This window comes from Lactobacillus panisapium (assembly GCF_019469265.1).
Classification (GTDB): domain Bacteria; phylum Bacillota; class Bacilli; order Lactobacillales; family Lactobacillaceae; genus Lactobacillus; species Lactobacillus panisapium.
On record NZ_CP048268.1, the window covers coordinates 642,457 to 700,127 of the forward strand.

Below are 57,671 nucleotides of genomic sequence, written 5' to 3' on the forward strand. Positions count from 1 at the left end.
ATCATGTTTCGATTAAGCATGTAGATCATAACGATAGCAATGCTACATAAATCAAATAGAGCAATTTGAAATAAAGTCGCGTTTTTTAATAAACTTGATCCTAATGCACTGCCCTTAGCTATCCCAATGGAAACAATCGCTCTTGCAAGGGCAATATTTAAGCTAAAATTACCAATAAGCATCGCTTTGTTGCCAGCAATATGATTGAAATTAACGGTTCAATCGCGGTAAGTATACGATTAAATATCGCAATCCTACAACAACGGTTAAACAGATCGTTAGCTTTCTTGATTTGCTTAACTCGGTAATATCATTTTCGTAAAAACCGGTTAATAAAACATCTAGATTACTTGCTTTTAGATAGGTTATCAAAAGGGCTAATTTATCCTTATTCCAATCATCGCTGATTTTGTTAAGTAAATTGTTAGGCGCTTTCTTAATCCGTATTAAAGGCAAACACACTCGGGCTCCTAGATTCCTCTATCTTGAAGAATTTTTAATCGTTGCTGGCCACCAACTACGCGTCCAGCTTGTTAGTTATAAATAATGGGGTCAACTTGGCCGAATTCTTCTATCGAGCGTTTTAACTTTTTGTAATAGTAATCGTCCGGCTTTATGTATTTGTATGGGTTATAATCTGTAGGGGTGAGATACGCAATTTTCTTTTTTACACATTTCATTGGAAATTTTCTTTCCGAATTAGGTTTAATTTATTGAAAAAGTGACAAAATCAAGTACAATATTAAGTACAAGGGGGTGCTTTCCATGACTTTAGTATTAACACAAAGTGATTTTAGAGCTCACATAAAAAAATATTTAGATCAGATAAATGATGATGATGAGGTGGTCTATGTTGCTCGATCAAATAGCCGTTCAGTAGCTGTACTTTCCCAAGAAAAACTATATTGGATGGAAAAAACTTTGCAAGCCAAGGAAGATTCTCTTGACTATGCAATTGCTCGAGATCAGCTAATTCAACGGAATGTTTTGCCAGATGACCCAATTGTTGAATCGAACAATGACTATTGGGGTCAGTTTAAATAATGGCAAGACTACAATTTAGACCACGTGCTACCTTCAATGCCGATTTGAAACGATTAGGACGGCTCGATCCAACTATCATTGATGATGTTCGTTCAGCAATTGACGAATTATTAGAGAATGGGACCCTATCTGATGAATATGGCGACCATTCACTAAAGCGAAGATTATCCGGATATAGAGAGTTCCATGTTCGTGACACTCCTCACGGAAAACAACCAAATGATATCAACGACGTATTGGTAATCTGGTATGTTGAGCGTAATGAGTTAGTTGCAGTAGGGGTCCGAGTTGGATCACATAGTCGGTTGTTTCCTAATCAAAATGGTTCAAAAAAGTATCATAAATAAAAAATGATGTGAACCCCAAAATTAGGACAGTTTAATAAATTTTAACTAAGGACTAATTTCCGATATTCAAGCGGACTTAGTCCTTTTAGTTTTACTTTGATTCCTTGCTTGTTGTAGTAACTGATATATTTATGAATTGCTTCTTCCAGCTCTTTTAGTTTCTTAAATTAGCCTTCAAAGCCATAGAATATTTCCTGTTTGAGTATGCCAAAGAACCCTTCCATCAATCCATCATCTAAGGAGTTGCCCTTACGCGACATGGACTGATCAATCCCATGGTCTTTTAGCCATGCCTGGAATTGGGGATACTGGTACTGCCAGCCTTGATCCGTATGAAAAATTAGGCCATTAATGCTGAATGCTTGCGTCAAGCCTGTTTTTTGAACTCAAGTGAATATTCAGTATACGGCTGGTCTAAAATAGCTAGGTCGTGATGTTTAATGAGGGCAAGCAAATATATAATGTTAGCAGGATTAATGCTATAACGTCAACCCAATCCTTTAGGCCCAAGTTGGTAATTCCGCCCAAAATTGAAGATTTCAATTTTATCTTGCTTAGATAATTTAGCCATAATAAAAACCTCGAAGTTGTCTTAAGTTCGGGGTTCATATCAGAGACTATGCATTTTTGTTTGGCTGCTTATACTTCTCGTAAAAATCAAGCGCAAATTAAAAACACCAAATTTATAAAATGTGGTGCTAATTATTAGTTTTAATACTGTGCAATTTAAGGACCTTAGATATTTTCATCATTTCATCTTCAGAATCATTAGCAAGCGTAACTTGTATTATTAGTGCTTCGCCTTCGTCAGCTGTTAAATGTGTTTCATAACCGTTCTTTTTGAGAAATAATAGTGTTGCCAAAAAAGCCGTTCGTTTATTGCCGTCAATAAAAATATGTTTTTTAGTAATTTTTTGCATAATATAAGCTGCCTTTAACCAAATAGTTGGGTAAAGTGTATGCCCAAAAACAACCATTTGCGGTTGTTCAATGACTAAAGAAAGGCCTTCAGGGTATTGGATGCCTTGGTAACTTTGACCAACTCCTTCAAGAACATATTTATTAATAGCAATAATTTCCGCTGTGGTTAAGTAAATCATTCTTCTTTCAGGCGCTCCATTAATTCTTTATTTTCATTAAATAATTGTTTAATCATATTCTGAGTGTCGGAGCTTACTGTTTGTTTCTTACGGAAGGTAATTGTCTGTCCGTCTGGTGAAATTGTTTTTTCAAATTCATCACCAGGCTTAGCCTGAAGAATTTCTTGATCACTTTTTGTTAACCTGAGACCAAATGAATTGCCTGCTTTAAAGAATTTAGACTTTCCTGTTAGTTTTAACATCATATCACCTCGTAACTACATATTAGCATATGGTGATTACGGCAGCTACTAATGATTCTTAATTTAAAAAAATTGATTAGTCGGCTGCTGCAATTATCTGCTTTATCTTACAAATTTTTAGCATAAGAGCCAAGGTAACGGCGAAGGCCATTAAAATTACATATAAGGAATAATTAACCTGCGTGGCGCCAACAATACTTAAAAAATAGTCGAAGTCGGGCGGGCCGTCAATTACTAAAATGGTATGTAAAAGATCCAATGATGAGACTAAAACATTTCGGACGACTGCTAAAATCAAGTTTCAGCTACTATTGTCGGTAACAAGCAGCAAAAAGCAATTATGTAAAGGACAAAGATCAAGACCAAAATTATCTGGTCAAAGTGAAAGCGGGTGTGCAGAATTTCTACTTGCTTGGATGCCCGAATATGGCAAAGAAGTTAGGAAAAGAGCTGGAAAAGTATCAATGACTTACAGTCGGTTCTGCCGAGTTTAAGCAAATAACAGAAAGTTGAACATCCAACGAAGGAAGTTCAACTTTTTTATTTTATAAGGAGGTGTTGATTTCATTAATCCAATTAGCAAAGTTACTTAGGTTAACGTTTGCTTCAGTTTTACCATCTCCAGCTGTTTGTGAATCAGATTAAATCCTTATTGAAACGAATCGTAGTAGATTTAGTGGGTGCCATAATGTAAGCTCCTTAAACTTATTAAAACTGTTTTAGCATGCCAGAACCCATGAGCAATCTACTAGGGCGATCATATTTCTTAATAATTACTGCTTTTTGATTTTTTGATTAATGCGCTTTATTTCTCGGGCAGCTTTCCAGTAATAAAAAGTCCAAAATACAAAAAAGATCAAAATGAACTCAGCTGTAAAAATAATCATGTTTATCCAACTTAACGGAAACCAACCTGCAAGAATAGCCAAAGGAGTGAAACCGACATAATAGATAATAAAACTAGTTATTGTCTGCTTTAGGTATGACCATTTTCTGATGGAATAAACCATGCTGCCAAAGCCGAAAACCAATCCCATTAGTGCCCAGAGCAAAGCTGAAACTGCAACCGAATCTAAAGGACGAGCAAATTTTTTAACAAAGGCAAAAGTCGATGGATAATAAAATGAATTGGGATTTCCTATGTAGTTAAAAATTAATGAAATTACCAGGCCGATAAAAACACCTGTTGTTGCAAATCTAAAAGCGTAAGATAGATATTTAACTGTTTTTTTCATATGCCAAGCCTCTCTTTCAGGTTTCTGATATTACGTCTGGAAATTTGAATCCGATGGTTATTAGTTAAAACGACATCAATCAGCCCGTTGTCAAGGAGTTCGAGATGATCAATATAATTGAAGTTAAAAATCGCACTCCGCGAAGCTTCAATAAAATAATTGGGTAAGTTGGCCTTCATGTTAGACAAACGGTCGTGATAGGAAAACTGCTGGTTTTCTGTATAAATGTTAGTTTCTCTACTGGCCACATCTAATGAATAAATATCCTGATATTTGACTGGAATAATTTGAGCTTGATAATGACACCATAGAACGTCATCGCTCGAGGACATTACTTGTAAGAAGTCGTTGATTTTGGGTGTCATTTCTTTGATCCAAAGTTCACCGTGCTCCTCATCCAAATTAGGGTCGATGTGACAATTAATTTTCATCTCTTTGCCTCCTTTGACATTAATTATAGTAGATAAATTTGTCCTTTTTCTGTTTCTGCACGAAGTGGTCGAAAAATTGACATCAATGGTTGTTAGCTTGCAAATAGTGGTTTATCTTTTTTCAATTTTGTAGATTGGTGCAGAGTCATAATTCTTGATGTACTGGCTTTCTGGTGTGAAGAGTTGAGTGATTCTACTGTTCAACACAACATTTCTCACATGATATATTAGAGTGCGAGTAATAAATTATCGTGTATAACGTTTATAATTTGGGTCAAATCCGCAAACTTAGAACTGTTGTGTAATAAAGGTCCAACTAATCTAAATTGAAACTAATGCGGATATACCACAAATAGACTTAAAAAACGAAAAATGAATATGATTGACTTTACAAGTATAGTTGACAGAAAGGGTTCTCTAGGAAATATTCATAATAACATACATAAAAACTGGCACTAGGATAAATCCCAACATCAGTTCTAATTTGATTTAAGTTTTGCGAACAAAGAAAAACGTTTTTATTAGAATAATAAATGCTGTATCATTAAACTATGATATGTTTTGCAAAGAGGAAAATTCATGCATTTCAATTGCAACAAACCATGGAAAACATTAATTGATCGGTTTTGGAAAAATAAAAAAATGGAAGATAATTATGGAATTAGCTCTTCATCAGTTGTTAGGCTGGAAAAAGATGTTAATTTAACGACTGAAATGTTACCAGAGATTTATAAGTCTTTACCATGCGACATAGTAACTTTTTGGGATTTGTGCGAGATAAATACTTTTGAAAATAAGAGAATTGAGGTGACATTTACTCAAAATGAGTAAAGAAGAAATCCTCCTCTTTGATGAGAAGCAGTTTGAAAACCCAAATAAAAAGTTTGAACTTAGAACTGTTATGGAGGATAAATATCTAATAAAGTCTAAAGATCGTGTTCAGCACCATGGTGAGGTTTTTACGCCTAAATGGATGGTTAAAGAAATGCTGGCTGAGCCATCTATCCAAGAAAAATTACACGACATACACGCAACCTTCTTCGAACCCAGCGCTGGAGAAGGTGCATTTTTAAAAGAAATATTGCATCAGAAACTTAATTATGTTGATAGAATTTCTAACAAAACTACTTGGAAAAATAATGCTTTGTGGGCTTTAATGAGCATTTATGGAATTGAATTACTAGAAGATAACTTAATAAGAGCTAAGCAAGCGATGATAGATATTTTTATTAATCATTTTCAGGCTTTTATGCAAAGAAAGTTAAGCAAAAATACGGACCTTTACAAATCCGCAAGTTTTATTATTAATATGAATATTGTTCAGGGAAATACGCTTACCTACAAAAATTCTAAGAACAGACTAATTAAGTTCACTAAGTGGATTCCTTATGGTGACAAGGTGAAGCGATCGATCTTTACTTTTAAGTCATTATTTAACAATGGAGATATAGATGATGTAGATGCTAATGAAGGACAGCTAAGTCTTTTTGATAGTTTTAAAGACAATGATTCTACAAATAAAAGACCTATGCAAATAACTAAGGTATATGAGGAAGTAAAAAATGGATAGTAAAGAATTCAAATTTGATGTTGTAATCGGAAACCCACCATATCATGAAGAGACTAATGGTGCAGGACGCCAGGCAAAGCCACTATATAATTTATTTGTTGAACAAATTGAAGCAATGGGTACTCCAATTTCTTCGATTATTATGCCATCTCGTTGGTTTGCTGGTGGAATGGGACTAGATAAATTCCGTGATCACATGATGAATGATCTACATATTAAAAAGATAGTAGATTACCCGAATTCAAAAGAAGTTTTCTCTAATACAAGTATAGGAGGCGGAGTTTGTTACTTTGTAAGAAATATAGATTACTCCGGACCATGCGATGTCGTGAATGTTTCAAAAGGTAAAACAAATGAAATGTACAGAAGTTTAAGGGAATTTCCTGTTTTGGTCCGATATAATGAGGCAGTTTCTATTATAAGAAAAGTATTGCCTAAAAAAGGAGAAGGCGTAGCCTCAATAATGAGTTCTCTAATGCCGTTTGGATTAAACACTTGTTATCGGGGTGAGAAAAAAAGAAAAAATAAAGAGGATTTAAAATTATATGCAAGCGGTAACAGTATTACTTACATTAAACGATCGGACATTAAAAAAGGCGAAGAATTTGTTGATAAATATAAAGTTATTATCAGTAAAACAGGTTCAGAACATGCTGGTGAACCAGATAAACATGGAATGTTTAAGGTAATACCGTCAACAATGAGAGTTATTAACCCTGGTGAAGTTTGCACACATTCGTATTTTGTTGCAGGACAATTCGACTCTTCAGATGTTGCAAATAATTTGTTAAGTTACTTAAAAACTAAGTTTGTAAGATTTTTGGTTTTGCAATCAATGAGTGGGATAGGATTATCACGACAGGTTTTTACCTTTGTGCCAATACAAGATTTTAATCAAAGTTGGAATGATCAAAAATTATACAAAAAGTATTCATTGACTGAAGCAGAAATTGGGTTTGTTGAATCAATGATCAAGGAGATGGACTAGCTGATGAGTATATTAAAAATTAAATCATTTAAACAAATAATACCCATGATCTATGCTTACACCACTCCAAATGATATTTCTCATAATGGATGGACTAAGATTGGCTACACCGCTTATCAATCAGTAGAAGATAGAATTAAACAACAAAGCCATACAATTGATGCTAAGGTTCAATTATTGTGGCGAGGTAATGCCCGTTATAATGATGGAACTGATGAGACTTTCACTGATCATGACTTTCATGAGTATTTAACGCAAAAACATCATATTGAACGTAAGCTAAAGACGGAATGGTTTCATATCGATGGTCCTACTTCACATCAATATTTCTATGAATTTGCAGACCGCGATTATAGAAATGTGCAGGGGAATGGAAAGCATTTTTTATATGAACTTCGTGAGGAGCAGCAAAAAGCTGTAGACCAGACCATTGCATACTTTCTAAAAAATGGTGAGGGCAGTGAATTCTTATGGAATGCTAAACCGCGGTTTGGTAAAACGTTAACTGCTTATGATTTAATTCGTAAGATGCAAATGCAAAACATATTAGTTGTTACTAATCGTCCTAGCGTTGCTAACTCCTGGTTTGATGACTTTGACAAATTCATTGCTTGGCAGACTAATTTAAAATTTGTTAGTGAAATCGATGCATTAAAGGACAAGCCTGTTCTTTCTAGAAAAGAATTTATTGATTCTATTTCTGATGGTAAAGATTATGGACAGGTTGTCTTTGAGAGTCTTCAAGGATTAAAAGGATCAGTATACTTTGGTGGGGATTACGACAAGTTGAAGTGGATTCACGACTTGGATTGGGACCTGCTAATTATCGATGAAGCTCATGAAGGTGTGGATACTTACAAGACAGACAAAGTATTTGACAAGATTAAGCGTAAATTCACTCTTCATTTAACAGGAACGCCTTTTAAGGCCTTGGCAAAAGAAAAATTTGCTACAGATCAGGTCTATAACTGGTCATACGCTGATGAACAACAAGCCAAGGCTGATTGGAATGAAGACAGTGAGGGTAGCAGCAATCCATATGCTGTAATGCCACGCCTTAACATGTATACTTACCAGCTTTCGAAAATGATGTCAGATACCATAAAGCAAGGTATTGAATTAGGAAATGGTGATAAGGCTGATCCGGCTTTTGACCTGAATGAATTTTTTAAAACGCAAAATGGTAAATTTGTTTATGACGAAGCAGTAAATCATTTCCTAGATTTACTAACGACTGGAGAAAAGTATCCATTTTCAACTCCTGAATTGCGTGAAGAATTAGCACATACTTTTTGGTTGTTGAATCGGGTAGATAGTGCTAAAGCCTTAGCTAAAAAATTAAACGATCATGAACGCTTCCCTGTGTTTAAAGATTATCATGTGGTTTTGGCTGCAGGGGATGGTAAATTTGATGATGATCAGCTCGATGATGATCAATTAGATAAAGCAAATGAAAAGGCATTTGACAAGGTACAAAAGGCAACTAAAAAATACGATAAAACCATTACCTTGAGTGTCGGTCAATTGACTACAGGGGTTACCGTAAAGCCATGGTCGGCTGTTTTAATGCTTTCTAGCATGAAGAGCCCGGCCGAGTATATGCAAGCTGCATTTAGAGCACAAAATTCATATACTTTTAAACGGAATGGCCATCTAGTACAAAAAGAAAATGCATATGTCTTCGACTTTGATCCAACCCGTACCTTGAAAATTTTTGATGAGTTTGCAAATGATTTAATGGCGAAAACTTCTAATGGTAAGGGAACTGCTGCTGAGCATGAAACTAACATTCGTAAACTTTTGAATTTTTTCCCAGTGATTGGTGAAGACAATAACGGCAAGATGGTTGAACTCAATGCAAAACAGGTAATGTCGATTCCGCGTCAGCTTAAGTCTCAGGAAGTAGTAAAACGTGGGTTTATGAGTAATTTCTTGTTCACCAATATTTCTCGGATCTTTACTGCACCAGCAGAGGTGCGTGAAATTCTAAATGGATTGGTGTCTGCTAAAGAAGGAAAAGCACAAAAAACAGATCAGAATGCTATTGAAGGTGCTGAGGACATTTCAGTTAATGACGATGGCGAGGTTGAAATTTCAAAAGAGCGCATAATTGGTAAATCTAAGGATCTTTTTGGAGATAAGGTATACTCAGACTTAGGTACTAAATTAGTGGGGGCGGTGGCTAATACTGATAATACTGACTTTGAGTCAGCTACTAAAACCATTTCAAAACAAATTAATGGCTCATTAAATAAGGAAGTTATTAACCGTGTGGCAGAAGATTATAGCTTGACTAAGCGGGAATCGATAAAGCAGGAAAAGCAGATTGAAAAAGAAACCGAGCAAGCTCTTAGTAAAATTGCAGCTGAATTTAACAATCAAAAGGATATTGCTGAGGTTACATACAAGAAGGAACAAAAAGCTGCACGTGATCAAGCAGAACTAAATGAGGCTAAGTTCAAATACGAAACTGCAGTTCAGGATATTGTTGACAACTTTAGTAGAAAAATGCAGGATCATGTAAAACGAACCGTTGAAGAAGTTCCAACTAAGGTCATAGAACGTGTTGAAAAGAATGAAGAGGAAAAGCGGATCTGTAATGTTGAAGAGGATGCACGAGCACACTTGCGTGGCTTTTCTCGGACAATCCCTAGTTTTATCATGGCATACGGCGATAAGAACCTGACACTACAGAACTTTGATAACTATACGGAAGATGACGTATTCAAAGAAGTAACTGGCATTACTGAAGATCAATTTCGGTTTCTGCGTGATGGTGGAGATTATGTGGATGCTGAAACTAATAAAAGTAAACATTTTGATGGTCACTTATTTGATGAAGTAGTTTTTAACGATTCAATACAACAATTCTTAAAGAAGAAAAATCAGCTAAGCAATTACTTCGAAGATAATAGCAAAGAAGATATTTTCGATTACATTCCACCTCAAAAAACTAATCAGATTTTCACCCCTAAAGCTATAGTGAAGCATATGGTGGACGACTTAGAGACTAATAATCCTGGTATTTTTGATGATCCTGATAAGACCTTTGCAGATCTATATATGAAGTCTGGATTATACATTACAGAAATTGTAAGGAGACTCTTTCGTAGTAAGAAAATGAGGCAGCTTTTTCCAGATGACCACGATCGAATAAAGCATATTATGGAGAATCAAGTCTATGGCTTTGCCCCAACTCGAATCATTTACTTAATCGCAACTAACTACATTTTTGGATTTGATGAAGGATTAAAAGATTCATCAATGGAGAAGAATTTTAAACAAATCGATGCTGCTAAATATGCGCAGGAAGGTACGTTACAAGAAGTAGTACAACGTGAATTTGGGAAGGGCGATTAATGATAGTATATACTTATTTAATTTCCTAGGAAGTGGTAAGACAATTTTTGAAATTCCCGTTTGTCAGCGGAATTATTAATGGGAAAAGGATCAATATAAACAGCTATTTAATGATTTGACTGTCGTTGCACAAAATAATAGTGATCATTTTATTGGTGGAATCGTTTATGTTTCTGAGACTGGTAATAAGTTGAGCCATATTTATCGTATCATTGATGGCCAGCAGCGCCTTACGAGTTTAACGTTGTTATTAAAAGCATTATCAGATGTTGACGAACAAGATAAAGCCAAAATCGAGGAAGAATACTTAACTAATAAGTACTTGGATGATAATAGTCATTTAAAGCTAAAGCCAGTCGAACATGATTATGAAGCCTTTTATTCTGTAATGAACGAAATGACTGACTTTAATAAGCCTTAGAAGGTCCATTGATAATTATCAGCTTTTCCAAAAGTTAATCAGAGATAGTAATATTGATAGTTCTGAGCTTTATGAAGCGATGAATCACTTTAATATGGTATATATTGAGCTGAGTAATGATCCTAATGAAGAAAACCCCCAGATTATTTTTGAAATTTTGAACTCTACTGGGGTTTCATTGTCACCATATGAGTTAGTTCGAAATATTCTTTTAATGAAGCTAGATTCGCGGCAACAATCTGAACTCTATAAGAAGTATTGGGTTAAGATTGAGCTCATGTTTGCAACCAAAACTTTTGCTGAGTTCATCTAGCATTATTTAGTTGTTAAAACACATGTGTCAGTTAAAAAGAACGGCATATACAGTAGCTATAAGGACTACTTTTTTCAAAAGGACTAAGTTCTGAAAAGGCTTTATCTGATCTTTTGAAGTTTGCTAATTACTATTATCAAATACCGAATCATAAATCTAATGATTATGACTTCAATAAAATATTAGAGCATGTCAATGTAATGGACAGTAAGGTTGTATTTCCTTATCTGATGTTATTAATGGATTTAGTGAATTCTGATGAAATTAAGCAAGAAGAAGCTAATAAGTTGGCACATATTTTGGAAGGTTACTTGTTCCGATTAAAGGTATGTCAAATGCCAACACATGATTTAAATAAAATTGTTGTACGACTTTTTGATCTAACAAGGATAGATGGCAATTTAAGAATCAGATTATTTAGATTCTTGAAGGCAAACTTCCCAAGTGATCACAAACTGTTAGATATTTTGACAGAAGTGAACCTTTACTATCAGAGAAATCATTTGGCAAAGTTATCGCTAGTGATCCTTGAAGAACATCGAACCAAAGAAATAATTAATTTTGATGATGTTCAAGTCGAACATATTATGCCTCAAAGACTTAATGCAAAATGGCGACTTCAAGTTGCTAATGTTGATAAAGTCAAAGAACAGTATTGTGATACGCTTGGTAATCTGATTCTCTGTGATCCAAATGCCAATTGTTAATTCATAGACAGGTGTGGATGATGTCCAGGTCCCAGCAAGTACAGAATTATCTGATAGAATAAGAAAAGACTTGAGGAAACATCGTTTTAAATTTGTTGGCTATATCATGATTTATGCCATAATGAAATCGGTTTGAGTAACTAATGATTGTTTGCTTTCATGTGTTTTTAGTGATTAATTGATCGTTTAATTCTATATCAAATAGAATGTAATAATATTCATGTCGGGTTGATGATAAATTTAAAAATATTATTTGTATGAATCGTATTTAGATATAGAGGGCGATTAAGGGCAATGATAAAAAAATTAAATTATTATATCATTATATATTGTTATTTTACTTTTTGTATTATATAATTTAAATGTAAATCGATATATAATACTAGTAGGGGGTAAAAATGACAAAATTTGAAATGAGCATAGCTAACTTTAACTTAACATACGGTAAAGAGGAAAGACCAATGTTAGAACAATTTACAGATCTTGTTTATCCTGCATTTTGTTCTGACATAATTAGAACCTATGAAAATTCAAATTACTTTTTTATGAATACTGAATTGATTGATACAGTAAATGGTTTGGCTTTAAAGGGAATTTTAGTAAATAATACAGAAGTTGATATTAATTCGAAATATAATAGTAAAACTCGTAAACTAAGTAGCGCAAATGAAGTCTATTCATCAGCTCCATATTCTTTATTCTATATCTTTCTAAAAAATCATAGAATGATATATGTTAAAAATCAAAAAGTAAGTCCTTTGTTAGGAACATTCAATCAAACTGCTAAGTATGTACTACACCAGTTTAGAAAAAATGAAAATGAAAAAAGAAAAAAGATGAGACAGGAACTGCTTCCAGACTTTAATTTGAATGTTATGGGAATACCAAGTAGCAATGACTTGATGACAGAATTGAATAAAGTTGAAAAAATAAGCAAACTAAATCTGAGATTTTATCCATTAAACGGAGAAGACATTTATGAAACCAGTGAAGTTACACAAAGACTATTACAATCAATGTATGAAAGTAGAAAATTCTCTGGATCTAAAACAGGAAATGCTTCGTTTAATTCCCCCAAAGATAAAGAAAATGTTGCAAAAATGGTGTCAGAAGTAGGGGGTACTGCTGATGCAACTATAGAAGCAAAAAGCAGAGATGGTAGCTCAATAAAAATAAAAACTAATAATGTTTCTCAAAAACTAAGGTTAGTTACTGAAGACGAATCGAATCAGATAACTGAACATGAAAGTGAGGTCTTAAAAAAGGCAACATCAATTCCAGAGATAACCAGAGTCTCTGATAGAAACTCAGAGATTTATAAAAAATTAAAAAACAGTCTAAAGGCTTTACTTAAACATGACTAGCAATGATAAGAGTGAAAAATGAACGAAAAAAATAAGTATTTAGATGAACTCAAAGAACTAAATTCTATACGTGATTCTACTACTTTAGTTAAAAAGAGTTTTCTTTATTTGCTTCCTAAGAAAGGAAAGAATTTTAAAAAACAGTGTATAAAATTAGTTATTATAACTGTTTTTTCAATTTTTATAGTTTACTTTATTTCTCAATCAGGATACCAAATTACTAAGTTAAAAAATGTTATTTCACTTATTAATAACATTGATTTAGTACTTTTAGGTATTATATTTACAGGTTTTTCGGTATTTCAGGTTTTAATGAATCATGATGTTACAAAGATGCTAATATCATATGATAATAGTAAAAGTAGATCTTTCGTAGAGCTTAATAAATCATATTATTATTTAATGACAGATTATGGATTAAATATTTTTATAAATTATGTTTTATTATTGATACTGAATGTAATTCCTAAGTCTTGGATTAATTTTGCTGTACTCCATGCAGTTTGCTGTTTAAGCGTATTCCTGGTTTTTTATTTAGTAACATCGTGTTTGATAATATATGAGCTCAAATATTTTTTATTTAATTTATACTCTGTATATGTGTTAAGATCATCAGTAGACTTTTGTAAAAATGATGAAGAGGACAGCTAATGAAATTGCAAAATGCATTAATTCATATTTTGGATAAGGAATCAGGCAACTTGATTTTATCACAATCACAATTAAGCCTTGATAATAAAATTATTACTAATTATATATTAAAATTAATAAAAAAATTTGAACGTAGTGAATATATAGAAGATTTTGTTACGTCATCACCTATACTTCTTCAGTACAATAAAACTGACTTTGAGAATTTCTCTAGTAAAATAGCTAATATTTTTTTTAAATCTATTAAAGATAGAGAAATGATACCAGGAGGAGATTTGCTTTTTTTTAGGGCAAAAGATAACGATGATAATAGTTTATTTGGTTTCTTTAAATTAGATTATAGCAGTGAATATCTACATAATATTATCTATAATAGCAATATACTTAAAAATGATATTATTTTGAATAGGACTGTTTTACCTTCTGTAAGAAAAAAAATTAATGAAGGAGTTATGGTATATAACAATCATAAAATTGCAATAAGAAGCAAAACATATACTGATAATCAGGGAAGTTGGAACTTTTTAAAAGATGTTTTGAAAATGAAAAAAAAACCAAAAAAAATATCTGAAACTCTTAACGAAATAAAAGATATAGTTTATGAAACTTCGACTGATTTTGGAGAAAATGAGTTAAATGTTGATATAAATTTGAAGAATGCAATACATGAGAGCATGCAGATGGAAAATACCGTTGATAATGGATTTATAGCCGATCAAGTGTTTATGGACAATGAAACGGCAAAGGCTGAATTTAAATCAAAATTAAATTTGAATGGAATTGAAGAAGTTATAAAAGTTCCTAATTCTCATGTGTTTGATAAAAAGTATAGTAAACAGAAAATAGTATTAGACAATGGGATAACAATTACGATTCCAACAGAACTAATAAAAAATAAAGATATCGTAGAATTTAAAACCAATATTGATGGAACCACTTCAGTTATACTGAAAAACACATCTTGGATAAAGAATAAATTTTGATTATAGTAATAAAGTAAATGGTTATGAATCTGAACCTGAATATGTATATGATAGCATCTTAAAGTCTGTAAACGATCGTTGCTCCAAGGTTAAGAAACCGGCGCTGCTCTTAGTAAATTTGCGATCCTGAGTTTTAACTTTGAAAGATTGTTTGATGACTACAACTATACTCAAAGAGCTTGAAAAGTACTGTTCAGAAGAGAACAATACTATCAAAAATAATTCAAGCGATAGGAAAAATTGAATTGGTATGTTGGATAACTTGAATTTACAGTGAGTCTTAATCCTGTTATTCTAACTTTAGTATTAAATTAAGGTATCATTTATAGAAGTGCTATCCGTTAATAGCTTCAACATCATACTACCGGACTTAAAAAATGACCAATACAATTAAATATTACCTTTATACAGCCTTTAAAAATACACGCTTTTCCCGCATAATCAGCGTGTTATTTGTTGTTCAAATTTTAAAACTAAATTTAGTGCAATTTTCACTGTTAGAATCAATTTATATGTTTGCCCAGTTTTTCTCAGAAATTCCTAGTGGTATTTTGGGCGACATGTTTCAAAATAAGAAAGTGGTGCTTGCAGGTCTATTGGTCTCAGTGCTAACGCCACTAATAACAATTTCTGCGCTTTTTCTACCAAAGGACCTGGTTTTCCCAGTTTTGGTACTTTCTTTTGGGCTGGAAGGAATAGCCAATGCTTTAACCAGTGGTGCTGATGATGCTTTATTTTATGAGGGGATCCGCAACGATGGTGCAGAAAACAGTTACGGCAAAATCCGCGGGAATATGCAATTGATTAGCTCAATTATTCTCGGGTTAGCCACGGCCGTTGGTGGGTATTTATTTACCCTTAATGTCAAAATGCCGTACCTCTTTCAGTCATTGTTTTTACTCGGAGCAATTTCCATCATCGCTGTCACAAAAGAACAGAAAAAGATTGCGACATCTGAAAATGAAGCAAAAGAATCATATTCGAGCATGTTAAAAAGTATTTTGTCAGTTTTCAAAGATATGGTTCATTCGCCAAACATTCTTTTTTTGTTTATTTTTATGATTATCATCACAGCCGTTGTCAATGCGATTTTTATGCTGCTACCCAATTATCTTTCCCAGTTGGGTTTCGATGCATCCGCAAACGGCAGCGTCTTTATGTTGTTTAGCTTTGCGGGTGGGCTAGTAGCCACACAGGCATATCGTTTAATTAAATTAAAGTTTTCAACGCTAACAATTTTAATCGCCAGTATATTATTAGTTTCAACTGGGCTGCAATTGCAGAGCAACAAGTATTTCTTTTTGCTAGGTGCCGGCTTACTTTATATTACGTTAGATATTTTAGATCCGGTGGTCATGCAAATGCTAAACTTGTGGGTTGGCGATCAGTCTCGTGCAACTTTTATTTCTGGCTTGTCCTTTGCCACCAGTTTAGTCACGATGATCATCAATCCAATTATTGGGGCAATTGTGCAAAGTTACGGGACAATTATTATGCTAACTTCAACTACGGTTATTACAGTTGTGCTGATTGGCATTGCATATGTCTTAATTTTACGAACCAAGGGGGATTCCAGTCATGAATAAAATAGAAACTTTACGTTACCTTGATCAGCATCAGATTAATTATGAAAAAATTGATCATCCAGCTGTTTTCAATATGGCCGATTTAGCTAATTTACATTTGCCTCATCCCGAAGCCGATGCGAAAAACTTATTTATTCGCGACGACCAAAAAAAGCATTACTATTTACTGACGGTTAAGGGCAATAAAAAAGTTAACCTGCAGCAATTTCGCCAAAAATTTGGCACGCGGCGGTTAACTTTTGCTTCACCAGAAGATTTAAAAAAGTTTTTACAAGTCACGCCTGGCTCTGTCACGCCCTTATCGTTACTAAATAATGCAATTGTAGAGATTCCACTATACTTGGATGCTTATTTTTTGAAGCAGCCTCTTATTGGCATGCATCCCAATGACAACACAGCAACTATCTGGCTTAATAGTGGTGACTTGATTAACTTGATTAAAGCACATGGCAATCCTGTCCATTTAGTTGATTTTGCTTAAACCGACTAAATTAGTTAGATTTCTTTTTTCAGGATTTCAACTAAAACCTTTTCTTTTAGTTCCTGGCTATCGACTTTAGTCGTGATTTCATATCCGCGAGCAAGAACATCACATAAATATAACTGCGACACTTGGCCAGCAACAGTGCCAACGCTACTAAATTCACTCACAGCGGTTTGGAGCTGAACGTCTCCAAGTTCCGCAATTGGGGAGTTAAGATCATTCGAAATAGTAATGATTTTAGCTCCATTTTTTTTGGCAAATTTTAGGGAATCGTAAGTATCTTTTGTATGGCCTGAAAGGGATAAGCCAACAACAACATCTTTTGGGCCGAGTAGTGAACTGATCTGAACCTGAATATGCGGATCACTTTCTGCGTGGGCAATTAATCCGATTCTTAGCCAGGTCTTGGCAAAATCGTTGGCGGATTCGCCCGAATGCCCGACACCAAACAAATAAACCTGTTTAGCTTGAGCTAACAAATTAGTCGCTTTATGCAGATTGGCGCTAGTCAGCAGGCTTTCGGTTTTTTTAATTGAATCGATTAGCATCTTGGCACTATCAGTATAAAATTCGCTGGGAGTCGAAGTTAACTCAGTGGTTTTGGTTAAAGACTCTTGGGCCAGAAAAATTTTTAGCTTGGCAAAACCAGTAAAACCCAATTTCTTACAGAGACGAATAATTGTTGCATCACTGGTATTAGTGGCTTTTCCTAAAGATTTAATCGAGTCATAAATTACGTGTTCAGAATGGGTGGCAATGTAATTGGCCAGTTTGATTTCCGATTTAGTTAAGTTGTCTTTATTTTGGTTAAATAGCTGAATGAAGTTCATTTTTTAAACTCTTTCTTGATTATGTCTAAATTATAACAGTTTTTTTCTGGCAATCGATTGCAATTACCGGTTAAAGATAATATGATTGTTTTTGGAGGAAAACTTCAAAATTTATAACTTTTGAAGTAATAATACGAATGAAGAAAAACAAATTTGCTAAACAGGTTCACGGAGGACTGATTATTTCATGTCAGGCACTACCAGGGGAGCCGCTATATACCAAAAAGGGAGGAGTGATGCCTTTAATGGCACGAGCTGCTGAACAAGCAGGTGCAGTTGGAATTCGTGCCAATAGTATTCGTGATATTAAGGAAATCAAGGCCGCAGTTAATTTGCCGATAATCGGGATTATTAAACAAGACTATCCGCCTGAGAAGCCATATATCACGCCAACAATGAAAGAAGTAGATAAGTTAGTTGAAACAGGGGTTGAGGTTGTTGCGTTTGATTGCACTTTAAGAGCGCGACATGATGGAAAAACAATCAACGAATTTATTACTGAAGTGAAAAGGAAATATCCGGAACAATTATTAATGGCAGATATTTCTAATTTTGACGAAGCAAAAAATGCATATGAGTGTGGGATGGATTTTGTCGGCACAACACTTGCCGGTTATACCGAAGAAAGTGTCAACGTACCGGGACCGGATTATGAGTTGATTAAGAAAATTGTTGCGGCGAAGATACCGCTAATTGCAGAAGGAAAAATTCATACTCCGGCCGAACTGAAAAAAGTGATAGAGCTTGACCCGGTAGGAATCGTAGTTGGAGGTGCGATTACTAGACCGCTTCAGATTGCTAAAACATTTACTGAGGTGTTCAAGCAGAAATAAGAAGGAGAGAAAAATGACTAAAAAGAATAGATTGGCGGCAACCGGCCAGTGGTTTTCGCAATTAGGACAAGCTTTTATGCTCCCAATTGCGATCTTACCAGTTGCTGGGTTGCTTTTAGGACTAGGGGGTGCATTAACAAATGATGCTGCAATAGCGGCTTTCCCGGTATTAAACCAAGTTTGGCTACAGGATATCTTAAAAATTATGAATTTTGCTGGGAACGCTGTTTTCAGCAATCTCGCATTAATTTTTTCAATTGGATTAGCAGTTGGCTTGGCAAAAGGTGACAAAGGAACGGCTGGCTTAGCTGGTGGTGTTGCTTATTTGGTTTATACCGCTACAATATCAGGCTTATTACAGATCTTTAATTCCAAAAATACGATTGATACTGGTGTTTTGGGAGCAATCGTTATTGGCTCTGTCGTTGCTTATCTGCATAATCATTATCGCAAAATTCAGTTGCCGCAATTTTTGGGCTTCTTCGGTGGTTCAAGGTTTGTTCCTATCATATCTTCAATTGCTGCTATTTTTATTGGAGCGATCTTTTACTTGATTTGGCCGCCCATTCAGGGTTGGTTGACTGCGGCTGGTCATGCGATTGCACAAATGGGCAGTTTTGGTAGTTTTCTATATGGCTTCTTGTTAAGATTAACCGGTGCAGTTGGCTTGCACCACACAATTTATCCAATGTTTTGGTATACCGCTTTAGGTGGAACAGCGAAAGTGGCCGGAAAAACAGTTGTTGGAGCACAAAATATCTTTTTTGCCCAATTAGCTGATCCCAATTTTCATGGTCTGTTTACCTACGGTACACGCTTTTTTGCTGGGCGCTTTGCCACGATGATGTTCGGCTTGCCTGGTGCAGCTTTAGCAATGTACTTTTGTCTGCCGAAAGCTAATCGTAAACAAGATGGCGGGCTCTATCTTTCAGGTGGTTTAACCTCATTTTTAACCGGAATTACTGAACCGCTCGAATACTCTTTCTTGTTTGTCGCACCCTGGTTGTATGTGATTCATTCATTCCTAGATGGCTGTTCTTTTTATTTTGCCGACATTATGAATATTAGAATTGGTAATTCTTTTTCGGGCGGCTTAATTGATTACTTGCTCTTTGGCGTTTTGCAAGGAAAAGATAAAACTAATTGGCCAAATGTCTTACTCATAGGAATTATTTGGTTCTGTTTGTACTTTGTTGTGTTTACTTTTTGTATTAAAAAGTTTCACGTCAATATTCCGGGAATGCAGGAAACAAAAGCTACTGTTGATAAGGAAAATTCATCTACTACATTAACACAAGATAATTTAACTACAGAAGCTGGTCAAATTATAACCGCTTTGGGTGGCAGGCAAAATATTAAAACTATTTCTGCTTGTGCTACGAGATTAAGAATTGCCTTAAATGATAATTCAAAGATTGATGAAGAAGTCTTCAAGACGCTTGGCTCACCCGGCATTTTGCGCGTTGCGGGTGGCGTGCAGGCAATTTTTGGAGCTAAAGCGGATTTATATAGTCAGGAAATTAATGACTTGTTGTCGCAACCTGCTTCAGCGTCTTCAGCCGTTTCGGCAGCTAAGGATATTAAGCCAGTTAAGCCGGTCAATAATTCAGGGGAAGATGGCTATTCTAAATGTTACTTTACGGCTCCGGTAAACGGCACTTTTATTCCGTTAGAACAAGTTGATGATGAAGTGTTTTCTAAGAAAATGATGGGCGAAGGGTACGCAATCGAACCTACAAGTACAACTATTTATAGCCCTATCAAGGGGCAAATTATTTCTATTTTTGCTACCAAACACGCTCTTGGAATCAAAACGGCGGCCGGACTTGAAGTTTTGCTCCACTTAGGAATTGATACGGTTGACCTTAACGGTAAGCCATTTACCATTAAGGTCCATGAAGGTGATCAAGTAACAACTTCGACCGAACTAGCACAAATGGATTTAGCGCAAATAAAGGATGCAGGTAAAAAAGCAACAGTAATCGTTGCCGTCACGAATTCGGCTGAACACTTAACTAAGGGAAGGTCTTTAGTCAAAGAACAAGCAGAAGTAGCTGCTCAGTCCAAAGTCTATGAGGTATTGCTAAAGTAAAAGCTGCCGCCATTATTCTAGCTAAAAAATATTAACCTAGATTGCAATTGTTTCCACTTTTTTATATTGACAAGCCGCATATAAGATGCTAAATTAAAAACTAATTAAATAATTTCATCTTGAAAAGCAGAGTAATTATCATGGTAACCAATAAAGAGAGCTGGCAGTTGGTGAAAGCTAGCGGGTAACAGATAATGAACATGGGCTTCTATTTGATGACTGCTGGTGATAGTTAGCCAGCAGCGGAATTGCATCCGTTATTATTGCAAGCTATTGTTAGATAGCTAGTGAGATTTATTACGTGAGTAATAAATAAAGTTAAAGGTGGTAACGCGAAGCACTCGTCCTTATTGAAGGAACGGGTGCTTTTTAATTTGTTTTTGGAGGTATTTAAATGACCAAAACTGTCTTTACTAACGTAAATTTGTTTGATGGAGTAACTGACCATATTCGTCCTAACACTTATTTGGTGGTTGATGATGAAACTGGCAAAATTGTTGAAGTTGGAACAAACACTGAACCTGAAGCTGATAAAACGGTTGACTTACAAAATAAGTATGTCATGCCGGGACTGATCAATTGTCATACTCATATCATTATGGATCCCTTGACCGCAGATGGCGGGACTGAAACCGGTGAAGTAGCAGCAGTTATTCGCGCATTAAGCAATTTGCATGATTTGTTAAAATCTGGTGTTACCTATATTCGTGAATGTGGCAGCACGTTTGATATTGACATTGAATTGAGCAAGCTCATTAAAGAGGGCAAAATAACGAGGGTGCCAGAAATTATGCCATCAGGTCGCCCATATTCAATGACTGGCGGACATGGTGATCAACCTAATTTTGGTCACTTGGTTGATTCGCCAGATGAAATGCGCAAGGCTGTCCGCCAGGGCTTAAAGAAGGGTGCCAAGGCAATTAAAGTTATGGCAACTGGTGGTGTAATGACAGAAAACGACTTTATGGATGATCCGCAACTAAGTGAAGAAGAAATCCACGTTGCAGTTGAAGAAGCCCACCATAAGGGATTAATCGTTGCAGCCCATGCTGAGGGCAATCCCGGAATTTTAAACGCAATTAAGGCTGGCGTTGACAGTATTGAGCATGGTTTTTATGTAAATGATGAAGAAATCAAGTTAATGCTTGAAAAAGGGACCTACTTAACGCCAACTATAGTTGGTGCCTGGGCATTTATTGAGTATGCACCTGGTAAAATTCCTGAATGGGAAATGGCTAAAATTGCGGCGGCTTGGAAGGATCTGCGCGGTAATATTACTCATGCCAAAAATGCTGGTGTGCCAATTACCTTAGGAACCGATGCCGGAACGCCATTTAATGATTTTAAGATGACGCCTGAAGAACTGCCATTATTGGTAGAACAAGGTTTTACCAATTTGGAAGCTTTACAAACGAGCTTGAATTCGGCTAAATTGATGAAAATTGACGATGAGTACGGCACGCTTGAAGAAGGAAAATTTGCTGACTTCTTAGTTTTAGATGAAAATCCGCTAGAAAAGATTAGCGCAGTTGTCCAAAAAGACAAGGCTGTCTACAAAAAAGGTAGTCGTGCATATTAAATTTAAGCAAAACTATTGCTTTTACGAACAAGTGTTTTATAATAAAAAGAAGCTACTTACATAAGTAACTTCTTTTTGTTGTTTAGGAGGAGAAAAAATGGAACAAAAGTTTTTAGACGTGATGAATGATGAAGGTCCTGTAACAATCGTTACTGTCAATGCTAATCCAGCTGGTGTTGTTAACACCTGGATGTCATACGTCAAAATTGATGAAGACGATAATTGCCTCTATATCCCGGCTGCTGGGATGCACAGTATTGAAGAAGATTTTGCCGATGACAATACCGTTTTATTGACAATGGGCTCGAAAAAAGTTGAGGGAACAGCTGGTCCTGGTGCTGGTTTTCATGTTTCAGGAACTGGCGAATTTTTGAGTGAAGGTTCTGAATTTACCGCAATGAAGGAACGTTTTCCATGGATTCGTAAGATCTTAAAGGTTAATGTTGACCAAATAACTCAAAAAATCTAGTTTGAGCCGGTTGCAAGTCATGTTGCGGTAAGCAGAGTTTTAATTAAAGTTAAATTATGCTTTTTATTTAAATAAATCTTTAATTTGTTACTAATTTTAGATAAAATGGTAACTATATTAATTTATCCAAAAAAGGAGGATTTATGAATGAAAGCATTACTTTACAATATGACGCCGGAACAAAAGGTTTATGTCGATGAATGGAATAAAGAACATCCTGATGATGATCTTGAAACAACCAATGATGAACTAGAAGCCGGGACAGTTGAACAAGCCAAAGGTTTTGATGTTGTTAGTGTCTTACAGATTTTTGACATTAATGATGAAGAAGTTTACCAAAAGTTGGCTTCCTATGGCATTAATCACATTGCTTTGAGGTCAGTTGGCTTTAATATTATTAACTTTGATTACGCTCACAAATATCATATTCTGATTACAAATACGCCTGCATATTCGCCAAGAGCTGTGGCAGAGAACACTTTGACATCTGCAATGTACTTATTGCGCAAGTGGGGTCCAATTCTAAAAAATGAAAAGGAAGATTTGAATTTTATTCGTGAAGCAAGTTTAATGAGCGATGAAATCTACAATCAAACAGTTGGTATTATTGGAGTTGGCCGAATTGGTACTGCTGTGGCTGAAATGTTTCATGCTCTTGGTGCCCGGGTAATTGGCTACGACTTAATTGAAAATCCAGCAAACGAAGCATTCCTTAAATACACTGATTTCGATACTGTGATTAAAGAAGCTGATATTTTAACCCTGCATACGCCACTTGAACCTGAAATTGAAAATATGATTAGTGCTAAGCAATTCAAGGAAATGAAGAATACTGCCTATTTGATTAACGCTGCGCGGGGCCCACTAGTTAATACGCACGATTTAATTGCCGCATTACAAAATCAGGAAATTGCTGGTGCTTCACTTGATGTCATGACGGGTGAGGAAGAAATTGTGATGAAAAAGTTTACCTCTATTTCCGAATTACCTGAAGATTACCGCGAATTGGTAAAAATGCCTAATGTCGTTTTCACACCTCATTCAGCATACTACACCAAGACTTCGGTTAAGAATATGATTAAGCAAAGCATGACCGATGCTAAGCGCGTTTTAAACGGGCAAAAACCAGTTTATCCCGTTGAAGACTAAGTAACTAACTGTTAAGAAAATGACTAGCCACAAAAGGCTGGTCATTTTTTTGCTGATTTGCTAGTTGTTGGATATATCAATTGCTTGCGGAATATTGTTATAATGGATTAGCAGATAAAGAGCTGGAGGTAAAGATGAAAAGGTTTCATCATAAATACACGTTACCAGCAATTATATTGCTGCTAATGGTTGCAATTGGCTTACTGATTACTGGCACGTTAAATATTCGCAATCAAACAACTTTGCCTGCGAATTCTAATTCAAGTGCAATTGGTGTAGAGCTAAATCAAAATTTTGGTTACATTGACTTACATGAGTTGCAATCAAATGGGATCTCTTTCGTCTACTTGAGAAGTACCCAGGGTCGCTCCTATTTTGATGATGATTATTTATCTTACCGTGACCAAGTTTTGGGAACAAAATTAGCTTTCGGAACTAGTATTTTTTATAGTAATGAATCCACTCCGACGGAACATTACCAATATTTTATGAAAAAGGTAGGCATGAATACAGGGAGTCTGCCAATTTTGATTGAACCTGCAGTTAATGACCGCAGCATTCGTTATATAAAGCAAATGGCTCAGTTTACCCGCATGTTAACCGCACAAGGGAAAAGAGTAATGGTTGAGGTCGAAATAAAGTATAAAAAGTATTTTCCCCAGAATGTTCTTTTTATTACCTCAGGTAAAAAAGCCCCTAATAAATTGCAGTATTCATTTTGGCGCTATACCAATAACGGTCGCGTTAAAGGGGTCAAGGGACTTGAAGATGGCATAACCATGTTAGCTTATAATGGCTCAGTATCACAATATAAACAGAAATATGGACAGTTGACACAATAATGAAAACAGAAATTAAATCTACATTGACAAAATTAGGCCTAACAGAGCCTACATTAATTCAGACGCGAACCAGTCAGTTAATACTTGACGGCACTAGTCTGATCGCGCTTGCTAAAACTGGTACGGGAAAAACATTGGCGTATTCGTTACCAGCTTTAGAGCGAATCGAGCAGAAAAAACCAAATAGCTTGGTAATCATTGCTCCAACCACAGAACTGGCCGTGCAGATTCGCCATGCGATCAATCCCTTTATTCATGCACTAGGTTTAACTGGCATCACCTTAGTTGGTGCGGGAAACCGTAAAAGGCAAGAAGATAATTTAAAGAAAAAACATCCAGAAGTGGTTGTTGCTACGCCCGGAAGATTTTTTGATTTTTATTCAAGCAACCGAATTAAAACTGAACAAATCCAAACGCTAGTCATTGATGAAGCTGATGATATTTTAGAATTTAGCAAAATGGAGCTCCTTAGCTCTTTAGGGCAGAATATGCCAGCTACTTCGCAAATTTTATTATTTGGTGCCACTGAATCAGAAATCACGCAAAATGCTGCTAAGCTGTTTGACCGGGAGTTTGTCCTCGTTGATGTACGCTCTGAGCAAACAACTACGGTGCAAAATTATTTTTTACAAATTGACAATGCTCATAAAATCGACTTTGTTCAGCGCTTAATGCGCCTGGAACATTTCAAGGGAATTTTGTTCTTTGATTCGAACCAGACACTGATGCGTTTTGCGGGAATTCTTGCTCACACCAAAACTAAATTTGGTTTATTAGCAAATGAATTTGGCAAACAAAAAAGGGAACAGGCACTGCTCGATTTTAGAGCTGGTCGAAGTAAGCTCTTGCTTGCAACTGATCTAGCTGCGCGTGGTTTGGATATACCTGGCGTTACTTACGTTATTAACTACGATATTCCTAGCGAAACCAACACTTATTTACACCGGGCAGGCAGAACCGGAAGAATGGGTGCTAGAGGTTTTGTTGTTACCTTGGGTGATGACCATGATCAGCGTGATTTAAGAAAATTGTTAGAAGAAACGGTGCAAATTACGCGAGTTTACTTTGCAGGCAATAAGTTAGTGACAAGGCAACCTGAAAAAAAGCCCGTTATTGCTAAAAGTGGGGGCAATAAGGCTGGTCAAAGTGAACTGGCTAAAAAGAAAAAACATAAGAAACGGCGCAACAAAAATAAGGGTTATCACCCGCATTATTTAAAGAAGAAGGAGTAAAAATGAGTCGATTAGTTGCTTGGTTAGAGGACTATCTTTTGCCTTTGGCAAATAAATTGGGTCAGACTACCTGGCTGGTTGCCTTGCGCGACGCCTTTGTTTCGGTAATGCCGATCACTATTGCCGGCTCAATTGCGGTTCTAGTTAAAAGCTTAATCGAAGCTGCCAAAATCAACTTGGGATGGAAAACATTTGCTTGGATAATGCAGCCATTAATGCTAGTTAGTGATGTGGTTTGGCGTGGGACTTTTGCTTTATTTGCCTTATTTTTGTCAATGTCATTAGGCTATCATTTAGCCAAAAGCATGGAGGTAGATCCAATTGCGGGTGCGATTGTTTCGCTGTCATCGTTAGCGATGAGTATTGCCAACCTAACTAAATATCACATAGGTGGAAAAATGGTTTTACTCCATCATTCCTTTGATATTTCCCAGTTCTCGACGACCGGAATTTTTACCGCCATTTTATTTGGAACAATTGGTGTTTCAATTTTTGCACTTTGTGTAAAAGCTCGTTTTAAACTTAATCTAACGACAACCTTGCCCTATGCAGAACAGATGGCACTGGATTCACTAATTCCAGCAATCATTGCTATTTTTTGTGTGGGAATGATTAATTTTGCTTTTCAAACTATTACCGGGACCTTTTTTGGCAATTGGCTGCTGCATTCCATTCAAACGCCGCTAGTAAAACTAGGCCAGGGCTTTGGCATGGTACTTTTGGTGACTTTATTAGTGCAGGTTTTTGCCTTTTTCGGCATTAATGGCTTAGGAGTGTGGGCGCCACTACTTGATTCTATTTGGCTGACAGCACAAAATGTTAACGTAACCGCGGTGCGTAACGGTAAACCAGCTTCTTTTATTTGGGTTCGCGGTTCCTTTGATTCTTTTGCTTGGTTTGGTGGCGCTGGCGGCACCTTAATGTTAATTGTGGCAATTTTGCTTTTTTCAAAAAGAAGTGATTACCGCACTATTGCTAAAGTGGCCCTTGCTCCGGGTGTTTTTAACATTAATGAGCCGATTGTCTTGGGCTTACCAGTTGTTTTGAACCCAGTTTATTTCATCCCGTTTGTTTTAGCACCGGTTGTCAACGTTGCGTTTTCATATTGGGTAACTTTAATGGGACTAGTTAACCCGGTTCAAGCGGCTGTGCCTGGAATCGTGCCCCCGATTATCGGACCATTTTTGGCCTGTAATTATGATTGGCGTGCCATCGTTTTGTGTATTGTTAACATGCTTATTGCTCTGGCAATTTGGACGCCTTTTGTTTTCGCGGCTGATAAAATTGCCGACACTAACAATCCAGAACCATATTTTACACGGCAATATTAATTACTAAAAAAATTGGCTTTTATCAATTAAATTTGGTAAAGTTAATTTACTACGACCCTGTAGTTCATCTGGATAGAACAATGGTCTCCTAAACCGTAGAGGTGAGTTCGAATCTCACCGGGGTCATTACTTACAAAAGATAAGCGATAAACTGAATTTATTAAAAATTCAGTTTTTTTGTACTAAATTTTCTCATCATGCAAAGCAATTGATCAATTTTTTAATCTATGCTGCTTAAAAACTGCTGAATTTAATTGATCTACCTCAAAATGCAAAAATGCTCCCACTAATTGAGTCTGAAATCTCAATTGTGTGGGGGCATTTTTTATTTAATAAAAAGCTATTACTTAAAGCATTTTCTAAAGTTAGATGTTGGTATTTGTAAAGTAATCGGGAAACTCAGCAATTACGGCCTTTTCCTCTTCTAGTGCACGTTCTAAATGCCGTTTAGTGAATTGAGCAACTTGCTTAACATCGTTTTTTAAAACGGCTTTTAAAATATTTTCGTGATCGGTGATTAATTCGTTTAAGGAAAGCTGGTTAACAATCAGGCTTAAAAAGCGATACCGATCAAATTGAACGTTGATCGTTTTAATCCAACTCCAAACTTCCTCGTGGTTAGTTAGTTGGTAAAAAAAGTGATGAAATTCATTGTCTAAGTCTAGAAATAAATTTAGATCTTCAATAGTCATTGCCTTATCTTGATTTTGTAGATTTATTTCAAGTGAAATTCTTTCAGAATCTGACATGGTGATCTCTGCTGCTTGTTTCATAATTTCCTGTTCAATGCTAGTTCTGACAAACCTTGCATCCCGTACAGCTTTTAGATCAATTTTAGAAATATATGTCCCAGATTGGGGAATAATATCGATTAACTGTTCTTGTCTTAGCCGCAATAGAGCTTCTCTAATAGGAGTTCGACCAATTTTTAAATCAGCTGCAATTATTTTTTCCGATATCCGACTTCCAGGTTTATAAATCGTCTTAATAATTTTTTGAGAAATCAGGTCATAAGCCTTGATCCGTTAAATTGCTTTGTCGTTTAAGCATCTATGCGTTGTCACATACCTTTCATCAATGAGTTCTACTTCAAATGGGTTTATTTAATTTATTAGTATAGCACTAATAGCGGGGTTCTTGGTAAATGTCTCTGAGTCAGAAAAGCTAATTTTACGCCAAAAAAGCGCTTGCTTTTATAAAAATAAGCGCTTACAATGAAAACTAACTAATATTTTAAAATATTAATATATCAGTTTTAAGGAAGGAATTAGCTATGTTCAAATTATCTGATAATTATCTGGCAAAAGATAATTTATTTGGTAAATCTGGTGTCAGAGTCCCGCAATATGATCAGGCCTCTATGAAAATGAATACCAGCAAGCACCCAATTTGGGTTCATTTCGGTGGTGGCAACTTATTTAGAGCTTTTCATGCTGTGATTGCTCAAGAATTACTTAATGAAAATGAATTGAAAAGCGGCATTATCGTCGCTGAAACTTATGATCCTGAAGTCATTTCAAAGATTTATCAAAAATGTGGCGGTCGCCATTTGAGCGTTGTGATGAAATCTGATAACACGCTTGAAAAGGAGCTGATTGCCAGTATTGCACAGGCGATTTACTGCAACAAGACTAGCCAAGAAGGCTGGCAGCAAATGGCGCAGATTTTTGAAAATCCTTCACTGCAGCTAGTCACTTTTTCTTTTACGGAGAAGGGCTACAAGTTAGATGATGGCAACGGCAATTTAACTAGTAATGCAAAAGCGGATATGCAAAACGATCCCGAAGAAGCAGTGACAAACATGGGAATAATTGCCAGACTGCTTTATCGCCGGTATTTAGCAGGGCAATATCCAATTGCACTAGTGTCCACGGATAATTTTTCCCAAAATGGTTTGGAATTACAGCAGGAGATTATGAAAATTGCTAATGGCTGGCGAGAAAATAAGCAGGTTGATCAGGGCTTCATTACTTATTTAGAGAATGAAAGGTTAGTGTCATTTCCGTGGACAATGATTGACCGCATTACTCCTAATCCATCGCTGTCCGTTGGTTGCCGATTAAAAGCAGAAGGATTTGAGGATAGTGCGTTAGTTCATACCAAAAAGGGTACTAATATTGCAACTTTTACCAATACAGAAGAAACCCATTATCTAGTAATTGAAGACAACTTTCCCAATGGTCGGCCTTGCCTTGAGAAAGCGGGAGTGATTATGACTGACCAGCAAACAGTAAATGATGCGGACCAAATGAAGGTAACTGCTTGTTTAAACCCGTTGCATACCTCTTTAGCAATCATAGGGTGTCTATTAGGGTATGACACAATTGCAACGGAAATGCAGGATGAAGATTTGAAGCGTTTCATTGTCAATTTAGGCTACGGAGAAGACTTGCCTGTCGTGCGTGATCCTCAAATTATTAATCCTCGCAAATTTATTAGTGAATTAATCACTAAGCGGCTGCCGAACAAAAATATTCCTGATACACCGCAAAGAATTGCTAGTGATACTTCACAAAAAATCGCGATTAGATTTGGTGTAACTATTCAGCATTATGTTACCAATCCGAATTTAGATGTTAAGCAATTACGTTTTATTCCATTTATATTAGCAGCTTGGTGTAGGTATCTAATGGCGATTGATGACGAAAGCAAACAGTTTACTCCTAGCCCGGATCCATTATATCAGCAGTTGCATTCGCAGGTTGCTGCAATCAAATTAGGTGATTCTAATCAAGATAAAGTGCACCAGGCATTGGCACCAATTTTAACGAACCAAGAAATTTTTGGTAACAACTTAATTGAAATTGGCTTGGGAGAAATCATTGAGCGAGATTTTTTACAACTAATTAGGGAAAAAGGAGCAGTTAGACAGGAATTACACCATTTAGTCACACAGCATAGTTATGCGTTGCGGGACCACTAAAAGGAGGCGATCAAGGAAAAAACTACTTGCTAAAATGCTTTCTTAATGCAGTTGTTCCAATTTGGCGAAAAGAGCACGACATTATATGACTATTTGTTTGCTTAATCTAATGCTTTTACCTATGTGAGTATCATTATTAGCTAAAATTGCTGTGAATACGCGTAAAACTTCACCTTACTATTTTTACTTATTATAGACAGTGATTCTAATGAAAATGGCCATTAGAGTGTTTTAGCAATGAACTAAAAATTAGTTAAAAATCGTAGAGCTGTTTTTAAGCTCAAGGCAAATTGTTTTTACCAGAGTCAAGAAAACAGCTGGGAAATTGTTAAAAATACTTTTTTAAGGAGGATATTATGTTAGCAGTTCGTGTATATGGTAAAGAAGATATGAGAGTCGTTGATGTGCCTAAACCAACAATTGATAACCCAACAGATATTATTGTTAAGGTCAAAGCCGTCGGCATCTGTGGGAGTGATAAAGCAATTTACAATGGTTCAAATCCATTCGTTGAACTTCCACGGGTAATGGGACATGAATTTGTTGGTGAAATCGCCGAAACGGGTAAAGAAGTTACTGAATTTACAATTGGTGATCATGTGGTAGTGGAGCCAATTAGTTATGACGGTAAATGCTATGCTTGCAGACAGCATATGCCTAACGCTTGCGCCAATTTAAAAGTATTGGGTGTGCACCAAGACGGTGGTATGCAGGAATATATTAAAGTGCCAGCAAAGCAACTTCATCACATTAATAAGAGTGTTCCTTGGACAACAGCGGTTCTTTCAGAACCATATACGATTGCAGGTAATGCAACAACTAGAGGTGAAGTTGGCTTAAGTAAAACAGTTGTGATTCAGGGCGCAGGTACTATTGGACAATTATCTTTAAAAGTTGCAAAAGCCAAGGGTGCCAATGTTTTGATTTCGGATGTTGCCCAAGAAAAATTAGCTTTTGCAAAAGAAAATGGTGCTGATGAGATTGTTAACGTTAAAAATGAAGATTTAGTTGAAAAAGTTAAGCAATGGACTAATGGGGCAATGGCAAATGTTGTTATTGATGCGGTTGGAGCACCTTCAACTTTCAAGTCATGTTTAGAGATAGCCGGTGTGGCAGGACGAGTTGTGCCAATGGGGTTCTCAACTGCACCGGTAACAATTACCCAACAGCCAATTATGCAGAAGCAATTGACTATCTGTGGTTCGCGGCACCAAACTTTTCAGTTTGAACCAATAATTCATGCCATTGAAGACAACAAATTGGGCGATGATGGCATGGTAAACCAGAAGTTTAATATTAAAGATGCTCAAAAAGCAATGGATTTAATGAATAATGATCCAGACAAAGCGAGAAAGATTGTTCTTTTATTCGATAACTAGGCTAATTAATTGTAGTAATGGTAAATTTATTGGCACATTCAAGTAAGCGCTTTTATAAGCTACTTTTAGAGGATAAAAATGGATAAACAAAATAAAGAGGTAACAATCGATAATAAAGAAATTATCAAAGTCACTGCAAGTGGGTGGCTAGGAACAGCAATGGAATTTATGGACTTCCAGCTTTACTCACTTGCAGCTGCAATCGTTTTTAATGAAATCTTTTTTGATAATGAAGATCCTTCCATGGCCTTGATAATGGCAATGGGAACTTATGGCGCCGGTTATTGTGCAAGACTGCTAGGTGCCTGGTTTTTTGGTAGGCTAGGAGACAGAATTGGCCGTAGGGATGTCCTGTTTTTCACTATTGCCTTGATGGGAATAGCTTCAACTGGCATCGGATTTTTACCAACATATGCTCAAGTAGGTATTTTAGCCCCAATCGGATTAGTAATTCTAAGGATCATTCAGGGATTCGGTGCTGGTGCAGAAATTAGTGGTGCTGGCATCATGACAGTTGAATTTGCGAAAAAAGAGAGCCGGGGATTTGTCGGTAGTTTCGTCTGCTTGGGCACTTCCACCGGAACACTAATTGCCAATGGCATTTGGACAATAATTTTAACGCATTGCACTCATGCACAACTGCTAACATGGGGTTGGAGAATACCGTTCTATGCTTCATTTGTGGTTATGATTGCTGCCATTTTAATTCGACTTTTTATTAAAGAGAGTCCAGTAATGGCACAAAAAAAGAAAGAATTGGCTCAATTACGCGAAGAATTAGCAGAACAAGCAGAAAAAGACCCAAGCAACAAGGAAAATGAAGAACAAGCTCTGAAAAAAGCTGAGCATACTAATTTTAAATCTTCGATGAAGAACTTTGTTTTAGCTGGTGGGTTAAGATTTGGTCAGGCCGGTAACAGTGGTCTAATGCAAACATATTTAGCAGCTTTTCTTGTCACTTATCTTTCTGTTGCGCGAACTGTTCCAACTGATGCCAATATGATTGCATCAATCATTTCGTTTTTCACTATTCCTTTTGTCGGTTGGCTAGGAGATAAGTTTGGTAGAAGAACGATGTACCTAATTTTATCGGGCGCGATGGCAATATTTGCTATCCCAATGATGCTATTAATTAGTACTAGAAACACTCTGTTAATTACAATCGCCATGATTATCGGGTTAAATGTTGGTGTGCAAGATTTATTTGCCCTGGAGAATATCATGATTCCTGAACTGTTTGGATCGCTTCACCGGATGACTTTTTCATCATTAGCAAAAGAGATTGCTGGTCTTTTTGCTACCGGATTTGGCCCGGTGATAGCTGCCTCGCTGGTAGGAATGGCTCTGGGGAGTTGGTGGCCACTGGCACTGATGATGATCTTCTTTTCAGCAGTAACTTTTATCAGTGCTTGGCTATCGCCTAACACAAATAATCGTGATTTAAACGATTTGAATGATCCGGTAATAGATCGTCATGGTAAAAAGCGGCATTTCAATGAAACTAACGAGACGGTTTGATAAAAAGTTGATCGTAGTCTCTAAAATACTTTGTAAATAAGAAAATAAATTAACCTCATGGTTCAACTAACTATGAGGTTATTTATGTGGGTAAAACTATTGCGCATAAGCCTGACTACTAGTCAAAATTCGCCATCTTTTGCCGTAAATTAAGCTGGTCGTGGCGAGTTAGGGCGTTTTTGAATACCCATCATTAAATCCTTAGTAATAGGCACTAGGAACTAATCACTCAAGCTGCTAACAACTTTTAAGGTATTATCAAAGAAACAGGTATGAATTATTGAGAAGTGAAACCACCTTGTACCAGGTATCCAGACGAAGAAAGCTAATCATAATTAATTTGTAATTGCTCACTATCTTGAGCTGGAACCTTGTTTTAGTTCTCGTTACTAAGAAATGATTTTTGAAGGAGAAATCTTTACTTAAAAATGCGTATAAAAAATCCTGACGACGGAATACCTAGAAGGGAAATGTTGAATGATATTCATCGTCAGGATTGATTAGAAATAGTTTTTAGTTTATGAGATGGTTTTTGATTATCTAAAAAAGGGGAAGTATTTTATTATCGATGGTCTTTATTGATAGCCTCCCATAAGCCGTTAAGGTAGTTAATGCTCAATGCACGATCATATAGGCCATATCCAGGACGGCCATTTTCATGCCAAATATCACGACCATGATCTGGACGAATATAGCCCTGATAATCATTGTCATATAATGCTTTCATTATTTCGTACATGTCTAATGAACCTTCACTGGATAATGCAGCTGATTCATGGAAGTCACCGTCATCGTTTATAAATTTAATGTTTCGTCCATGAATAAAGAAGACACGATCTTTAGCTGCAAATTCACGGATAATTGCGGGAACATCATTTTGCGGATTTTCACCTAAACTACCACAGCAAATGGTAAATCCATTGTATGGGGATTCGTGTAGCTGTTCAATTTTAAGCATATCATCTCGATTCTTATATATTCTTGGTAAGCCAAACAATTCACGTGGTGGGTCGTCAGGGTGCATAGCCATTCGAACATCGTACTTTTCGCAAACAGGAATAATTGCATCTAAGAAATATTTTAGATTGGCTGTTAATTTTTCAGTATCGACATCTTTATACGCTGTCATCAGACGTTTAATCTCAGCCATACGTTCAGGTTCCCATCCAGCTTGGACATAACCGTTTGAATTTTTTTGCATTGCATCCGCAATACTTTGCGGATCATCGGTAAGGTATTTTTGCTCAAAAGCCATTGCCGTTGAACCATCAGGTAAAAGATAATGTAAGTCAGTTCTAACCCAATCGAAGACAGGCATGAAGTTATAACAAATAACCTTAACACCATATTCGGCTAAATTACGGATTGTTTCAATATAGTTTTCAATGTACTGGTCTCTGGTTGGCAGACCAATTTTGATATCATCGTGAATGTTAACAGATTCAATCACTTCAAGCTTTAAGCCAGCTGCTTCGACCTCATCTTTTAGGTGTTTGATTTGGTCCTTCGGCCAAACCTCGCCGGCTGGTATGTCAAACAGAGTACCAACAACTTGAGAAACGCCAGGAATCTGCCGAATATCTGATAGGGTGATGGAATCGTTATTGTCGCCGTACCAGCGAAATCCCATGTTTTTCATAATTAAACTTCTTTCTTTAATTTGTCTTGTTATTTTTTGTTTTTAACTGTTTCATGCAGCGTCTTGCGAACAGCATGTTTGCCAGCAATTAACTGTTTAAAGTAGTCTTCGACTATATCGCCGAGCCCAATTTGATACAAATCATTGCCAAAAATACTCTTGTTAGCCAAAATTGGCTTAAGGGCTTGATGAATTTTAGCTTGATCATCGTCACTTAAGTTGATTCCTGCCACATATGACTTAAGGTTATCTAGTAGTGGATCAGGGCTTTGAGTAAATTCGTTGCCATTATCATCTATTCCCATTAAATAGCGACACCATCCCGCCAAAACTAGTGGGATAAATTCAAGGCTTGTAACATCAAGTTGAGGGTCATCAAGATAATGTTGAATGGTAACGCCATAGCGAATAGCAATCTTTTGGGATGTATCACTAGCAATTCTTTGTGGCGTATCAGGAATATTTTTATTTGGTAAACGCATAGTAATGAGCTCATCAATAAATTTCTTGGGATTAATAATCTTAGGATCTTTTACTACCGGTAAATCTTCCTTATATCCTAGGGCTTTAATTAAACCTAATAAATCATCATCTGTTAGTTCATCGGCAATTGACGTATAGTCTAAAAGATTACCGTAAATTGCCAAAGCAGTGTGTAAAGGATTCAAACAAGCCGTTACCTTCATTTGGTCTGCATCATTAACGGTTTCGCGGTCAGTTAAAATTACGCCAGCTTTTTCAAGCTGAGGCCGACCATTAGGGAAATTATCTTCGATTACCAGATAATGCGTTTTTTCTGTATTGCCAAATGGAGCAATGTTTGTATGTTTTTTGGTGTGCAGAATCGTAGTATCAGCAAATCCACTGCTCTTTAATCTATCTGCAACGCTTTGAGCAGGATTAGGGGTAATCCGATCAATCATTGTCCAAGGAAAAGAAACTTTTTTTGGATCTTTAAGGTACGCAATAAACTCCTGGTCAACAAAGCCATTCTTAAGCCAACCTTCAGCAACGCGCAAAACTTCTGTTTCTAACTTTAAGCCGTTTTGCGAAAAGTTATCAGTTGAAACCATTGCAATTGGTAATTTGCCTGCATTGTATCTAGCATAAAGCAGGTGAGCAATAGCCCCCATATTTGTTTTAGGCTTTTCTGGTCCGTTTTGAATATCTTCCTTAGCAGCCTGAGTTAGCGCTCCACTAACATCAGTTAGAGCGTAACCTTTCTCGGTAATTGAGAAAGTAGCAAATTGCAAGGATGGTTTGGTAAAAATTTCAGTTAGCCGGTTCCAGCCCTTTTCGCTGGCTTGATTAAAGTAAACTGCTTCACCAACACTAGCCAAAAGTTCTTTCTCCAAGCTACCATCACTGTTCATTACAACCCGCAAGATACGATTATGGTAGGCATTATAAATTTTCTCAATTACTTCATCATCATATGTTTCTGCGATTGTAACACCGCTAGTCAACTCATGATTATTTATAAGATCTTGAGCGATTTTTGCATGAAAACAGCGAAATAAATTACCACCTCCAAAATGAACCCATACAGGTTTTTCTTTAGTTGAGTTGGAGATTTTTGATTGGTCAAACTTTGGTATTGCAATAGTTTGAGTTGAAAAATCAGCACTTTTAGCTAAATAGTCGTCATTTAAACTAAGCACGTCAATAAAATCCTCCTTAGTAAGTATGTTTTTGATTAAGATATACTAATATATTACAATGTAAGCGAATTCTTAGACTTTGTCAATAACAAATCTAAGATTTTTATTTTATTGCTCCTGATAAATAAGAAAAAGTAGTATTATTGTAATTAAAGAATCTAATATATTGGAGAGGTCACCGATTATAGCAATGATTTCAAGCATGAAGGAAAAAGTTTATAATACTATTTTACAAAGAATTATTAGCTTGGCATATTTACCAGGTGAGAAAATATCGGAGAAAAATTTAAGTGAAGAATTAAATATCGGTAGGACACCAATCAGAGAAGCAATACTGCAATTAAGAGAAGAGGGATTAATTAAATCGGTCCCGCAGTCCGGTACATATATTTCGAAAATTAATTTACAAAAGGCGAAAGATGCACGATTTTTGCGGGAAAGTGTTGAGACCAAAATTATCCAAGAATCTATTGCTAAGCTCAATGAATATGATCTAATGGTTTTACAGCAAATTATTGACAGGCAGAAGTTAGAAGTAAGAACGACTCATGATGATATGAGATTTTTCGAATTAGATGAGCAATTTCATCATTACTTTTATAAGGCAACGGGAAGAGACCAGGTGTGGCGCTGGTTGCAAATGAGTAATATGCAGCTAAATCGTTTTCGGGTACTGCGTCTTCGTAGTAAGAGCTTATCTTGGGAAACTTTAGTTGATGAGCATGAAGAACTTCTTGAGGCGGTAACTGAAAAGAAGACTAGCAAAGCCACAAAGCTTATTTCCAGTCATTTGCATCGGATGTTGACTGAGGAACCGACTTTACGCCAGGATTACGCTGATTATTTTGAATAATTTTTAGTAAAATAGCATTTTTAAAAGACTGATTTATGATTTTAAGTCATAAGTCAGCCTTTTTTATTTCATTATTTTGATAATTTAATTACACCGCAGCCATAAAATAAAAAAATTAGAAACTGGTAAACATTACTGACACTAGGCATGATACTAAATAAAGCAAACAAAAAATAATTTTTGTGTTGACAGTTAAATTCTTAAGACATATGATGAAACCGATTACAGATATACTAATATATCATTGATGGAACTGAGATTTAAGTCGCATGTGTTAACAACCGTTTTAGTTTTGACCACTGTTTACTTTACTTCTCAAGGACATAGCAGCTACAAAAAAAGTTTAGTTAACTCTTTTTTGCATAGCGAAAATTTAATATGGAGGTGTGTAATGGAAAGCATTAATTCAGATGATACTTCAGAAAATTCAAAAAAAGATAGTCAGAACCTGGTAAATGATTCTTCCAAACAAATACCTGTCTACCAAAAGATCGCTTATGGTTTTGGTGATTTTGGCAATGGTTTTATGTTTGATTTGGGCCAGTCTTATCTAACTAAGTTTTGGATAGATGGAGTCGGAATTGGTGCGGGTGTTGTCGGTGGTATTTTTGCTTTTACAAAAATTTTTGACGCATTTATGGATCCAATCGCTGGATCAGTTGTTGATAACCGAAAGCATATTGGAAAACGTGGTAAATTTCGACCGTTTATGATGGTTTCTGCCATTATTCTAGGCGTTTTAACGGTTTTAACTTTTACGATGCCAAATAATCTGACGATGACGCAAAAGATTATTTACGCTTATGCGGCTTATATGATTTGGGGCTTAACGTATTCGTTTACTAATGATCCGTATGGTTCATTGGCTTCAGTTATGTCACGCAATTCACAAGATCGCAGTTTTATGGCGACCACCCGGCAAATTGGCTCTGTCGGAGCCCAGTTTATTGCGGGAGTAGCTTTTATCCCACTGACAGTAATGATTGGTGGTAGCAATCAGAAAAAAGGATATTTCTTTGCCTCACTCATTTTTGCGATTATTGGCGTCTTAATGTTTGCAATTTGTTACTTTGGCACAAGAGAGAATGTTCACGTTAACCGAAAAAAGTCAGCGCAAAAAGAAGGCTTTAAGGATTACTTTAGGGTTATTTTCAAAAATGGACCTTTAGGCGCAATTATCCTAATGACGCTGTTCACTATTTCAGCGATGAATACCAATAATCAGATGATGGTTTTTTATGCCGAATATAATTTAGGCAACATTGGCCTGCAGCCACTTATTAATGCAATCATGATGGGTTGCTCAATTGTTGGTGTTTTTATGATTCCTTTCCTTACCAAACATTTTGGCCAAAAAAAGACTGCGATGTGCAGTTTTATCATCGGAGCCGTTGCTAATTTGTTGAACTTTATTTTACCCAACAATGTCGTGACTTTTATTATCTTGGTAACAATTGGTTACACGGCACTAGCAATTCCTAACGGAATAACCTGGGCAATGGTTTCAAATGCAATTGACTACGGTGAATGGCGTTCTGGTACGCGTAAGGAAGGTATAACATATGCCGCTTTCAATTTCTCGCGCAAAATAGCCCAGTCTCTAGCTGCACTTGTTTCTTCAGGTGTGTTGGCCTTGACTGGTTATGTTGCTAATGCTCCCCAAACGGCGAGTGCTTTACAGGGTATCAAGGCAGCAATGACTTTATATCCAGGTGTTTGCCTACTTTTAGCAGCAGTAGTTATTGGTTTCTTATATAAATTAGATGATAAAAAATTCGCCCAAATTGCTGATGACCTAGATCATGGTCGTTGGGAAGGCGGAAAAATTAGTGATAACTAAAAATTAAGAATAAGAAATGGAGAATAAAATAATGGATTTAAATAAATTATTAGGCGATGTTAAACAGATTTTACAAGCAAATGGTAAATATGATGGCTTAACGAATAAAGAAATTTATGTTCCTTCCATTCAAGTTGATCGACGGAATGTTTACTTTATCCTTCACCACATGGGCTCAAATGGAATTATGCAAAAGAGTTTAGTTGCTTATGAAAATCGGTTGACGGCAACAGATTTTGAAGCGGAAGAGTCATTAACAGATGTTGATTCAACTTTACTAGTTGGTCGTCTGAATGAAAGAAATAATAAGGCACTATCTAAACGTTTCCTTTGGATGAGACCAACTTCAAGACGCAACTACAAATATTCTTTCGGTCTTGGTGATCGGTTAGGCAATGCTTCTAATGCTCATATTAGATTGTTTAAGGGTCGTAATGTTATGCCAGTTTTAGCACAGCAATCGATTCGTGAACTAACTTTAATGAACAGAACCAATACAGATGTCTTTTTATCTGCAGCATGGGCCGTGTTTGAAGAAGGCTTTACTTATGGTTGGGGTGCTGATGGTGACCACGTTAAAACTCCTTATGAAGTTGACTATGCAGTTAAGATTGGTTGCTCGATCATTACGCTAGATTTAACGGAAGTAGTTAATAATAAGGCGGTTAACTTAAGTGATGAAGAATTAGACCGCCAGTTTAATGCATTAGATCCAGCCCAAATTAAGTATTTCAATGAGGCATACCTAAACAAGACCTTTGATCTTGGCAATGGTTATTCTGTTAAATTTAGTAAACATGATGTTGAAGAGTCAGTTTTAACGTTTTATGACGCTATTCTGTTCGCTATTAATGTTTATAACAAATATATCGTGCCGTATAATTTGGACCTTGAAATTTCAATGGATGAAACGCCTTATCGAACAACCAATGCCAACCACTACTTCTTTGCTAATGAATTGAAACAACGTGGTATTACACCAACTTCTTTAGCACCAAGATTTGTTGGTGAATTTCAAAAGGCAATTGATTATATCGGTGATCCAAAGGAATTTGAAGAAGATTACAAGATTCACGAAGCAATCGCAGAACACTTTGGCTATCGCTTAAGTATTCACTCAGGCTCTGATAAGCTATCTGTTTATGAAATTATTGGTAGGATTTCGAAAAAGAATGGCTGGCATGTTAAGACAGCAGGTACTAACTGGTTAGAGGCACTCAGGGTAATTGCACATAAGGATCCAAAATTTATGGTCGAATTATACAAGTTTGCCTACGAAAATCTGGATGCCGTAAAGGACTTCTATGTCTTTAACGCTCAAACAGATGGTACGGCTCCAAAACCTGAGGATATTAATCCTGATAATGTCAATGAATTGCTAAACAATGATGATTCAAGACAAATTTTACACACTATGTTTGGTCCAATTATGAACTTGAAACATAATTATCATTATGTTTACCGCGATAAATTCTGGGATATCTTACTTAAGAATCAGGATCTTTATGACAAGTACTTGAATATTCATATTGCAGAGCATTTAGACTTATTGCAAGGAGTAGTTAAGACTAAGCAAGAAGCTCTCGACAAGAACGAGCCTAAAACAGATATTTCAAAGGAAAAGTAAATCAGCTAGCAACTAGTCAAGGAGGTTCTAAGCTACTATGAGTTTGTTAAATAAAGATTTTTTACTGGAAAATAATCTTGCTAAGACACTTTTTCATGATTATGCCCAAAAAATGCCGATTATTGATTTTCATTGCCATTTGAACCCAGAAGAAATCTACGAAAATAAGAATTATCCAAATATTACTCGGATTTGGCTCAATGAAGGTACTTATGGTGATCATTATAAGTGGCGCTTGATGAGAGCAAATGGCGTGGATGAAAAGTATATTACTGGAGATGGCGACGAATATCAAAAATTTTTTGAATGGGCAAAAACAATTGAGAAATCTTATGGTAATCCACTCTACGAATGGACACATTTGGAACTGCGGCGTTTCTTTAAGATTGATGACGAATTGACAGAAGAATCTGCGCCTAAAATTTGGCAAGAGGCTAATCGGTTGCTTCAAACAGAGCAATTTAAACCTAGAAATTTAATTAAAAATTCTAATGTCAAGGTGGTCTGTACAACCGATGATCCAGCATCGGAATTGAAGTATCACAAATTGTTGAAAAAAGAAGAAAAACAAAATGGTTTTAAGACACTTCCTGCTATGCGGCCAGATAAGCTTATCCAAATTGATCGCGGAGAATATGGCGAATACTTGGAAACTTTAAGTAAGGTTTCGGGTGTAAAAATTAGCAAATTTAGCGATATTGTTGCTGCTTTGCATCAACGCTTCGAGTTCTTTACTCAAATGGGTGGCAGACTATCAGATCATTCATTAGTTAAATTTCATTTTAATGAAGCTAGTGAAGAAAAGCTGGATGAAATTGTGCAAAAGGGTATTAACAATGCACCTCTTAAGCAAGAAGAAATTGATCAGTATTTAACAATGCTGCTTGAAAAATTAATGGAATTAAATAATGAATTTGATTGGACAATGCAGTTTCATATTAATTCTAATCGTGATTTGAATCACCCGATGTTTGAAAAAATCGGTCCTGATACTGGTTATGATGCTGTTGGTACCCAACCTGACATTGTTGCTCAGTTTACTAAGTTATTCACCAAAATGCAGGATACCGACCAGATTCCGCGTACGATTTTTTATTCATTAAATAATAACGACTGGATGGAATTGGCAACAATGATGGGTTGCTTCCAAGGTGGAACTAAGCAAAAACTGCAGCTTGGTGCCGGCTGGTGGTTTAACGACACTGCTGAAGGAATTGAAAACCAATTACGAACTTTTGCGCAACAAAGTTTGTTGCCAAACTTTGTCGGAATGCTCACGGATTCAAGAAGTTTCTTATCGTACCCGCGCCATGAATACTTCAGACGGGTATTATGTAATTTCTATGGCAAGTTGGCTGAACAAGGAAGAGTTCCTGATAATCCAGAAAAATTAGGAAAAATTGTCCAAGATATTTCTTACAATAATGCCAAAAATTATTTTAATTTCTAAAAATGATTGATTTAGTCTTAGTAACTCTTGAAAACAACTCAAAATTAAGTGCTTTTCTGTAATTGACAGATATTTTTACATTAAGTCGACTTAACTTCATCATGAGGTCTAATGAATGCTGTAAATCAACTGAATAAGACAGCTAGCCACTTTCAAACTAGCGATTAAAACACTTTTATTGATCAAACATACTTTAAATAAAAGGGGACATCATAAGTGAACTTTTTGAAAAAGATTGTACAATTTCTGGGAATGATTGCAATTGGATTTTTAATGACCGGTACTAATAACGTTGCTGCTAAAAAAGTGACGAATAACAATGTAATTACCATAACAAGGCAAAACGTAAGGAAAAAAGATGCTACGACAACTATTCAAGCGGCAATAAATAAAGTGGCAGTACATGGTGGAGGAAAAGTAACAATAGCGGCTGGAACTTATCACGTAAAATACCTAAATTTAAGAAGCAACCTAAATTTGCACCTTTGTAATGGTGCAAGAATAATCTTCTCAAACAAATTTGCCACTTTTCCAGCAATAAAAACGAGGTATGAAGGCACGGAAACTAAAATGCGCCATCCCGATGTTTATGGTAACAATGTTCATCATGTTCAAATCACTGGTAACGGTACTTTAGATGGTAATGGGCAAGCTTGGTGGAGGATGTATCAGCAGGCAAAAAGTGGTCCTTTAAAAGGCAAATCATTTACACCTTATCAATATTCTCGTCCGTACTTAATTGCTTTTGATCATAGTTCTGAAATAAAAATTACTGGTATTAAACTAATTAATTCTCCTACCTGGACAATTCATCCCCTTGAATGTAATGATGTTTTAATTCAAGGCGTTACAATTGATAATCCTTTAGATTCACCCAATACCGATGGGATTGATCCCGAATCATCCCAAAATGTAAAAATCCTAAATAATTCTATTAGCGATGGTGATGATTGCATTGCTATTAAGTCAGGAACAGAAAAAACAACGCAAAAAAGCCCGAGCCAAGACATTATTATTAGTAATAATATAATGAAACACGGTCATGGTGGCGTTGTCTTTGGTAGCGAAATGAGTGGTGGTATTGCAAATGTTGTGATTAGTAACAATGTCTTTGATCACACTGATCGCGGTATCAGGATGAAAACTAGACGTGGACGTGGTGGTCAGATTGAGAACATAACTGTGACAAATACTATTATGCAGTCTGTAATTACACCAATAGCAATTAATGAATATTATGGTAAAAGTGGGTCAGTTTCAGCAAATTATTTAACTAGTGAGAAACAACCTATTAATGAAAGTACACCATGTATTAAAAATATTACGATTTCAAATACTTTTGCTTCGGATGTTTCTGCTGTGGCCGGTTTTATTTATGGCCTGCCAGAATCACCGGTCTCTGGCTTAACGATCACCAACTATTCAGTTACGATGCAGCCTAATGCAATTGCCAAGGCGCCAGAAATGATTGAACATAGTCAAAAATATGCGGCTGCGGGCTTTTGGCTTGAAAACACTGCAAACGTCAAAATGAATAATGTGACACTTCAGGGTTCAAATACGGGAATGTTCAGTCATAATCAAAATAATTCTGGTCTAAGTGTTAAATAGTAAATTATTTTGCCGTACTGTTAACAAGAGTAATACTTAAAAAACTGCTTAAATTAAGACAAATCATAGAGTAATGAATTTACCTTTAATTAGCAGGGGGAAGGAATGTGAAGTTATTAGATAAAATTTCTAAACGAGTTTATACCAAACGAAAAGTAACCACCAAAACTGCTATCGCCTACGGTATTTCAGACTTTATCGGTGGTGGCGGACAGACAATTATTGGTGCTTGGCTGTTATATTTCTACACTTCGTTTTGCAATTTAACGGCTACCCAAGGTGCAATTATTGTAGCAACTGGTAAAGTTGTTTCTGCAGTATTTGGCTTTATTCTTGGCGGGGTTTCGGATAATTTTTATCGAACTAAATTAGGTAAAAGATTTGGACGACGACATTTCTTCCTGTTTTTAGGTGCCCCATTTTTACTGGTATTTGCATTAATGTGGGTAGGCGGACTGAATTTTTGGTATTACTTAGTTACTTTCTGTCTCTTTGATGTAGCAATAACCATTACGATTCCCTATGAAACTTTACCGACAGAAATGACTACAGACTTTAATGAACGAACTAAATTATCTACGGTTAGAATGTTTTGCTCAGCAAGTGCCACCTTTCTGGCAACTTGGATACCAGGACAATTATTTAAAATTTTAGGACAAAATAGTCCAATGCCATTTCTACTTATGGGGCTAATATTTACCACAATTTTTATCGTTTTTATTAATATCACAGCTTTTAATACGTGGGAAAAGCCTGTAAGCGAACTGGTTACGGCAGATAGTGAACAAGCAAAAAGGCCCAGGAAAGTTCTGTGGGAGGCGATCAAGTCTTATTTTGCAACTTTTAAAAATAAGAGTTTTCGAAAGCATTTAATAATCTACCTGTTTTCTTTTACGGGAAAAGATGTTTATAACACTACCTTCACTTATTATTGTGTTTATGTGCTTGGGGTGACCGCTACTGTTGCTGCTAATATGTTGTCGCTATCAATTATTGGTTTAGTAACTTCTTTACTTGGCGGCTTATTAATTATTAAAATTGGACCACGCTGGCTTTATGTCGGTGCTTATTCAATCATGTTATTCATGCTGGCAGGATATTTTGTCCTTGGCAAGGTTCGCCCCGCAAATATTGTACTCTGGTTATTTATCATATCTTTGCTTTACCAAGTTGGCCGTTCACTGCTCGAATTTATTCCGTGGAATGTCTATCCCTTTATTCCTGATACTGATGAAATCGTCACGGGTGAAAATAGGGCAGGTGTCTTTGCCTCAGTGATGACCCTATTAAGAAACTTAACTGCTTCATTAGCAACCGTTCTAGTTGGTATGTTTTTAGATATGCATGGATTTGTCAAAAATGCAACGGTTCAGTCGTTCGAAACTAGGAATGCTATATTATCAGCATTGGTAATTGGTGCTAGTGCATTAATTTTAGTAGCATTATTGACATCACTGACATTTAAGTTAAATAAAAAGAATCATAAAATTATTGTTGATGAAATATCCCGCTTGAGAAATGGTGGTTCGAAATCCTTAGCTACTAAAGAAGTAAAGCAAGTTGTGAAAGAGTTGACTGGAACATCTTATGAAAAAATCAAATTGGGTAAATAAAACATTTAATTCAGCCGCAACTTCTTCTTGTTTTAATTCATTAGCAAAAAGATAAGAAACTGCAAAATTAGTTTTATTATTTCAGCCAACGTAAAATACGCGGCTCCAAGTTAGTTGGAGTCGTGTATTTTTATATCAAAAAAGTCTGATTTCCTTTTGGGAGATCAGACCACATTACGAAAAATTTATTCGCTTTTGCTTGCACTAATATTTAAAGTTAACGCAAAATATATAAATAGAGTACTAATTATAGTTCTAATCCACTAATATAAATGGATTTTAAGCGGTAATATTATTGTCAATAGATAGAATTGTTTGTAAGATTAATCGGTTATTTAACCTTTTTTATAAGGATCATCATGGCCATAAGAATTCTTTAAGTTGATTTTGCCGTCCCGTTTTTGGCTAATTAACTCAGTTTTTTCTTTTTTGGCACGTTCTTTGGCAAATTCTAATGCATCATCTTTACGATCAAATATTTTTAAAGGTTTTTCTTCACCAGCGATCTTAACAGCCCATTGATCACCGTGAGTTGTAACCCAAACATTTTTTGTAACTTCTTCTTTACTCATTTTATTCACCTCTTTTCGCACTTTCTACCGTGATTATACAACAGAAATATTTTTAAGAGTTAAATGATGCATATTGAAAATATGTTTACTTTTTCATTCTGCTGCAAAAATTACTAAAGACGATATTTGTTAACAAGACAATAAATACCGCAAAAGTAGTTTCTTCTGCGGTATAGAGCTTAAGTTAATGTGAGTTTGCCGATTTTTTCTCTGTGTTAAGAATAGATGGCTGTTAACGGATTAAAAGATACACATCAAAATTAGTATCAATTTCATCCCTGGCATTGCGCTATTATGCAATAATTGTGAACTTAGCAAAGCAATTTCCTCATATTGCGTAATCATTTATAAAAATTGCTGGTTATAGATCACAACCTTAATTTCATTAGCACAAAGAGTGCCAGTAATATTAAGAATTTTAGGCAAGTGGTGAACGAAAAAGGCGGTACATGATAACTGCAATCAAACAAAAGACAACTATTGCTGCAATAAATAACTGAAGACGACTTTTACGTGTTTTACGTACATCAAAACTGAAAACTAAGCAAAAGGCAGCAACTACAATTAGTGGTGCAGTTCCAAATAGTAAAACCGAATTAACTCCCATTTTTTCACCAACTTTTATTTTTATGATAATTAAACCACATCGGCTTGAGTTTTTCTTGTCAAATTAATATGATTAATATAGAAAAGGAGGATCTTATGACCAAAATTAAAGTAATGCTGGTTTTTGGCACAAGGCCAGAAGCAATCAAAATGGCGCCTTTAGTACTTAAATTAAAAGCGGATAATCGCTTTGATGAAATAACGGTTGTAACTGCTCAACACCGAGAAATGCTTGATCAGGTTCTGAACATTTTTAAAATAACACCTGATTATGATTTTAATATTATGAAAAAAAATCAAACCCTTGAAGGAGTTACAGCAAAAGTTTTGCTTGATCTTACTGATGTGATTAAAAAAGAAGATCCTGATATTGTGCTGGTTCACGGTGATACAACTACTAGTTTTGCTGCAAGTTTAGCTAGTTTTTATCAACAGCGGCCAATTGGCCACGTTGAAGCGGGGCTAAGAACATGGAATAAGTATTCACCGTTTCCTGAGGAAATGAACCGGCAAATGACAGATGATCTAGCCGATTTATATTTTGCGCCGACTAAGCTCAGTAAAGAAAACTTATTAAAGGAAAATCACAAGGCAGATAATATCTTTATAACTGGGAACACGGCAATTGATGCTTTGCATGAGACGGTTCAGGCCGATTATCATCACGAGGTCCTTGATTTAATCGAGCCAAAGCACAAAATAATTTTAGTAACAATGCATCGACGTGAAAATCAGGGCGAACCAATGCGGCGCGTCTTTAAGGTAATGCGTGATGTGGTTGACAGTCACAATGACGTCGAGATAATTTATCCGGTTCATATGTCGCCTAAAGTTCAGTCGGTAGCAAAGGAAATACTGGGCAATGATCCCCACATTCATTTAATCCCACCGCTTGACGTTGTTGATTTTCATAACTTAGCTAAACGGAGCTATTTCATTATGACTGATTCGGGCGGAGTTCAAGAAGAAGCTCCTGCTTTGAATAAACCGGTTCTGGTTTTACGTGATACAACGGAGCGTCCAGAAGGGGTTAAAGCGGGTACCTTAAAACTAGTGGGCACGCAAGTTGATGCTGTCCGTTCTGCTATGCTTGAATTACTTGAAAATAAAACTGCTTATAATCAGATGGCCAATGCCAAGAATCCTTATGGTGATGGTCATGCCTCCGAGCGCATTATGGAAGATATTGCTTATTACTTTTCTGATCATAAAAATAAGCGTCCAAGGGATTTTACTTAAATCAGAGAATTTATTTAAAATAAAAAAACTGCTGAGTCACTTCACAATGACGCTCAGCAGTTTTTTATTGCCTATTTTGAACCTAATTAATGGGTCTCAACGACTTTTAATTGTCCTTTTTATTTTGATGAGTCTGTATTCTTTTTTTAGCCCGTTCAATCATAGTTGTTTCCTGTGCTTGAAAAACAGAGCGCGTCGTCAAATAATTGAAAATTCCGACTAAAATTTGGTCAATAATTTTAACTAAGAGCGCGTTGAGTTTTAACCAAGATAGACCAACCAGCATGATTAAACTGTCCGGAATTAGACTAATAATCCGGTAGGTAAAGAATACGAGTAATTTTTGCCAAGTTGAATGCTCCAAATCAACGTTATTAGTAAAGACCGCTTTTTGATTAAAAACAAAAGATGCCAGATTTGAAATTACAAAAGCAATCGTATTGGAAATTAAAACTGGGCTATGCAAGTACTTATGTAATACCATGAAGGCTACAGTATTAATTAGCGCAGCAATAAAGCCAAAAAACATATAAACGAATAAGTTTCGGTGCCTTTTGACTAAATGTTGTCCTAAACGATGAATTGTTGGATCAGCTGTGGAATTAAACTTGGATGTATTATCGTTTTTTTCTTTAATCATTTAATTGATCAGCCATTTCCTTTGCGGCGTTGTCAATTGCAGAAATTGCCTCATCATCAGGTGCATTTTCGATAGTTACCGGTTTGGTAACTTCTGTTGCTCCAACTTGTTTAAACATTTTTTCAAAATCAAAAACATTTTCACAGAAATGGTCGGCATATACCATGTCTCCACTACCCATGACGGCGAAGTACTTACCGCTTAAATCTAGTTCCTTTAGTTGCTCATAAAAATCGGCAACATCATCGGTCATTTTACCCTCGCCATATGTGTAGGTGACAAAGATGCACAATTCACTTGCTAAATAATCACTAGCATCTGTGAATTCTGCTTCACTGGTTTCGACATCAAAGCCCAGATCTTGTAAGTCTTCTTCCAAGATATCTGCCATATCGGCATCGTTACCAGTCATACTAGCATAGACAATTCTAGCCTTCATCCTTCTCCATACCTTTCTTATTTTTTTGCTTATCACAATATTATACATAATTTCACCGTCTTGATGAAATTCTTTAGTAAAGTTTTAAAAAACGCTATAATGTTAGTAAATATCATTTTACTAAGAGGAGAAGTTTAATTTTGATTACAATTAAATCCGTTCGTGAACTTAAAGGTATGCAGGCTTCAGGCCGTTTACTGGCGTCAATGTTTGAGGGCCTTCGGGATGTGATTAAGCCAGGAATTACAACTTGGAAAATCGAGGAGTTCTGCCAAGAATTTGTCAAAAAACGGGGCGGACGATTGTCAGAGCAAGGCTTTGAAGGTTACAAATACGGCACGTGCATCTCAGTTAACGATCAAATTGCGCATGCAACCCCGCGTAAAGATACCATCCTAAACGAAGGTGACTTAGTAAAAGTTGATGTCACCTGCAATCTTAATGGCTTCGAAACTGATTCTTGTACTACATATGCCGTAGGCAAGATTTCGGATGCGGATCGTGACCTTATGGAAACAACCAAAAAAGCTATGTATCTTGGAATTGACCAAGCCGTCGTAGGCAACCGAATTGGTGATATTGGTGCGGTGATTCAACATTACGTTGAAGATGAACATCATTACGGTGATGTTAAGGAGCTAGTTGGTCACGGCATCCAGCCAAGCATCCATGAAGATCCTGAAGTACCGCATTGGGGTAAAGCAGGACACGGATTGCGCTTGCGTGAAGGTATGACTATTACCGTTGAACCAATGGTTGAAGCGGGAGGCGATTGGCGCATTGAACAAAAAACGGTTGCTGATCCAAATGATGATTGGGTATTTTATGCAACTCCAGATGGTTCAAAGTCAGCGCAATTTGAGCACACCTTTGCAATCACTAAAGATGGTCCCAAAATTTTGACTTTACAAAAACCTTATGACGGTTACGAAAAGTATTTACCACATTTTGATGAAATGGATGACTAAATTGAATGGGTAGAAAAATCGGCGCAGCCAAACAACGTATCTCTTTGTTTTACAAGACAGTTTCTGCTAAATTTACGCAAGGCGAAGTCTTAACTAGCGCAATTGCAATTGCTTATTATGTGCTGTTTTCAATTTTTCCGTTAATCATTATTATTGGAAACATTTTACCCCTTTTTCGGATTAATACGGCACCTATTGCTAGTTACCTTAAGTTGATTTTTCCTGATCGAATTGCGGGATTCATTATGCCAATTATTGATTCTTTGTTAAAAAGCAATTCTACAGGGTACATTTCGTTTGGTATTTTGCTTGCCCTTTGGTCGGTATCTTCTCTTGTTAATGCGATTCGAATAGGGATGAATCGAATCTATGGCGTACGTGACATTGAATTACGTCAGAAATGGCAGGTAACTGTTTGGACGCGTTCCATTACCATTATGTTGACCAACCTGATGATTTTGGTTTTTGCTTTACTTAGTTTAACTTTGATTTTTGGTCAGCAAGTACTTGAATTCTTGCGACCGATTTTTTCTTTTTCAGTAGGTGAGATTGAAAAGGTCTTTAACTACCGTTACCCGGTGATTGGGATCATCTTGATCAGTGCTTTATACTATTTAAATTATTTTTTACCAAACATAAAACTAAAGAAAAGGGTTATCTGGCCAGGAGTTTTTACGACTCTAATTGGTTGGCTAATTTTATCTTGGCTGTTTAGTTATTATTTACATAACTTCCACATTAGCTGGGAAAATTACGGAATAATCGGGACCTTTATTATTTTCATGTTATGGCTTAATATTTCTTCTATCCTCTTTTTGCTTGGAACTTGTGTTAATGCTGCAATTGTGACGATAAACTATGGTCAAGTGCAGTATTCGGTAGGACATTTAGCTGAATATGTGCAAAGAAAGCGCCACCGGAAAGACTAGATTCTTCCAGTTTAATTTGCTATATTAGGTTTTAGGAATTTTAAAAGAAAGTGTATAAGGTATGAAAGTAAGGAAAGCGATTATTCCTGCTGCAGGACTTGGTACGCGGTTTATGCCAGTTACCAAGGCGATGCCAAAGGAAATGTTGCCAATCGTAGATAAGCCGACAATTCAGTTTATCGTTGAAGAAGCAAAAAAGTCCGGGATTGAAGATATTTTAATTGTGACCGGAAAGAACAAGCGCTCCATTGAAGATCATTTTGATTCGAATCCTGAGCTTGAGCAAAACTTGCAGGAAAAGGGTAAAACCGGCCTGTTAAAGATGTCGCAGGCGATCACCCATCTTGGAATTAATATTTATTACACTAGACAGCCATATCCAGCTGGTCTGGGCGATGCAATTGCCCGGGGTCGCAGCTTTGTTGGGGACGAGCCTTTTGTTGTAATGCTGGGCGATGACCTAATGATGGACAAAGAGCCGCTTACTAAACAATTGATTAATCGCTACAATGAAACTCACGCCTCGACCATTGCGGTAATGCCTGTTCCGCATGAGGAAGTTTCGAAATATGGCGTTATTGAACCTGATAATGAAATTATGCCTGGACTAATTAACGTTAAGTCATTTGTTGAAAAGCCTGCAATTGACCAAGCACCAAGTGACTATGCGATTATTGGCAGGTATTTATTAACTCCTGAAATCTTTGCAATACTTGCGGAACAAAAGCCTGATAAGGGCGGTGAAATTCAATTAACCGATGCCATTGATACCATGAATAAGACACAACGCGTCTTTGCCCATGTCTTTAAGGGTGTACGGCATGATGTCGGGAATAAAGAAAATTATCTGGAGACCTCAATTGAATATGGTTTGCAACACCCTGAGACTAAAGACCAGTTGCGGCAATACATTATTGACTTAGGGAAAAAGCTGCAGGCACAAAATAAGAAAAAATAATTAAATAACAAAATATTGGAAACCACTGCAAAGTGGTTTCTTTTTTAGGTAAAATTTTTCTAAATCTAATTCGATTTACTACTTTTAACTAGCAAATTTAGGTATTATGCAACTTGAATATTTTGCTAGGAGAATAACTAATGAAAGATATTTATGTTGTTGCTGCTAAAAGAACGCCGTTTGGTCGTTATCGTGGCTTATGGAATGATCAAGATGCAACCAGTTTAGGTGAACTCGCTCTAATTGAAACCCTTAAAAGCATTAATTTGGATCCCCAAAAGCTTGATGCTTTATTCATGGGTAATGTTTTAGGGGCTGGCTTAGGGCAAAATATGGCGCGCCAAGTCGCTTTGGACGCTGGTATGAAAGAAACAAGCAGCAGTGTTACTGTTAATGAGGTTTGCGGTTCGAGCTTAAAAGCTGTGCGCTTAGCCCAGGGCCAAATGGTCATGGGTGATTTTGATTTAGTCGCAGTTGGTGGAGCCGAAAGTATGACGAATGCTGTTTATTTTGCGCAAGATAAATCTGGGCAGAATATGAAAAGCGAGATGCTTACTAACGGATTAACCGATGCCTTTTCAGGGATGCCAATGGGGTTAACAGCGGAAAATATTGCTGAAAAATGCCACATTTCAAGAACAGAAATGGATGAATTTAGTTTGCGGTCTCACCAAAAAGCGGTTGCTGCAAGAAAGAACGGCTATTTTGATCATGAGCTAATTAAGGCGGATTCTAACAGTGAACGAATTGTTTATGATGAAAATATTCGCCCAGATACTAATATGGCGGCTTTGAGTAAGTTAAAGCCAGTATTTAAAGAAAATGGTTTAGTTACTGCTGGCAATGCATCCCCGTTAAGCGATGGAGCCAGCATGATAATTTTGGCAACGGCTGCCAAGGTGGAAGAATTGGGCTTGAAACCATTGGCTCGTCTTGGTGCCTTTGCTGAATCAGGCAATGACCCAGCATACATGGGCTTTGCACCTTATTTTGCCGTGCAGAAGCTGCTTAAGGAAACGACCAGTCAGATCGAAGATTTCGATATTATTGAGTTAAATGAAGCATTTGCTGGTCAATGTGTTGCACTCGAAAAAGCCTTGGCAATTCCAGCGGATAAGTTGAATATTGCTGGGGGAGCAATTGCATTAGGCCATCCACTAGCCGCAACGGGAACCCGAATTCTAGGAACAGCGATTAACGCTTTGGAACATGTGAAGGGTAAAAGAGCTTTGGTAACCTTGTGCATTGGTGGAGGTCAAGCAATTGCTTGCGAATTAACTAGAGATTTTTAAAATGACGAAGTTTTATGAATTATCCCCTGAAAAAAGACGCGCGCTTTTATCTCAGGAAGGCATCGAATTAGACGAGATTGAGCCAACTGTATTACACGAACTCGATCAATTGAGTGAAAATGTTATCGGACAATTACGTCTGCCAGTGGGTGTCGTCCAAAATTTACTCGTAAATAACAAAAGTTATTTAGTTCCCATGGTAACTGAGGAGCCTTCGGTTGTTGCTGCAGCCAATCACGGGGCAAATCTTTTTGCTCAAAATCACGGAGTCAAGGCGCACAGTCAGCGTGACGGCATCTATGGTCAGATAGTTTTGCAAGAGAATTCGGGTTTTGTGCAAGCTAATTTACAAAGAGAGTTGCCTAATTTAATTGCTAAGGCAAATACTAAATTTCACAGTTTGGTTGCTCATGGCGGCGGAGTCCGCCAAATTGATGTGCAAGAAACTACCGGACAACTGGTTTTTTTAAGAGTATTAGTTGATCCGGCGGAGTCAATGGGTGCAAACCGTGTTAATTCAATTTTAGAATTTATGGCGGGCGAATTGAGCAGCTTTCCCGGGATAAGCTGTAAGCTTTTTGCAATACTATCTAATTATCCGAGTCAATTTACTGAAGCCAAAGTTGAATTGGATGTAGCTACAGTTGGTGGCGTTGCTACGGCCAAACGCATAGCATTATTAAGTCAAATTGGCGAAGTTGATCCTTATCGTGCCGTGACTAATAACAAGGGCATTATGAATGGTGTCGACGGAGTATTACTGGCAACAGGTAATGATGTTCGCGCAATTGAAGCTGCCTGCGGAGTCTGGGCTAATAACAAAGGCCATTACCAGAGTCTCAGTAAATGGACAGTCGAAAATGACAAATTGCTTGGAAAAATTGCGTTACCCTTAGCAATCGGAACAGTTGGTGGCTCCATCAGCGCCCGCAAGGATGTTCAACAAAACTTTCGGCTTTTGGGTAAGCATATTTCAAGTGCGGAATTGGCGAATGTGATTGCTGCAATCGGCTTGGCCAATAATCTGGCCGCTCTTTTAGCAATTGCGACTAAGGGAATTCAAGCAGGTCATATGAAATTACAAGCCAGAAACATCGTTGCTAATTTGGAGGCAACTGCAGAAGAAAAAGAGCAGGTAAAGGAAAGAATGTCTGCTGCAAATAAGTATTCTGTAAGTGATGCTAAATGTTTTTTGGCTAAGATAAGAGAGGAAAATAATGCAAGTAGGAATTGACAGAATTGGTTTTTATACGCCGAATAAATACGTTGATATGGTTGATTTAGCACATGCTCGCGGTGAAGATCCCAATAAATTTTTAATTGGAATTGGGCAAAGTAAAATGAGCGTTGCGGACCAGACGCAAGATGCCGTTTCAATGGGGATTAATGCTACTCTGCAGTATCTTGATCAAATTGAACGCAACAATGTTGGGTTATTAATTATTGGAACTGAAAGTGGTGTTGATCAATCAAAGTCAGCGTCATTATTTGTGAAAAGTGCGCTTAAGCTTAACCCAGATGTTCGCACTTTTGAAGTTAAAGAAGCGTGTTTTGGTATGACCGCTGGAATTATGATTGCACGTGACTATGTTCGACTTCATCCGCATCATAGTGCGCTTGTTATTGGTAGTGATATTGCGCGCTATGGTGTCAAAACCGGCGGTGAGGTCACTCAAGGAGCTGGCAGCGTCAGTATGCTAATCAAGGCTGAACCGCAAATATTGGCATTAGAAGATGGTCATAGTGCATACAGTGCAGATATCAATGACTTCTGGCGTCCCAATGATTCGGCCGTGGCCCTCGTTAATGGCAAGTATTCAAAAGAAGTTTACTTGGACTTTTTCCAGCGTACTTTTAAATCCTATCAAGAAAAAACAGGAATAAAGACAAGCGCATTCTCGGCCCTAATTTATCATTTACCATTTGTTAAGATGGGTTATAAGGCCAATCAACTTGCAATCACAGGGCAGGACGCAAGTACGACCAAGCACTTAGAAGAAAACTTTACGGCTTCAGCTAAATATAGTCGTGAAGTTGGTAACATATATACGGCCTCGCTTTATTTAAGTCTGTTAAGTTTGCTTGAAAATGGTTCGCTTGAACCTGAGGCATTAGTAGGACTATTTTCGTATGGGTCAGGTGCGATGGGCGAATTTTATGCTGGTCGCGTTGTGGCTGACTATCAAAATGTCTTAGACGCAAATGCTACCCAACAAATGCTTAAGCGGCGGCAAAAGCTTACCATCGCCGATTATGAACAAATTTTTAATGAGGCATTGGTTTTGCCGCAAGATAATATTGAACTTAATAGTGACGAAGAGCCCGGTTACTGGTATTTTGCCGGGACAAAAGATCACGTCCGGCAATACAAGCAAAAATAACGTGGTGCTTGGATTTAAACGCTAAAAATTAATGTAATAAACAACAGCAGTTGTCAAATAAAAACCGCCTTGCCACAAAAGCAAAGCGGTTTTTATGTCAGTTTAATTAAATTGTTTTCGGGAACAATTTGAATGCCGTAAACATTAATTCTTTCTTGCTGGTCAATGATATATAACGGAATATTGCGACCGTGAAGGTTTTTAACCAGTTTGGTCATTTTGGCTTTAGTCATCGGCTTTTGACCAGGATAAAGTAAGCATGCACTGCTTGAAATTTTAAGTTTTGCCAAGGGTTTGATTTGCTGATGAACTGTTAAAAAGATGTTGATTTGATCATTCAAATCATTGGTGAGTTGCAATAAATCTATTAATCTCATTATAGTCATTCCTATACAACTTAAAAGTGTTATACTATTGATATTAATTTTTTGAAAAAGGTGGCTTTATCGTTGAAACAATTAAAGCACAAAAAGCTTTTGCTTGCACTGATCGTTATCATTTTGCTAATTTGCATCGGATTTGTTAGTGCAGGATTTTATTTCTTTAAAGTGGCTTGTGTGCCTGGTCCCAAGAGCTTCTTAAGTTCTTCAAGTAGCAAACTGACTAAGTCGGATCCACTTTATCATGAAAAGAAATGGTTTAGAGATTCTACGAAACAAAAGTGGCATATTAAATCAGCAGATGGGCAGTACCAGTTAACGGCAAATTACCTTCCATGTCATAATTCTAACAAAACAGTAGTTGTTTTACCGGGTTATATGGATACAAAAGAAGATATGGGTGAGTATGATGCACTATTTCACAAAATGGGGTATAACACGTTAACGCCTGATCCACGTTCTCAGGGACAGAGCCAGGGAAAATATATCGGTTATGGCTGGCCTGAAAAGAATGATGTAAAAAAATGGATTGAATTTCTTTTACAGAAGAAAGGCCAACAACAGCAAATTGTTGTTTACGGTCTAAGTATGGGTGCTGCTACCGCGATGATGGTTAGCGGACTAAAGCTTCCGCACCAAGTAAAGGCTTTTGTCGAGGACTGTGGTTATACCAGCGTAAAGGATGAAATTGAGCACGAGGCAAAGGCTTTGTATAATATGCCAGCTTTTCCACGTTTTCCTTTAGTTGAAATCCTAAGCGGTATTAATAAAATGAAGGTTGGCTATTTTATGAAAGATGGTTCAAGCATCACTCAGCTCCACAAAAATCACCGGCCAATGCTATTTATTCACGGTGATCGAGATAAATTTGTTCCAACAGAAATGGTGTACCAAAATTATCGTGCGACAAGAGGTCCCAAGAAGTTATGGATAGCAGCGGATTCTGCTCATGCCAAGTCTTTTGCCAATCATCCCAAGGCATATCGTAAACATATTGAGAACTTTTTAACAAAGTACGTTAAATAACAGGCAAAAACTTTGCAAGCGTTTGCACAAACTGCTATGATGTAATTGTGGTTAGGGGTAATGACGTAAACAAGGTTTTATCTCCATAATTTGTATATTGTCAAAGTAAAGTAAAAAATATGTAATGATATAATTTAATTTTTCTATAGTTTGGAAAATTAGTGATTTTCAAAGATAAATGTTGGCTGCTCAGACCGCTATTAATATCAGTCATTATTTACCATTGTATCTACAACACAGTAATATGCCTCATCCACTAACAAAAATAGTTGTCGCATTGCGACAACTATTTTTTATTCGCTGATTTTAGCGCAAGGTTAATTTAACGACACATTCACAACGCGGAGTTTGTGGCAGCATATCAACATTTTCGATTAACCGCACGTTATAAGCTTCACTAAGTAAAACTAAATCCTGGGCTAAAGTTGAAGGATTACAAGAAATATACACAAACGTTTTAGGTTTAACCTTGAGTAAAGTCTTAATTAACCGTTTAGCCAGACCAGTTCTTGGCGGGTCGACGATTAAAGCATCAATTGGAACACCATTTTGCTCTAATTCAGGTAGTACCTTTTCGACACTTCCCTGAATATAATTAGCATTTTTTAGATGGTTCAATTCAACGTTATGATTGGCATCAGCAACCGCCTCGCCAATAGTTTCGATTCCGATAACTTGCTTAACTTGGTCTGCCGCTAATATTCCTAACGTGCCAACGCCACTATAGGCATCAATTAAAGTGTCTTCAGGAGTTAAGTCTAAAAACTTGAGGGCTTTTGAATAAAGGGTGGCAGTTTGAACCGGATTTAGCTGAAAGAAGGCGCGCGGCGAAAGAGCAAATTGTTTACCTAATATTTCATCAATAATTTGGTTTTTGCCGGCAAGTTTTTCAGTCTTATTACCCCAGACTTGCGGATTGCGCCAATCAGTCTCATTTTGGTAAA

Annotated in this window: 54 protein-coding genes, 1 tRNA gene, 2 pseudogenes and 1 other annotated feature (2 of these 58 only partly in view); of the genes and pseudogenes, 41 read left to right on the forward strand and 16 right to left on the reverse strand. The window is 36.5% G+C overall.

What is annotated here, in order from left to right:
- Positions 1 to 182, reverse strand: the 5' portion of a protein-coding gene (locus GYM71_RS03225; protein WP_220220887.1) for a hypothetical protein. 67 nt of this gene lie to the left of the window's left edge; only the first 182 of its 249 coding nucleotides appear in the window; the start codon lies at positions 180 to 182; the stop codon falls past the left edge of the window.
- A gap of 583 nt (positions 183 to 765) precedes the next feature.
- Here GYM71_RS03225 and GYM71_RS03230 point away from each other — a divergent pair.
- Both GYM71_RS03230 and GYM71_RS03235 read left to right on the forward strand, forming a co-directional pair.
- Positions 766 to 1,044, forward strand: a complete 279-nt coding sequence (locus tag GYM71_RS03230; protein WP_220220888.1) for a type II toxin-antitoxin system Phd/YefM family antitoxin — start codon at positions 766 to 768, stop codon at positions 1,042 to 1,044.
- Positions 1,044 to 1,391, forward strand: coding sequence for a type II toxin-antitoxin system YafQ family toxin (locus GYM71_RS03235; RefSeq protein WP_220220889.1), 348 nt, complete (start codon positions 1,044 to 1,046; stop codon positions 1,389 to 1,391). Before GYM71_RS03230 ends, GYM71_RS03235 begins: the two co-directional genes overlap by 1 nt.
- A gap of 41 nt (positions 1,392 to 1,432) precedes the next feature.
- Here GYM71_RS03235 and GYM71_RS10350 read toward each other — a convergent pair.
- The 5 genes and pseudogenes from GYM71_RS10350 to GYM71_RS03265 form a co-directional block, all read right to left on the reverse strand.
- Positions 1,433 to 1,735, reverse strand: a pseudogene (locus GYM71_RS10350) (transposase); the annotation flags it as partial.
- A gap of 354 nt (positions 1,736 to 2,089) precedes the next feature.
- Positions 2,090 to 2,491 carry a type II toxin-antitoxin system death-on-curing family toxin gene (locus GYM71_RS03250; RefSeq protein WP_220220891.1) on the reverse strand — a complete coding sequence of 134 codons (402 nt, stop codon included), beginning with the start codon at positions 2,489 to 2,491 and terminating at the stop codon, positions 2,090 to 2,092.
- Positions 2,488 to 2,733 (reverse strand): AbrB/MazE/SpoVT family DNA-binding domain-containing protein, encoded by a 246-nt coding sequence (locus tag GYM71_RS03255; protein ID WP_220220892.1) that lies wholly within the window; start codon positions 2,731 to 2,733, stop codon positions 2,488 to 2,490. Before GYM71_RS03255 ends, GYM71_RS03250 begins: the two co-directional genes overlap by 4 nt.
- 773 nt (positions 2,734 to 3,506) lie before the next feature.
- A complete protein-coding gene (locus GYM71_RS03260; RefSeq protein ID WP_220220893.1) occupies positions 3,507 to 3,968 on the reverse strand; it encodes a DUF3021 domain-containing protein in 462 nt (153 codons plus the stop codon).
- Positions 3,965 to 4,399, reverse strand: coding sequence for a LytTR family DNA-binding domain-containing protein (locus GYM71_RS03265; RefSeq protein WP_220220894.1), 435 nt, complete (start codon positions 4,397 to 4,399; stop codon positions 3,965 to 3,967). The genes GYM71_RS03260 and GYM71_RS03265 overlap by 4 nt, the downstream gene beginning before the upstream one ends.
- 642 nt (positions 4,400 to 5,041) lie before the next feature.
- Between GYM71_RS03265 and GYM71_RS03270 the strand changes: the two genes are divergently transcribed.
- The 13 genes and pseudogenes from GYM71_RS03270 to GYM71_RS03320 all read left to right on the forward strand — a co-directional run bounded on the left by GYM71_RS03270 (position 5,042) and on the right by GYM71_RS03320 (position 16,823).
- A complete protein-coding gene (locus tag GYM71_RS03270; RefSeq protein WP_220220895.1) occupies positions 5,042 to 5,230 on the forward strand; it encodes a hypothetical protein in 189 nt (62 codons plus the stop codon).
- Positions 5,223 to 5,969: a methylase gene (locus GYM71_RS03275; RefSeq protein ID WP_220220896.1), complete on the forward strand. Its 747-nt coding sequence runs from the start codon at positions 5,223 to 5,225 to the stop codon at positions 5,967 to 5,969. The genes GYM71_RS03270 and GYM71_RS03275 overlap by 8 nt, the downstream gene beginning before the upstream one ends.
- Complete coding sequence (locus GYM71_RS03280) at positions 5,962 to 6,957, forward strand: Eco57I restriction-modification methylase domain-containing protein (RefSeq protein ID WP_220220897.1); 996 nt, start codon at positions 5,962 to 5,964, stop codon at positions 6,955 to 6,957. The genes GYM71_RS03275 and GYM71_RS03280 overlap by 8 nt, the downstream gene beginning before the upstream one ends.
- A gap of 3 nt (positions 6,958 to 6,960) precedes the next feature.
- Positions 6,961 to 10,317 carry a DEAD/DEAH box helicase family protein gene (locus tag GYM71_RS03285; protein WP_220220898.1) on the forward strand — a complete coding sequence of 1,119 codons (3,357 nt, stop codon included), beginning with the start codon at positions 6,961 to 6,963 and terminating at the stop codon, positions 10,315 to 10,317.
- Positions 10,318 to 10,408: 91 nt separating this feature from the next.
- Positions 10,409 to 10,738 (forward strand): annotated as a pseudogene (locus tag GYM71_RS10410) (DUF262 domain-containing protein); the annotation flags it as partial.
- Between the two features lie 52 nt (positions 10,739 to 10,790).
- The gene (locus GYM71_RS10415) at positions 10,791 to 11,051 is read left to right on the forward strand and encodes a GmrSD restriction endonuclease domain-containing protein (protein WP_272876723.1); all 261 of its coding nucleotides are present in this window, start codon (positions 10,791 to 10,793) and stop codon (positions 11,049 to 11,051) included.
- A gap of 200 nt (positions 11,052 to 11,251) precedes the next feature.
- Positions 11,252 to 11,758, forward strand: coding sequence for a GmrSD restriction endonuclease domain-containing protein (locus GYM71_RS10360; RefSeq protein ID WP_244986844.1), 507 nt, complete (start codon positions 11,252 to 11,254; stop codon positions 11,756 to 11,758).
- A 13-nt stretch (positions 11,759 to 11,771) separates the two neighbouring features.
- Positions 11,772 to 11,894 carry a DNA-3-methyladenine glycosylase I gene (locus GYM71_RS10480; RefSeq protein ID WP_220220899.1) on the forward strand — a complete coding sequence of 41 codons (123 nt, stop codon included), beginning with the start codon at positions 11,772 to 11,774 and terminating at the stop codon, positions 11,892 to 11,894.
- A gap of 262 nt (positions 11,895 to 12,156) precedes the next feature.
- Entirely contained in the window at positions 12,157 to 13,122 is a 966-nt protein-coding gene (locus GYM71_RS03300; RefSeq protein WP_220220900.1) for a hypothetical protein, read from the forward strand.
- Between the two features lie 18 nt (positions 13,123 to 13,140).
- Entirely contained in the window at positions 13,141 to 13,773 is a 633-nt protein-coding gene (locus GYM71_RS03305) for a hypothetical protein (RefSeq protein ID WP_220220901.1), read from the forward strand.
- On the forward strand, positions 13,773 to 14,756 hold the full coding sequence (locus tag GYM71_RS03310) for a nucleoid-associated protein (protein ID WP_220220902.1): 984 nt from the start codon (positions 13,773 to 13,775) through the stop codon (positions 14,754 to 14,756). Before GYM71_RS03305 ends, GYM71_RS03310 begins: the two co-directional genes overlap by 1 nt.
- Before the next feature lie 377 nt (positions 14,757 to 15,133).
- Complete coding sequence (locus GYM71_RS03315; protein ID WP_220220903.1) at positions 15,134 to 16,342, forward strand: MFS transporter; 1,209 nt, start codon at positions 15,134 to 15,136, stop codon at positions 16,340 to 16,342.
- A complete protein-coding gene (locus GYM71_RS03320) occupies positions 16,335 to 16,823 on the forward strand; it encodes a prolyl-tRNA synthetase associated domain-containing protein (RefSeq protein ID WP_220220904.1) in 489 nt (162 codons plus the stop codon). The genes GYM71_RS03315 and GYM71_RS03320 overlap by 8 nt, the downstream gene beginning before the upstream one ends.
- Positions 16,824 to 16,837: 14 nt before the next feature.
- On the opposite strand, the gene GYM71_RS03325 is transcribed toward GYM71_RS03320, so the two are convergent.
- Entirely contained in the window at positions 16,838 to 17,656 is an 819-nt protein-coding gene (locus GYM71_RS03325) for a MurR/RpiR family transcriptional regulator (protein ID WP_220220905.1), read from the reverse strand.
- Positions 17,657 to 17,793: 137 nt separating this feature from the next.
- On the opposite strand from GYM71_RS03325, the gene GYM71_RS03330 reads away from it, so the two are divergent.
- From GYM71_RS03330 to GYM71_RS03370, 9 genes are all read left to right on the forward strand, one after another.
- On the forward strand, positions 17,794 to 18,489 hold the full coding sequence (locus tag GYM71_RS03330) for an N-acetylmannosamine-6-phosphate 2-epimerase (protein WP_220220906.1): 696 nt from the start codon (positions 17,794 to 17,796) through the stop codon (positions 18,487 to 18,489).
- Positions 18,490 to 18,502: 13 nt separating this feature from the next.
- Entirely contained in the window at positions 18,503 to 20,581 is a 2,079-nt protein-coding gene (locus GYM71_RS03335; protein WP_220220907.1) for a glucose PTS transporter subunit IIA, read from the forward strand.
- A 110-nt stretch (positions 20,582 to 20,691) separates the two neighbouring features.
- Positions 20,692 to 20,933 (forward strand) — a binding site (T-box leader).
- A 42-nt stretch (positions 20,934 to 20,975) separates the two neighbouring features.
- Entirely contained in the window at positions 20,976 to 22,160 is a 1,185-nt protein-coding gene (locus tag GYM71_RS03340; RefSeq protein ID WP_220220908.1) for a metal-dependent hydrolase family protein, read from the forward strand.
- A 97-nt stretch (positions 22,161 to 22,257) separates the two neighbouring features.
- Positions 22,258 to 22,629 carry a pyridoxamine 5'-phosphate oxidase family protein gene (locus tag GYM71_RS03345; protein WP_220220909.1) on the forward strand — a complete coding sequence of 124 codons (372 nt, stop codon included), beginning with the start codon at positions 22,258 to 22,260 and terminating at the stop codon, positions 22,627 to 22,629.
- A 147-nt stretch (positions 22,630 to 22,776) separates the two neighbouring features.
- Positions 22,777 to 23,778, forward strand: a complete 1,002-nt coding sequence (locus GYM71_RS03350; protein WP_220220910.1) for a D-2-hydroxyacid dehydrogenase — start codon at positions 22,777 to 22,779, stop codon at positions 23,776 to 23,778.
- A gap of 134 nt (positions 23,779 to 23,912) precedes the next feature.
- Entirely contained in the window at positions 23,913 to 24,620 is a 708-nt protein-coding gene (locus tag GYM71_RS03355) for a GH25 family lysozyme (RefSeq protein WP_220220911.1), read from the forward strand.
- A complete protein-coding gene (locus tag GYM71_RS03360; RefSeq protein WP_419503952.1) occupies positions 24,617 to 25,852 on the forward strand; it encodes a DEAD/DEAH box helicase in 1,236 nt (411 codons plus the stop codon). Before GYM71_RS03355 ends, GYM71_RS03360 begins: the two co-directional genes overlap by 4 nt.
- Before the next feature lie 2 nt (positions 25,853 to 25,854).
- Complete coding sequence (locus GYM71_RS03365; RefSeq protein ID WP_220220913.1) at positions 25,855 to 27,183, forward strand: PTS sugar transporter subunit IIC; 1,329 nt, start codon at positions 25,855 to 25,857, stop codon at positions 27,181 to 27,183.
- Between the two features lie 53 nt (positions 27,184 to 27,236).
- Positions 27,237 to 27,309, forward strand: a tRNA-Arg gene (locus GYM71_RS03370).
- A 239-nt stretch (positions 27,310 to 27,548) separates the two neighbouring features.
- On the opposite strand, the gene GYM71_RS03375 is transcribed toward GYM71_RS03370, so the two are convergent.
- Entirely contained in the window at positions 27,549 to 28,205 is a 657-nt protein-coding gene (locus tag GYM71_RS03375) for a GntR family transcriptional regulator (RefSeq protein ID WP_336511432.1), read from the reverse strand.
- Between the two features lie 251 nt (positions 28,206 to 28,456).
- Between GYM71_RS03375 and GYM71_RS03380 the strand changes: the two genes are divergently transcribed.
- The 3 genes from GYM71_RS03380 to GYM71_RS03390 all read left to right on the forward strand — a co-directional run bounded on the left by GYM71_RS03380 (position 28,457) and on the right by GYM71_RS03390 (position 33,003).
- Complete coding sequence (locus GYM71_RS03380) at positions 28,457 to 30,106, forward strand: mannitol dehydrogenase family protein (RefSeq protein WP_220220915.1); 1,650 nt, start codon at positions 28,457 to 28,459, stop codon at positions 30,104 to 30,106.
- Between the two features lie 356 nt (positions 30,107 to 30,462).
- A complete protein-coding gene (locus tag GYM71_RS03385; RefSeq protein ID WP_220220916.1) occupies positions 30,463 to 31,485 on the forward strand; it encodes a zinc-binding alcohol dehydrogenase family protein in 1,023 nt (340 codons plus the stop codon).
- Between the two features lie 78 nt (positions 31,486 to 31,563).
- Positions 31,564 to 33,003, forward strand: a complete 1,440-nt coding sequence (locus tag GYM71_RS03390; protein ID WP_220220917.1) for an MFS transporter — start codon at positions 31,564 to 31,566, stop codon at positions 33,001 to 33,003.
- Between the two features lie 562 nt (positions 33,004 to 33,565).
- On the opposite strand, the gene uxuA is transcribed toward GYM71_RS03390, so the two are convergent.
- Together uxuA and GYM71_RS03400 are read right to left on the reverse strand one after the other, a co-directional pair.
- Positions 33,566 to 34,642, reverse strand: a complete 1,077-nt coding sequence (uxuA, locus tag GYM71_RS03395; protein WP_220220918.1) for a mannonate dehydratase — start codon at positions 34,640 to 34,642, stop codon at positions 33,566 to 33,568.
- A 29-nt stretch (positions 34,643 to 34,671) separates the two neighbouring features.
- Positions 34,672 to 36,303 (reverse strand): mannitol dehydrogenase family protein, encoded by a 1,632-nt coding sequence (locus tag GYM71_RS03400; protein WP_220220919.1) that lies wholly within the window; start codon positions 36,301 to 36,303, stop codon positions 34,672 to 34,674.
- A gap of 202 nt (positions 36,304 to 36,505) precedes the next feature.
- Between GYM71_RS03400 and GYM71_RS03405 the strand changes: the two genes are divergently transcribed.
- The 6 genes from GYM71_RS03405 to GYM71_RS03430 all read left to right on the forward strand — a co-directional run bounded on the left by GYM71_RS03405 (position 36,506) and on the right by GYM71_RS03430 (position 45,297).
- Positions 36,506 to 37,156, forward strand: coding sequence for a GntR family transcriptional regulator (locus GYM71_RS03405; RefSeq protein WP_220220920.1), 651 nt, complete (start codon positions 36,506 to 36,508; stop codon positions 37,154 to 37,156).
- Positions 37,157 to 37,547: 391 nt separating this feature from the next.
- Entirely contained in the window at positions 37,548 to 38,996 is a 1,449-nt protein-coding gene (locus GYM71_RS03410; protein ID WP_220220921.1) for a glycoside-pentoside-hexuronide (GPH):cation symporter, read from the forward strand.
- Between the two features lie 31 nt (positions 38,997 to 39,027).
- A complete protein-coding gene (locus tag GYM71_RS03415; protein ID WP_220220922.1) occupies positions 39,028 to 40,623 on the forward strand; it encodes a tagaturonate epimerase family protein in 1,596 nt (531 codons plus the stop codon).
- 37 nt (positions 40,624 to 40,660) lie between these two features.
- Positions 40,661 to 42,073 (forward strand): glucuronate isomerase, encoded by a 1,413-nt coding sequence (gene uxaC / locus GYM71_RS03420; protein WP_220220923.1) that lies wholly within the window; start codon positions 40,661 to 40,663, stop codon positions 42,071 to 42,073.
- Positions 42,074 to 42,289: 216 nt separating this feature from the next.
- Positions 42,290 to 43,684, forward strand: coding sequence for a glycoside hydrolase family 28 protein (locus tag GYM71_RS03425; RefSeq protein WP_220220924.1), 1,395 nt, complete (start codon positions 42,290 to 42,292; stop codon positions 43,682 to 43,684).
- Positions 43,685 to 43,791: 107 nt separating this feature from the next.
- A complete protein-coding gene (locus GYM71_RS03430; RefSeq protein WP_220220925.1) occupies positions 43,792 to 45,297 on the forward strand; it encodes an MFS transporter in 1,506 nt (501 codons plus the stop codon).
- A 335-nt stretch (positions 45,298 to 45,632) separates the two neighbouring features.
- Here GYM71_RS03430 and GYM71_RS03435 read toward each other — a convergent pair whose 3' ends face one another.
- Both GYM71_RS03435 and GYM71_RS03440 read right to left on the reverse strand, forming a co-directional pair.
- The gene (locus tag GYM71_RS03435; RefSeq protein ID WP_220220926.1) at positions 45,633 to 45,869 is read right to left on the reverse strand and encodes a DUF2188 domain-containing protein; all 237 of its coding nucleotides are present in this window, start codon (positions 45,867 to 45,869) and stop codon (positions 45,633 to 45,635) included.
- 418 nt (positions 45,870 to 46,287) lie between these two features.
- Positions 46,288 to 46,476 (reverse strand): hypothetical protein, encoded by a 189-nt coding sequence (locus GYM71_RS03440; RefSeq protein ID WP_220220927.1) that lies wholly within the window; start codon positions 46,474 to 46,476, stop codon positions 46,288 to 46,290.
- A 95-nt stretch (positions 46,477 to 46,571) separates the two neighbouring features.
- Between GYM71_RS03440 and wecB the strand changes: the two genes are divergently transcribed.
- The gene (wecB, locus tag GYM71_RS03445) at positions 46,572 to 47,714 is read left to right on the forward strand and encodes a non-hydrolyzing UDP-N-acetylglucosamine 2-epimerase (protein WP_220220928.1); all 1,143 of its coding nucleotides are present in this window, start codon (positions 46,572 to 46,574) and stop codon (positions 47,712 to 47,714) included.
- A gap of 106 nt (positions 47,715 to 47,820) precedes the next feature.
- On the opposite strand, the gene GYM71_RS03450 is transcribed toward wecB, so the two are convergent.
- Complete coding sequence (locus GYM71_RS03450; RefSeq protein ID WP_103752058.1) at positions 47,821 to 48,354, reverse strand: GtrA family protein; 534 nt, start codon at positions 48,352 to 48,354, stop codon at positions 47,821 to 47,823.
- Entirely contained in the window at positions 48,347 to 48,793 is a 447-nt protein-coding gene (locus GYM71_RS03455; protein WP_103752059.1) for a flavodoxin, read from the reverse strand. Before GYM71_RS03455 ends, GYM71_RS03450 begins: the two co-directional genes overlap by 8 nt.
- A 140-nt stretch (positions 48,794 to 48,933) precedes the next feature.
- On the opposite strand from GYM71_RS03455, the gene map reads away from it, so the two are divergent.
- The 6 genes from map (at position 48,934) to GYM71_RS03485 (ending at position 55,321) form a co-directional block, all read left to right on the forward strand.
- Positions 48,934 to 49,761 (forward strand): type I methionyl aminopeptidase, encoded by an 828-nt coding sequence (gene map / locus GYM71_RS03460; RefSeq protein ID WP_220220929.1) that lies wholly within the window; start codon positions 48,934 to 48,936, stop codon positions 49,759 to 49,761.
- Positions 49,762 to 49,766: 5 nt separating this feature from the next.
- Positions 49,767 to 50,690, forward strand: coding sequence for a YihY/virulence factor BrkB family protein (locus GYM71_RS03465; RefSeq protein ID WP_103752061.1), 924 nt, complete (start codon positions 49,767 to 49,769; stop codon positions 50,688 to 50,690).
- A gap of 61 nt (positions 50,691 to 50,751) precedes the next feature.
- Positions 50,752 to 51,648, forward strand: a complete 897-nt coding sequence (galU, locus tag GYM71_RS03470; protein ID WP_103752062.1) for a UTP--glucose-1-phosphate uridylyltransferase GalU — start codon at positions 50,752 to 50,754, stop codon at positions 51,646 to 51,648.
- Positions 51,649 to 51,788: 140 nt separating this feature from the next.
- Positions 51,789 to 52,940: a thiolase family protein gene (locus GYM71_RS03475; RefSeq protein ID WP_220220930.1), complete on the forward strand. Its 1,152-nt coding sequence runs from the start codon at positions 51,789 to 51,791 to the stop codon at positions 52,938 to 52,940.
- A gap of 1 nt (position 52,941) precedes the next feature.
- Entirely contained in the window at positions 52,942 to 54,174 is a 1,233-nt protein-coding gene (locus GYM71_RS03480; protein WP_220220931.1) for a hydroxymethylglutaryl-CoA reductase, degradative, read from the forward strand.
- On the forward strand, positions 54,158 to 55,321 hold the full coding sequence (locus tag GYM71_RS03485) for a hydroxymethylglutaryl-CoA synthase (RefSeq protein ID WP_220220932.1): 1,164 nt from the start codon (positions 54,158 to 54,160) through the stop codon (positions 55,319 to 55,321). The genes GYM71_RS03480 and GYM71_RS03485 overlap by 17 nt, the downstream gene beginning before the upstream one ends.
- Before the next feature lie 92 nt (positions 55,322 to 55,413).
- Here the strand turns inward: GYM71_RS03485 and GYM71_RS03490 are convergent, their stop codons facing one another.
- Positions 55,414 to 55,698 (reverse strand): hypothetical protein, encoded by a 285-nt coding sequence (locus GYM71_RS03490; RefSeq protein ID WP_220220933.1) that lies wholly within the window; start codon positions 55,696 to 55,698, stop codon positions 55,414 to 55,416.
- A 51-nt stretch (positions 55,699 to 55,749) separates the two neighbouring features.
- Between GYM71_RS03490 and GYM71_RS03495 the strand changes: the two genes are divergently transcribed.
- Complete coding sequence (locus GYM71_RS03495; protein ID WP_419503950.1) at positions 55,750 to 56,727, forward strand: alpha/beta hydrolase; 978 nt, start codon at positions 55,750 to 55,752, stop codon at positions 56,725 to 56,727.
- 306 nt (positions 56,728 to 57,033) lie between these two features.
- Here GYM71_RS03495 and rlmD read toward each other — a convergent pair whose 3' ends face one another.
- Positions 57,034 to 57,671 carry the 3' portion of a 23S rRNA (uracil(1939)-C(5))-methyltransferase RlmD gene (gene rlmD, locus GYM71_RS03500; RefSeq protein ID WP_220220935.1) on the reverse strand. The gene runs 739 nt beyond the window's last position, so 638 of the gene's 1,377 nt are visible here — the last part of the coding sequence; its start codon lies off the right edge, out of view; its stop codon occupies positions 57,034 to 57,036.

What these genes read in the sequence shown, in the direction of transcription:
- GYM71_RS03285 (WP_220220898.1), top strand. Translation starts at nt 6,961, where the DNA reads ATGAGTATATTAAAAATTAAATCATTTAAACAAATAATACCCATGATC.
- GYM71_RS03415 (WP_220220922.1), top strand. Translation starts at nt 39,028, where the DNA reads ATGGATTTAAATAAATTATTAGGCGATGTTAAACAGATTTTACAAGCA.
- GYM71_RS03270 (WP_220220895.1), top strand. Translation starts at nt 5,042, where the DNA reads ATGGAAGATAATTATGGAATTAGCTCTTCATCAGTTGTTAGGCTGGAA.
- galU (WP_103752062.1), top strand. Translation starts at nt 50,752, where the DNA reads ATGAAAGTAAGGAAAGCGATTATTCCTGCTGCAGGACTTGGTACGCGG.
- GYM71_RS03300 (WP_220220900.1), top strand. Translation starts at nt 12,157, where the DNA reads ATGACAAAATTTGAAATGAGCATAGCTAACTTTAACTTAACATACGGT.
- GYM71_RS03355 (WP_220220911.1), top strand. Translation starts at nt 23,913, where the DNA reads ATGAAAAGGTTTCATCATAAATACACGTTACCAGCAATTATATTGCTG.
- GYM71_RS03230 (WP_220220888.1), top strand. Translation starts at nt 766, where the DNA reads ATGACTTTAGTATTAACACAAAGTGATTTTAGAGCTCACATAAAAAAA.
- wecB (WP_220220928.1), top strand. Translation starts at nt 46,572, where the DNA reads ATGACCAAAATTAAAGTAATGCTGGTTTTTGGCACAAGGCCAGAAGCA.
- GYM71_RS03310 (WP_220220902.1), top strand. Translation starts at nt 13,773, where the DNA reads ATGAAATTGCAAAATGCATTAATTCATATTTTGGATAAGGAATCAGGC.
- GYM71_RS03340 (WP_220220908.1), top strand. Translation starts at nt 20,976, where the DNA reads ATGACCAAAACTGTCTTTACTAACGTAAATTTGTTTGATGGAGTAACT.
- GYM71_RS03455 (WP_103752059.1), bottom strand. Translation starts at nt 48,793, where the DNA reads ATGAAGGCTAGAATTGTCTATGCTAGTATGACTGGTAACGATGCCGAT.
- GYM71_RS03490 (WP_220220933.1), bottom strand. Translation starts at nt 55,698, where the DNA reads ATGAGATTAATAGATTTATTGCAACTCACCAATGATTTGAATGATCAA.
- GYM71_RS03435 (WP_220220926.1), bottom strand. Translation starts at nt 45,869, where the DNA reads ATGAGTAAAGAAGAAGTTACAAAAAATGTTTGGGTTACAACTCACGGT.
- GYM71_RS03335 (WP_220220907.1), top strand. Translation starts at nt 18,503, where the DNA reads ATGACTAAAAAGAATAGATTGGCGGCAACCGGCCAGTGGTTTTCGCAA.
- GYM71_RS03450 (WP_103752058.1), bottom strand. Translation starts at nt 48,354, where the DNA reads ATGATTAAAGAAAAAAACGATAATACATCCAAGTTTAATTCCACAGCT.
- GYM71_RS03320 (WP_220220904.1), top strand. Translation starts at nt 16,335, where the DNA reads ATGAATAAAATAGAAACTTTACGTTACCTTGATCAGCATCAGATTAAT.
- GYM71_RS03440 (WP_220220927.1), bottom strand. Translation starts at nt 46,476, where the DNA reads ATGGGAGTTAATTCGGTTTTACTATTTGGAACTGCACCACTAATTGTA.
- GYM71_RS03350 (WP_220220910.1), top strand. Translation starts at nt 22,777, where the DNA reads ATGAAAGCATTACTTTACAATATGACGCCGGAACAAAAGGTTTATGTC.
- GYM71_RS03475 (WP_220220930.1), top strand. Translation starts at nt 51,789, where the DNA reads ATGAAAGATATTTATGTTGTTGCTGCTAAAAGAACGCCGTTTGGTCGT.
- GYM71_RS03260 (WP_220220893.1), bottom strand. Translation starts at nt 3,968, where the DNA reads ATGAAAAAAACAGTTAAATATCTATCTTACGCTTTTAGATTTGCAACA.
- GYM71_RS03280 (WP_220220897.1), top strand. Translation starts at nt 5,962, where the DNA reads ATGGATAGTAAAGAATTCAAATTTGATGTTGTAATCGGAAACCCACCA.
- GYM71_RS03250 (WP_220220891.1), bottom strand. Translation starts at nt 2,491, where the DNA reads ATGATTTACTTAACCACAGCGGAAATTATTGCTATTAATAAATATGTT.
- GYM71_RS03485 (WP_220220932.1), top strand. Translation starts at nt 54,158, where the DNA reads ATGCAAGTAGGAATTGACAGAATTGGTTTTTATACGCCGAATAAATAC.
- GYM71_RS03255 (WP_220220892.1), bottom strand. Translation starts at nt 2,733, where the DNA reads ATGTTAAAACTAACAGGAAAGTCTAAATTCTTTAAAGCAGGCAATTCA.
- GYM71_RS03480 (WP_220220931.1), top strand. Translation starts at nt 52,942, where the DNA reads ATGACGAAGTTTTATGAATTATCCCCTGAAAAAAGACGCGCGCTTTTA.
- uxaC (WP_220220923.1), top strand. Translation starts at nt 40,661, where the DNA reads ATGAGTTTGTTAAATAAAGATTTTTTACTGGAAAATAATCTTGCTAAG.
- GYM71_RS03235 (WP_220220889.1), top strand. Translation starts at nt 1,044, where the DNA reads ATGGCAAGACTACAATTTAGACCACGTGCTACCTTCAATGCCGATTTG.
- GYM71_RS03325 (WP_220220905.1), bottom strand. Translation starts at nt 17,656, where the DNA reads ATGAACTTCATTCAGCTATTTAACCAAAATAAAGACAACTTAACTAAA.
- GYM71_RS03405 (WP_220220920.1), top strand. Translation starts at nt 36,506, where the DNA reads ATGAAGGAAAAAGTTTATAATACTATTTTACAAAGAATTATTAGCTTG.
- GYM71_RS03345 (WP_220220909.1), top strand. Translation starts at nt 22,258, where the DNA reads ATGGAACAAAAGTTTTTAGACGTGATGAATGATGAAGGTCCTGTAACA.
- GYM71_RS03410 (WP_220220921.1), top strand. Translation starts at nt 37,548, where the DNA reads ATGGAAAGCATTAATTCAGATGATACTTCAGAAAATTCAAAAAAAGAT.
- GYM71_RS03315 (WP_220220903.1), top strand. Translation starts at nt 15,134, where the DNA reads ATGACCAATACAATTAAATATTACCTTTATACAGCCTTTAAAAATACA.
- GYM71_RS03390 (WP_220220917.1), top strand. Translation starts at nt 31,564, where the DNA reads ATGGATAAACAAAATAAAGAGGTAACAATCGATAATAAAGAAATTATC.
- GYM71_RS03330 (WP_220220906.1), top strand. Translation starts at nt 17,794, where the DNA reads ATGAAGAAAAACAAATTTGCTAAACAGGTTCACGGAGGACTGATTATT.
- uxuA (WP_220220918.1), bottom strand. Translation starts at nt 34,642, where the DNA reads ATGAAAAACATGGGATTTCGCTGGTACGGCGACAATAACGATTCCATC.
- GYM71_RS10360 (WP_244986844.1), top strand. Translation starts at nt 11,252, where the DNA reads ATGGACAGTAAGGTTGTATTTCCTTATCTGATGTTATTAATGGATTTA.
- GYM71_RS03380 (WP_220220915.1), top strand. Translation starts at nt 28,457, where the DNA reads ATGTTCAAATTATCTGATAATTATCTGGCAAAAGATAATTTATTTGGT.
- GYM71_RS03305 (WP_220220901.1), top strand. Translation starts at nt 13,141, where the DNA reads ATGAACGAAAAAAATAAGTATTTAGATGAACTCAAAGAACTAAATTCT.
- GYM71_RS03385 (WP_220220916.1), top strand. Translation starts at nt 30,463, where the DNA reads ATGTTAGCAGTTCGTGTATATGGTAAAGAAGATATGAGAGTCGTTGAT.
- GYM71_RS03275 (WP_220220896.1), top strand. Translation starts at nt 5,223, where the DNA reads ATGAGTAAAGAAGAAATCCTCCTCTTTGATGAGAAGCAGTTTGAAAAC.
- GYM71_RS03465 (WP_103752061.1), top strand. Translation starts at nt 49,767, where the DNA reads ATGGGTAGAAAAATCGGCGCAGCCAAACAACGTATCTCTTTGTTTTAC.
- GYM71_RS03365 (WP_220220913.1), top strand. Translation starts at nt 25,855, where the DNA reads ATGAGTCGATTAGTTGCTTGGTTAGAGGACTATCTTTTGCCTTTGGCA.
- GYM71_RS03265 (WP_220220894.1), bottom strand. Translation starts at nt 4,399, where the DNA reads ATGAAAATTAATTGTCACATCGACCCTAATTTGGATGAGGAGCACGGT.